This window comes from Rhodoblastus sp. (genome assembly GCF_019449565.1).
Lineage (GTDB): Bacteria > Pseudomonadota > Alphaproteobacteria > Rhizobiales > Beijerinckiaceae > Rhodoblastus.
Window position 1 is genome coordinate 56,059 of sequence record NZ_JAGRPM010000083.1, and the last position, 40,831, is coordinate 96,889.

General features: G+C 64.4%; 40 protein-coding genes and 1 tRNA gene (1 of these 41 cut by a window edge). 14 read left to right on the top strand and 27 right to left on the bottom strand.

The window, feature by feature from the left end:
- From QZ409_RS18825 to QZ409_RS18835, 3 genes are all read left to right on the top strand, one after another.
- On the top strand, positions 1-974 hold the 3' portion of the coding sequence (locus QZ409_RS18825; protein ID WP_296714392.1) for a bifunctional 2-C-methyl-D-erythritol 4-phosphate cytidylyltransferase/2-C-methyl-D-erythritol 2,4-cyclodiphosphate synthase. 244 nt of this gene lie to the left of the window's left edge; the window shows 974 of its 1,218 coding nt (coding positions 245-1,218); the start codon falls outside the window, past its left edge; it ends in the stop codon at positions 972-974.
- A 161-nt stretch (positions 975-1,135) separates the two neighbouring features.
- Entirely contained in the window at positions 1,136-1,654 is a 519-nt protein-coding gene (locus tag QZ409_RS18830) for a CinA family protein (RefSeq protein WP_296714393.1), read from the top strand.
- Between the two features lie 18 nt (positions 1,655-1,672).
- Entirely contained in the window at positions 1,673-3,193 is a 1,521-nt protein-coding gene (locus tag QZ409_RS18835) for a malonyl-CoA synthase (protein WP_296714394.1), read from the top strand.
- On the opposite strand, the gene QZ409_RS18840 is transcribed toward QZ409_RS18835, so the two are convergent.
- The 6 genes from QZ409_RS18840 to QZ409_RS18865 all read right to left on the bottom strand — a co-directional run bounded on the left by QZ409_RS18840 (position 3,190) and on the right by QZ409_RS18865 (position 7,879).
- Positions 3,190-3,720 carry a hypothetical protein gene (locus tag QZ409_RS18840; RefSeq protein ID WP_296714395.1) on the bottom strand — a complete coding sequence of 177 codons (531 nt, stop codon included), beginning with the start codon at positions 3,718-3,720 and terminating at the stop codon, positions 3,190-3,192. The two genes, QZ409_RS18835 and QZ409_RS18840, sit on opposite strands and share 4 nt — an antisense overlap.
- A 2-nt stretch (positions 3,721-3,722) precedes the next feature.
- Complete coding sequence (locus tag QZ409_RS18845) at positions 3,723-4,286, bottom strand: sel1 repeat family protein (RefSeq protein WP_296714396.1); 564 nt, start codon at positions 4,284-4,286, stop codon at positions 3,723-3,725.
- A 28-nt stretch (positions 4,287-4,314) separates the two neighbouring features.
- The gene (locus QZ409_RS18850; protein WP_296714397.1) at positions 4,315-4,872 is read right to left on the bottom strand and encodes a hypothetical protein; all 558 of its coding nucleotides are present in this window, start codon (positions 4,870-4,872) and stop codon (positions 4,315-4,317) included.
- A gap of 330 nt (positions 4,873-5,202) precedes the next feature.
- Positions 5,203-5,907 (bottom strand): response regulator transcription factor, encoded by a 705-nt coding sequence (locus QZ409_RS18855; RefSeq protein ID WP_296714398.1) that lies wholly within the window; start codon positions 5,905-5,907, stop codon positions 5,203-5,205.
- On the bottom strand, positions 5,904-7,388 hold the full coding sequence (locus tag QZ409_RS18860; RefSeq protein ID WP_296714400.1) for a HAMP domain-containing sensor histidine kinase: 1,485 nt from the start codon (positions 7,386-7,388) through the stop codon (positions 5,904-5,906). Before QZ409_RS18860 ends, QZ409_RS18855 begins: the two co-directional genes overlap by 4 nt.
- Positions 7,385-7,879 (bottom strand): SRPBCC family protein, encoded by a 495-nt coding sequence (locus QZ409_RS18865; RefSeq protein ID WP_296714402.1) that lies wholly within the window; start codon positions 7,877-7,879, stop codon positions 7,385-7,387. Before QZ409_RS18865 ends, QZ409_RS18860 begins: the two co-directional genes overlap by 4 nt.
- A gap of 149 nt (positions 7,880-8,028) precedes the next feature.
- On the opposite strand from QZ409_RS18865, the gene pxpB reads away from it, so the two are divergent.
- From pxpB to QZ409_RS18885, 4 genes are all read left to right on the top strand, one after another.
- A complete protein-coding gene (gene pxpB / locus QZ409_RS18870; protein WP_296714403.1) occupies positions 8,029-8,832 on the top strand; it encodes a 5-oxoprolinase subunit PxpB in 804 nt (267 codons plus the stop codon).
- Positions 8,829-9,836, top strand: a complete 1,008-nt coding sequence (locus QZ409_RS18875) for a hypothetical protein (protein ID WP_296714404.1) — start codon at positions 8,829-8,831, stop codon at positions 9,834-9,836. Before pxpB ends, QZ409_RS18875 begins: the two co-directional genes overlap by 4 nt.
- 19 nt (positions 9,837-9,855) lie before the next feature.
- The gene (locus QZ409_RS18880; RefSeq protein WP_296714405.1) at positions 9,856-10,632 is read left to right on the top strand and encodes a 5-oxoprolinase subunit PxpA; all 777 of its coding nucleotides are present in this window, start codon (positions 9,856-9,858) and stop codon (positions 10,630-10,632) included.
- 80 nt (positions 10,633-10,712) lie between these two features.
- Entirely contained in the window at positions 10,713-12,059 is a 1,347-nt protein-coding gene (locus tag QZ409_RS18885) for a DUF2252 domain-containing protein (protein ID WP_296714406.1), read from the top strand.
- A 57-nt stretch (positions 12,060-12,116) separates the two neighbouring features.
- On the opposite strand, the gene QZ409_RS18890 is transcribed toward QZ409_RS18885, so the two are convergent.
- The 4 genes from QZ409_RS18890 to QZ409_RS18905 form a co-directional block, all read right to left on the bottom strand.
- Entirely contained in the window at positions 12,117-13,508 is a 1,392-nt protein-coding gene (locus QZ409_RS18890) for a GntP family permease (RefSeq protein WP_296714407.1), read from the bottom strand.
- A gap of 197 nt (positions 13,509-13,705) precedes the next feature.
- Positions 13,706-15,622, bottom strand: coding sequence for a Hint domain-containing protein (locus tag QZ409_RS18895; protein ID WP_296714408.1), 1,917 nt, complete (start codon positions 15,620-15,622; stop codon positions 13,706-13,708).
- Between the two features lie 198 nt (positions 15,623-15,820).
- The gene (locus QZ409_RS18900) at positions 15,821-16,135 is read right to left on the bottom strand and encodes a hypothetical protein (protein WP_296714409.1); all 315 of its coding nucleotides are present in this window, start codon (positions 16,133-16,135) and stop codon (positions 15,821-15,823) included.
- A gap of 31 nt (positions 16,136-16,166) precedes the next feature.
- Positions 16,167-16,256, bottom strand: a tRNA-Ser gene (locus QZ409_RS18905).
- Positions 16,257-16,433: 177 nt separating this feature from the next.
- Here QZ409_RS18905 and rimO point away from each other — a divergent pair.
- Entirely contained in the window at positions 16,434-17,762 is a 1,329-nt protein-coding gene (gene rimO / locus QZ409_RS18910) for a 30S ribosomal protein S12 methylthiotransferase RimO (protein WP_296714467.1), read from the top strand.
- Positions 17,763-17,965: 203 nt separating this feature from the next.
- On the opposite strand, the gene QZ409_RS18915 is transcribed toward rimO, so the two are convergent.
- Complete coding sequence (locus QZ409_RS18915; protein ID WP_296714411.1) at positions 17,966-18,940, bottom strand: quinone oxidoreductase; 975 nt, start codon at positions 18,938-18,940, stop codon at positions 17,966-17,968.
- Positions 18,941-19,155: 215 nt separating this feature from the next.
- Between QZ409_RS18915 and QZ409_RS18920 the strand changes: the two genes are divergently transcribed.
- Entirely contained in the window at positions 19,156-19,629 is a 474-nt protein-coding gene (locus QZ409_RS18920) for a phasin family protein (protein ID WP_296714413.1), read from the top strand.
- Between the two features lie 59 nt (positions 19,630-19,688).
- Here the strand turns inward: QZ409_RS18920 and aspS are convergent, their stop codons facing one another.
- On the bottom strand, positions 19,689-21,509 hold the full coding sequence (aspS, locus tag QZ409_RS18925; RefSeq protein WP_296714415.1) for an aspartate--tRNA ligase: 1,821 nt from the start codon (positions 21,507-21,509) through the stop codon (positions 19,689-19,691).
- A gap of 184 nt (positions 21,510-21,693) precedes the next feature.
- On the opposite strand from aspS, the gene rnd reads away from it, so the two are divergent.
- Positions 21,694-22,884, top strand: coding sequence for a ribonuclease D (gene rnd, locus QZ409_RS18930; RefSeq protein ID WP_296714418.1), 1,191 nt, complete (start codon positions 21,694-21,696; stop codon positions 22,882-22,884).
- 7 nt (positions 22,885-22,891) lie between these two features.
- Here the strand turns inward: rnd and QZ409_RS18935 are convergent, their stop codons facing one another.
- The 6 genes from QZ409_RS18935 to QZ409_RS18960 form a co-directional block, all read right to left on the bottom strand.
- On the bottom strand, positions 22,892-23,788 hold the full coding sequence (locus QZ409_RS18935; protein ID WP_296714419.1) for an EamA family transporter: 897 nt from the start codon (positions 23,786-23,788) through the stop codon (positions 22,892-22,894).
- On the bottom strand, positions 23,785-25,287 hold the full coding sequence (ppx, locus tag QZ409_RS18940) for an exopolyphosphatase (RefSeq protein WP_296714421.1): 1,503 nt from the start codon (positions 25,285-25,287) through the stop codon (positions 23,785-23,787). Before ppx ends, QZ409_RS18935 begins: the two co-directional genes overlap by 4 nt.
- 1 nt (position 25,288) lies before the next feature.
- Positions 25,289-27,496, bottom strand: a complete 2,208-nt coding sequence (locus QZ409_RS18945; RefSeq protein ID WP_296714422.1) for an RNA degradosome polyphosphate kinase — start codon at positions 27,494-27,496, stop codon at positions 25,289-25,291.
- 75 nt (positions 27,497-27,571) lie between these two features.
- Entirely contained in the window at positions 27,572-28,297 is a 726-nt protein-coding gene (locus tag QZ409_RS18950) for a DnaA/Hda family protein (protein ID WP_296714425.1), read from the bottom strand.
- Positions 28,294-29,400 (bottom strand): AI-2E family transporter, encoded by a 1,107-nt coding sequence (locus QZ409_RS18955; RefSeq protein ID WP_296714427.1) that lies wholly within the window; start codon positions 29,398-29,400, stop codon positions 28,294-28,296. The genes QZ409_RS18950 and QZ409_RS18955 overlap by 4 nt, the downstream gene beginning before the upstream one ends.
- An 18-nt stretch (positions 29,401-29,418) precedes the next feature.
- The gene (locus QZ409_RS18960) at positions 29,419-29,967 is read right to left on the bottom strand and encodes a CDP-alcohol phosphatidyltransferase family protein (protein WP_296714431.1); all 549 of its coding nucleotides are present in this window, start codon (positions 29,965-29,967) and stop codon (positions 29,419-29,421) included.
- A 145-nt stretch (positions 29,968-30,112) separates the two neighbouring features.
- On the opposite strand from QZ409_RS18960, the gene purM reads away from it, so the two are divergent.
- From purM to QZ409_RS18975, 3 genes are all read left to right on the top strand, one after another.
- Positions 30,113-31,186, top strand: coding sequence for a phosphoribosylformylglycinamidine cyclo-ligase (gene purM, locus QZ409_RS18965; protein WP_296714433.1), 1,074 nt, complete (start codon positions 30,113-30,115; stop codon positions 31,184-31,186).
- Positions 31,183-31,839 carry a phosphoribosylglycinamide formyltransferase gene (purN, locus tag QZ409_RS18970; RefSeq protein ID WP_296714434.1) on the top strand — a complete coding sequence of 219 codons (657 nt, stop codon included), beginning with the start codon at positions 31,183-31,185 and terminating at the stop codon, positions 31,837-31,839. Before purM ends, purN begins: the two co-directional genes overlap by 4 nt.
- A 69-nt stretch (positions 31,840-31,908) precedes the next feature.
- Positions 31,909-32,613: a glutathione S-transferase family protein gene (locus QZ409_RS18975; RefSeq protein WP_296714435.1), complete on the top strand. Its 705-nt coding sequence runs from the start codon at positions 31,909-31,911 to the stop codon at positions 32,611-32,613.
- A 91-nt stretch (positions 32,614-32,704) separates the two neighbouring features.
- On the opposite strand, the gene QZ409_RS18980 is transcribed toward QZ409_RS18975, so the two are convergent.
- The 6 genes from QZ409_RS18980 to QZ409_RS19005 all read right to left on the bottom strand — a co-directional run bounded on the left by QZ409_RS18980 (position 32,705) and on the right by QZ409_RS19005 (position 37,941).
- On the bottom strand, positions 32,705-33,058 hold the full coding sequence (locus tag QZ409_RS18980) for a septal ring lytic transglycosylase RlpA family protein (RefSeq protein ID WP_296714468.1): 354 nt from the start codon (positions 33,056-33,058) through the stop codon (positions 32,705-32,707).
- Positions 33,059-33,391: 333 nt separating this feature from the next.
- Positions 33,392-33,814, bottom strand: coding sequence for a nucleoside-diphosphate kinase (ndk, locus tag QZ409_RS18985; protein ID WP_296714437.1), 423 nt, complete (start codon positions 33,812-33,814; stop codon positions 33,392-33,394).
- Between the two features lie 148 nt (positions 33,815-33,962).
- Entirely contained in the window at positions 33,963-34,661 is a 699-nt protein-coding gene (locus tag QZ409_RS18990) for an aquaporin (RefSeq protein WP_296714439.1), read from the bottom strand.
- Positions 34,662-34,781: 120 nt separating this feature from the next.
- Positions 34,782-35,915 (bottom strand): amino acid ABC transporter permease, encoded by a 1,134-nt coding sequence (locus tag QZ409_RS18995; protein ID WP_296714442.1) that lies wholly within the window; start codon positions 35,913-35,915, stop codon positions 34,782-34,784.
- On the bottom strand, positions 35,912-36,895 hold the full coding sequence (locus QZ409_RS19000) for an ABC transporter permease subunit (protein WP_296714447.1): 984 nt from the start codon (positions 36,893-36,895) through the stop codon (positions 35,912-35,914). Before QZ409_RS19000 ends, QZ409_RS18995 begins: the two co-directional genes overlap by 4 nt.
- An 8-nt stretch (positions 36,896-36,903) precedes the next feature.
- Complete coding sequence (locus QZ409_RS19005) at positions 36,904-37,941, bottom strand: amino acid ABC transporter substrate-binding protein (RefSeq protein ID WP_296714450.1); 1,038 nt, start codon at positions 37,939-37,941, stop codon at positions 36,904-36,906.
- 156 nt (positions 37,942-38,097) lie between these two features.
- On the opposite strand from QZ409_RS19005, the gene metC reads away from it, so the two are divergent.
- Positions 38,098-39,288, top strand: a complete 1,191-nt coding sequence (gene metC / locus QZ409_RS19010; RefSeq protein ID WP_296714454.1) for a cystathionine beta-lyase — start codon at positions 38,098-38,100, stop codon at positions 39,286-39,288.
- On the opposite strand, the gene QZ409_RS19015 is transcribed toward metC, so the two are convergent.
- The 3 genes from QZ409_RS19015 to QZ409_RS19025 form a co-directional block, all read right to left on the bottom strand.
- Complete coding sequence (locus tag QZ409_RS19015) at positions 39,279-40,100, bottom strand: phosphatase PAP2 family protein (RefSeq protein ID WP_296714456.1); 822 nt, start codon at positions 40,098-40,100, stop codon at positions 39,279-39,281. The two genes, metC and QZ409_RS19015, sit on opposite strands and share 10 nt — an antisense overlap.
- Before the next feature lie 130 nt (positions 40,101-40,230).
- Positions 40,231-40,461 (bottom strand): hypothetical protein, encoded by a 231-nt coding sequence (locus tag QZ409_RS19020; RefSeq protein WP_296714461.1) that lies wholly within the window; start codon positions 40,459-40,461, stop codon positions 40,231-40,233.
- A gap of 117 nt (positions 40,462-40,578) precedes the next feature.
- On the bottom strand, positions 40,579-40,831 hold a 253-nt coding region (locus QZ409_RS19025), incomplete at its 5' end, for a hypothetical protein (RefSeq protein ID WP_296714464.1).

Here is a 40,831-nt window from a genome sequence, read left to right on the forward strand (position 1 = left end):
TGCGGGCGCGGTTGCTCGACCCGGTCTTCGGCGGGGCCACCCGGCAGGACAGCGTCTGCAACGGCCTGGAAGCCATTGCGGCGCTCGGCGCCGCTGACGACGCGCCGGTGCTGATTCATGACGCCGCCCGGCCCTTCGTCGCGCCCGGGCTGATCACGCGCGCACTCGACGCCGCGCGTGAGCGGGGCGCCGCGGTTCCTGGCCTCGCCGTCATCGACACCATCAAGAAGGTCGCGGAGGACGAGCGCATCGTAGCGACGCCGGAGCGCGCGACGCTTCGGGCGGTTCAAACCCCTCAGGCCTTCCAATTCGGGCTCATCCTCGCCGCCCACCGCGCCATTCGCGCCGACGGCTGCCGCGAACTCACCGACGACGCCGCCGTCGCGGAATGGGCCGGCCATTGCGTCTTCGTCTTTCCCGGCGAAGCCGAAAATTTCAAGCTCACGACAGCCGAGGACTTTTTGCGCGCGGAGAACAGAATGCTCAATGATCTTCCTGACATCCGCACGGGTCAGGGTTTCGACGTCCACGCCTTCGGCGAGGGCGACCATGTCTGGCTCGGCGGCGTGCAGGTGCCGCATGACCACGGATTGGTCGGCCATTCGGACGCCGACGTGCTGTTGCACGCCATCACCGACGCCGTGCTCGGCGCCATCGCCGATGGCGATATCGGCGCGCATTTCCCGCCGAGCGATCCGCAATGGCGCGGCGCGGCGTCTGACCGTTTCCTGCGCCACGCCGTGGAGCGCGTCGCCGCACGCGGCGGCCGCGTCGCCCATATCGACGCCACCTTGATCTGCGAACGCCCCAAGGTCGGCCCGCACCGCGACGCCATCCGCGCCAGAATCGCCGAAATCATGGACCTGCCGCTCGACCGCGTGGCGGTGAAGGCGACGACCTCGGAACGCCTCGGCTTTACCGGGCGCCAGGAGGGAATCGCCGCGCTCGCGATGGCGACGGTTCGACTGCCGTGAACGCATGACGCCATTGTCGCGCAAATTCGCGAGACAATGGCTAGGAGCGAATGCCATAGGGCGTCGAAAGACGCCCGTCGGGCGACGGGCTACCGGCCGAGCTGATGCGAGGACTTCGTTGCTCGCGATTTTTCGGGAGCAACAAATAAAATGGAGGTCAGATGCGCGACGAGATCCTCATCCTGGCGCGGCGCGTGCTCGACGCCTGTTTCGCGCGCAAACTCAAGATCGCGCTCGCGGAATCCTGCACGGGCGGCCTGATCGCCGGCGCGCTGACGGAGATCGCCGGGTCGTCCGATGTGTTCGAGCGCGGCTTCGTCACCTATAGCAACGAGGCCAAGCAGGACCTGCTCGACGTGCCGGCAGGGCTAATCGCAGCACACGGCGCCGTCTCGGCGGAGGTCGCCGAGGCCATGGCGCTCGGCGCGCTGGCGCATTCGCGCGCCCAGCTCGCGCTCTCGGTGACGGGGATCGCCGGGCCGGGCGGCGGCTCGGCGGAGAAACCCGTCGGGCTCGTGCATTTCGGTCTCGCCCAAAGCGAGCGGCCAACCCTGCTCCAGCGCAAACACTTCACCGACGGGCGCGCCAAAGAGCTTTCGCGCAACGAAATCCGCCGCCACGCGGTGCTCACCGGGCTGCAAATGCTGCTCGAAGCCGCCGCGCCGCAATTGCGCGCCTGAGCCGAATTGGAGGCAGACTTGTCCAATCATCTGTTCGATCTGATCGCGTCGAGAATTTCCGATCCCGAGAAAATCTTCATCCAGTCGCTCGACGGCGCATCGATTTCCTATCGCCAGATGCTGTCGGCCAGCGCGCGCTACGCTCATGCGCTGGTTGCGCTCGGCGTCGTGCCTGGCGACCGCGTCGCGATTCAGATGGAGAAATCCCCGGCCTTCCTGTTCATCTATCTCGCCTGCCTGCGGGCGGGCGCAGTCTTTCTGCCGCTCAACACCGCCTATACGCCGCATGAAGTCGGCTATTTTCTCTCCGACGCCCAGCCGAAGCTCATCGTCTGCGACCCGGAGAGCGCGGATTCGCTGAAGGATTCGGCTACAAAGGCCGATGTCCGGATCGTGGTTCATGGATACGGGCAGGATGGCGAACTCTATGATCTCGCGGCCGCCAGCCCGCCGGATTTCGTCAATGTCGCGCGCGGCGCGGGGGATCTCGCCGCCATCCTCTACACGTCCGGCACGACCGGGCGCTCCAAGGGCGCGATGCTTTCGCATGACAATCTCGCCTCCAACGCCCTGACGCTCGTCGACTATTGGCGTTTCACGGCGAAGGACGTGCTGATCCACGCCCTGCCCGTCTATCACACCCACGGCCTGTTCGTGGCGACCAACACCATCCTGCTCTGCGGCGGCTCGATGATCTTCATGCCGAAATTTTCAGGCCCGCAGATTCTCGAAGCCATGAGCGCGCGGCCCGGGCGACTGCGCGGCACCGTGCTCATGGGCGTGCCGACCTTCTACACTCGCCTGCTCGACGAGCCGGGCCTGACCGCCGAAGTCTGCGCTTCGATGCGGCTGTTCATTTCAGGCTCGGCGCCGCTGCTTGCGGAAACCCATCGCGCCTTTTCCGCGCGCACCGGCCACGCCATTCTCGAACGCTATGGCATGACCGAGACCAACATGAACACGTCGAACCCCTATGACGGCGCGCGCGTCGCGGGCACGGTGGGCTTCCCCCTGCCTGGCGTGTCGCTGCGGGTGGCCGATCCCGAAACCGGCGCGGCGCTGCCCAAAGGCGAAATCGGCATGATTGAAGTGAAGGGACCGAATGTCTTCATCGGCTATTGGTTGATGCCGGAAAAGACTGCGAGCGAATTCCGTCCCGACGGCTTTTTCATCACCGGCGACCTCGGCCTGATCGACGACGACGGCTATGTGCGCATCCTCGGACGCGGCAAGGACCTCATCATCAGCGGCGGGCTCAACATCTATCCCAAGGAAGTCGAGTGCGAGATCGACTCCCTGCCCGGCGTGGCCGAGAGCGCGGTGATCGGCCTGCCGGACCCGGATTTCGGCGAAGCCGTCGCGGCCGTCGTGGTGCGCGAAAAAGGCGCGACCATCGACGAAACGGCGATCCGCGCGGCGCTTCAGAACCGACTCGCCAAATTCAAATGGCCCAAGTCCGTTTACTTCGTCGAGGAACTGCCCCGCAACGCCATGGGCAAGGTGCAGAAGAATATTCTGCGCGCGAATTACGGCGGCTAGATAGACTCGTCGCGCGGGATGCGAAACGCCTCACGGCGCGGGCCGGCCGGCGTCATGCGCCGCCGCGCGCCGATGCGGTCGCCTTCCTCCATCGGGCCAAGATCGGACTCGCCGTCGGGAAAGACGACCAGCGCGCGATTTCCGATACGGACGAGAACGAGACGGTCGTCGCGCTCGGCGAGGCGCGCCCATTGTTTGATCTTGTCGAAAAACGGCCGCCGCCTCCAGCGGTCGGGCTGGCTGGCGTCGACATGAACCGCGACCATGCGGCCGTCGCCTTCCAGCGTGACGACGAGTTTCGCGCGGTCGGGGCGCCAATCCTCGCCGAGTTCAGGATTGGTCAGAAAAGCGCAGGTGAAATCGCGGCATTCTCCCGGCCGGCGCGGATAGATCGCGCAGCCGCCGCCCGGACGGCACTGGGCGCACCAGCGGCCCGGCGGCTTGTCGATCTCGGCGATTTTCATCACCTTGCAGCACAGCGTGCAGGAGCCGCAGCTGCGCCCCTCCACAATGGGAAGCGGCGGCAAATCTAAAACTGCGGCTTGCGGTAATGCGCGAGATCGGCGGTCGGAGTCACCGATTCCGGATCGTAATCATGCTGCGCCAATTCGCGCGCGGTCTTGTCGCCAGCCGCCGCCGACTTATCCACCAGAGCCTTGCCGAGCGCGCGGTCCTGCGCGACGCCATGACCGCGCAGCAGGTCGAGGCCGTAATTCAGCTGTCCAATCGAGGAGCCGGTGTCGGCCAGGCGCTTGTCCCAATCCGCCGCCTTGGCAGGGTCCGAGGGGCGGTCATAACCATTTTCCTCGGTCCAGGCCGCCCAAGGCATGGCGTAGACATTGCTGTGCTCCGCGCAGCGTTCAAAAATGCGCCGCGCCGCGTCGTGCCAGCCCATTTTGGCGAGGGGATAGCCATACATGCACATGCCGGGGTCGAAGCGCGCCTCCTTGGACCGCTCGGCCCAATATTCGATGCTCAGTTCGGAGGGTGGATTGAGCGTTCCGGCATCATCCCCACTGCTTTCCGCGCGGGCCGGCGCCGCGAAGGACGCCCCGGTCAACAAAGCGGCGATCAAAAAGCTTTTGCCGATCATTTCAAACTTCCCCCCGGAAGCGGCGTGGTCAGAACTGAGGATGGCGATAGCGCGCCTTGTCGGCTTCGGGCGTAACCGATTCCGGGTCGTAATCATGCGCGATCAGCTCGCGAGCGGTCGAATCGCCGCCTGCGGCCGCGAGGTCGATGAGGGACTTTCCCGACGCACGGTCGAGCGGCGCGCCGTGGCCGCGCAACAGGTCGAGGCCGTAATTGAACTGGCCGATCGGCGAGCCGGCATCGGCAAGGCGCTTGTCCCATTCGGCGGCCTTGACGGGGTCGGAGGCACGATCGTAGCCGTTCTCCTCCAGATAGGACATCCACGGCATGGCGTGCAGATTGCCGTTATCGGCGCAGCGCTCGAAGATGCGCCGCGCCTCCTCATGCTGGCCGGTCTTGTCGAGGAAGACGCCGTAGCCGCACATGTGGGGATCGAAACGCTCTTCGGTCGATTTCGCCGCCCAATATTGCATGTCCAGCACCTGCGGGTTCAACTCCTCGGGCTGTTCGGCTGCCGAAGACCCGGCGACGGCGGCCTCGACGCGGATGGCGAGAACGAGCGCGCAGGCTGCAAGAAGCAGTCTCATCCGGGTCTCCAATTTTGCTGTTTCAACGACCATCCCAAAACAAATGGCCGCCCCGCGCAGCGGAAGCGACCAGAGCGTTTGGAGGAAGAGGGAGGCAGCCGACGCGGTGTGGAAGGAAGCGCCGCGTCGGCAAAATCGTCAGATTTCAGCGGACATATAGGAAGTGACTTCCATGCCGCAGCAAACTTCGCAAACTTCCGGAGCAGTCCAGGTCATAGCTTTCTCCCGTTGAACGACTTGTTTCGTCGAGCGTCTTCGACGCATGGATTTTTATAGGCGCGGCGCTCATGGGATGCGTCAGACCCCGGCGAGAAAATTGTAAGATTTTTGTCAGGGATCCTCGTCATAGCGGTAGCCGACGCCATGAACCGTCTTGATGATGCAAGGATGCGCGGGATCGATCTCGATCTTGCGCCGCAGCCCTGAGACATATTGGTCGAGCGCGCGGCTGTTCGGCATGTAATCGCGGCCCCAGGCGGCGTCGAACAATTCGTCGCGCGAGACCGCCTTGCCCTTGCGGGCGCTCAGCGCCTGAAGAATCGCCAGCTCGCGCGGCGCGAGGTCGATGCTCTGGCCGCCACGCCACGCGCGCAAAGCCTCGGGATCGATCTCCAGATCGCCCATGCGCAGACGCGGCGCAGGCTCCGCTGGCGCGGCTTCGGGTGACGGCGCGGCGCGCGTCCGGCGCAGCGCGGCCTTGATCCGCGCCACCAGTTCGCGGGCCGAAAAGGGCTTGGCGATATAATCATCGGCGCCGATCTCCAGCCCGATCACCCGGTCGATCTCGGCGCCGCGCGCGGAAAGCAGCAGGATCGGCGTCTGGGCGTCGCGCGCGCGGATGCGGCGGCAGAGATCGAGCCCGTCGAGATGCGGCATCATCACATCGAACAGGCAAAGCGCCGGCGCTTCCTCGGTGAAGGCGCGCCAGGCCGCCTCGCCGTCCTCCGCGACGACGCAATCGATGCCCTCCAGCGACAGAAGATCGACCAGCCCGGCGCGCAAGTTGGGATCGTCTTCGGCGATGAGAATTTTCATCCCTTCCCCTCGTCGGGTTTGGCTTCGATCGTGGCCCGCGCGCAAAGACCCGGATCGGCGCCGCTCAGCGCGAAGCCGCCGCCATTGGCGCGCGCCAGCTCTTGCACGATCGAAAGCCCGAGCCCGTGCGATGGCTTGACCTCGCCGCCCTGCGGTCCGGCCGCGCCGTAATCGCGCACGGCGAGCGCCAGCAGACCGTCGCGCCAGTCGATAGCGACGTCAATCCTCCCCGGGGCGTATTTGCGGGCGTTGTCGATGAGATTGACGAGGATGCGCTCGAAGGCTCCGGCGTCGAAACGCAACCGTGGCTGCGCGTCGCATTGCACCTCGCAATAACAGCCCGAGGCGGCCATCAGCTTCTCGTAACGGGCGACGACGCGCCGCGCCAGGGCGCATGGATCGCCGACTGAGGTTCTCGGCGCCGGGGCCGCGCCGCGATCGCTGCGGATCGTTTCGCCCGCGAGCGCGTCGAGCCGGTCGATTTCCTCCGCCAGCACGCCGCAATAGCGATCGACTTCGGGCGCGCCTCCGGCCTTGCGCGCGATGAGTTCGGCATAGAGTTTCAGATTGGCGAGCGGCGTGCGCAGATCATGCGAAAGCCGCGCGGCCAGCGCGGCGCGGGCGGCGTCCTCCGCCAGCCGCGCCTTGTCGGCCCGGCGGGCCTGCCAGACCAGCAACAGCCAGACCAGCGCAAGAGGCGCGGCGAGCGCGAGACGGCCGAATGCGCTGTGACTCGGCGCGGGCGCTCCGCCGGCGTCGATCGCCCAGCCATGCAGGGCGCCGGTCTGGAGGAAGGATTCATAGCCCTCGGGCGCCTCGCCCTTTTTCCAGATGACCCGGTCGAAGGAATCGCGCAGGCGAAAAGCCCAGCCCGGAAAGGCCCTGCTGCGCGCATTCAGCGCTGCGATCATGGTGGGAAAGACGAAACGGCCATTGAGGGCGAGGCAGGTTTCCTTCCGCGCCTCGCCTTCGCCGATGCGGCGGCATTCGAAATAATAGGCGCCGGAGGCGTTAGGGAACCAGCCATTGACGAAATCGCCATCGCGCAGAAGATTGGCCGCGTCGATCAGCGTGCGTAGCTTTTCTTCCCACATTTTGGGCGCGGCGAGGGGATCTTCCGGCGGGAACAGCGTGCGGTCGCCTTCGCGGATCAGCACGAGCAATTCCATGTCATAGCCGGAAATGACCCGCCAGAGCGCCTGCGGCGGGTCGAGGCCTTCCGCCGTGGCGCGCGCGACATTGATCTCGGCGTAAAGCGCAAGTTCCGTCACTTCATTCGCCGCCGCATAGCCGAGCGCTTCGGCCGCGCGCTGCGACTGACGGCGCGCGCTCTCGCGCAGGGCGAGATAATCGGCGTCGAGCCATTGCGCCGCGAGAAGGGCGACGAAGGCGAGCGGCAGGGCGTAAAACAGAGCCTGCCGGGCCGTCGCCGCCCAGTTTTCACGCGAGAGCGGCGGAATTTTCGCGCCGCCGGAGGTCAATTTTTGGGGAAAGCCTTGGCCAGAGCGTCAAGACCGCCGCGATAGACGCCAGCGATCGCCTTGCGGGCGGCCTCGGCTTCCGAGCCGGCCACGGGCTTGAACGACGAGGACCACACGACTTCGCTGCCTTGTCCGTCCGGCTTGACCGTAATGGTCGAGACATAGCCCGTGACCGGCAGAACCTTCTGGTTCGCGCCATTGTCGAGGATGCGGTAGGAATAGCTGTTCGGCTTGTTCTGCACGATCGCCTCCCACAGGATCGGACCGCCGAGATCGAGCCGGCGCTGCGAATCCGCCTTGTCGCCGTCCGATGCTTCGGTCGACTTCACTGCCGGATGCCAGGACATGTCGCTGAAATGACCGATCTTCTCCCAGACTTTGGCGGGCGGCGCGGCGAGCTTCACCGTCTCCGTCACCTTCACACGTTCCGCCGCATGAGCGGAAAGTCCGCCAAGCGCCACAAGCGCCGTCGCGATTGCAAGTTTCTTCATATGACTTCCTCCCTTAGAGGGTAATGGCGCGTCGACCGCAGGGTTGGGCCCCTGACTGAAACGTGAGCGCGTCCATTTGCCAATGCGCCACAAGTTGCGGCAAAAAAGAAGAGGCAGAATGTAAGAATTTTGTCTGACCGGAGCGCGCCATGCCGCAGCCAGACCTTTTTTCGCCCCGCGCGACGGTGCGCGGGCTCGCGCCTGTTTCTCCCCGAGTGCTCGCGCTTTCTCCCCGAGTGCTCGCGCTTGGCGATTGCGCGGCGACGATCAGCTTCGGCGATACAATCGCGCCGGACATCCATGCGCGGGTAAAGGCCTTTTGTGCGGCGCTCGCGGAGGCCGCGCCGATCCCCGGACTCGGCGAATGGGCGCCCGCCTTCGCCTCCGTGACCTTGTGGTATGATCCGGACCAGATCGCCTTCGCTGATCTGGCGAAACGCCTCGCGGATCTGGCGGAACAGCCCGCACGCGTCGGCGAGACGGGCGCCCTGTTCGAGATTCCCTTTTGCGCGGAAGGTGATTTCGCGCCGGACCTTGACGAGGTCGCGGCGCTTGCGGGCCTGACGCCGGAGATCTGGCTGGCGCGTTTCGCCGGGCTGGATTTCGAGGCCTATATGCTCGGCTTCCAGCCCGGCTTCGCCTATCTCGGCGGCTTGCCGGACGCGCTGTCCGCGCCGCGACTGGCGACGCCGCGCAAATCCGTTCCCGCAGGCTCAGTCGCCATCGCCGACGGCATGTGCGCCGCCTATCCCTATGCCAGCCCCGGCGGTTGGCGGCTCATCGGCCGCACGCCCGCAATATTGTTCGACATCGGCAATGCGGCCCGCCCCGCCCTGCTCGCGCCGGGCGACCGCGTGCGCTGGCGCGCGATTTCCCGCGCCGAATATGACGCGCTCGAACGGCGCTGGCGCGCGGAGGGTTTCAACCCCGACAGCTTGCGGGCTCCCTCATGAGCGCGCGCCTCGCCGTCATCCGCCCCGGCGCCGGGGTCGCGGCGCAGGATTTCGGCCGCAGCGGCTTTCGCGCGCTTGGCGTCCCGCTGTCCGGGGCGCTCGATCCGCTTCTGCTCGCCGCCGCCAACGCCCTCGCCGGCGCGCCCGACGATTCGGCGGGTCTGGAGATCCTGCTCGCCGGGCCAGAATTGCGCGTCGAACAGGAGGCTCTTCGTATCGGCCTCGCCGGCGACCTGTCCGGCATTCTCACGCGAGCGAGCGGCGCGCGCGAAAACATTCCCTCGTGGCGCGGGATGATCCTGCGCGAAGGCGACACGCTGGCGCTGCGCCTCGGCCGCGGCCCGGCCTATCTCGGCTTCTCGGACGGCCTCGACCTGCCGCAGGTTCTCGGCGCCCGCGCGACCTTTTTGCGCGCCGGATTTGGCGGACTGGAGGGCCGCGCGCTTCAAGCCGGCGATACACTCTCGTGCGGCGTGGCGGCGGCAGGCGATTTTTCGGCCCCGCCGTTGCAACATATGCCCGGCCCGATCCGCTTCATCTCCGGCCCGCAAGCCGATCATTTTACGGCCGAAGCTCTGGCGCTTTTCGCAACCGCCAAATGGCGCGCGGGCGCTGACAGCGACCGCATGGGCCTGCGGCTTTCCGGCCCGCGCCTGACCCACAGCGCGCGCGGCGCGAATATCGTCTCGGACGGCGCGACGCCCGGCGCGATCCAGGTCCCCGGCGACGGCCAGCCCATCGTGCTGCGCGCCGATTGCCAGACCTCTGGGGGCTATGCCAAGATCGGCTGCGCTATCTCGGCCGACCTGCCCCGTCTGGCCCATATCGCGCCCGGCGACATCGTGACCTTCGCGCCGGTCGATCATGCCGATGCGGCGGCGGCGCGCAGCAGGACGCGCGAAAATTTCGCGCGATGGCGGCGGGAAATCGCGCCGCTCGACGGATGGGACCCGGAGAAATTGTGGAGCGAAAATCTCATCAGCGGCGCCATCTCCGGCCAATGAAATTCAACGGCGCGACTCCATGACCCGGCAAAGACAAATCAACCTCAACGCCGACCTCGGCGAGAGCTATGGCGCCTGGCGCATGGGCGACGACGCGCGCCTGCTGCCGCTGGTCCAATCGGCCAGTCTCGCCTGCGGCTTTCACGCCGGCGACCCGGTCACGATGGGCCGCACGGTGCGCGCCGCCGTCGCCGCCGGCGTCAGCCTCGGCGCGCATCCCTCCTATCCCGACCTTCAGGGCTTCGGCCGCCGCTCGATGCGCTGTTCGGCGGAAGAGGTTGAGGCTCTCGTCCTTTATCAAATCGGCGCGCTCGACGCCTTCGCCCGCGCCGAGGGAGCGCACGTCACGCATGTCAAGCCACATGGCGCGCTGAGCAATGATTCCAGCCGCGATCCCGCGCTCGCGACCGCGATTGCGAGCGCGGTCAAGCGTTATGATCCCAGCCTCATCCTGCTCGCGCCAGCGCATTCGCGTCTCGCGGAAGCCGGAGTCGCGGCGGGCCTGCGGGTCGCCATCGAAATTTTCGCCGACCGGACCTATGAGGACGACGGCGCGCTGACGCCGCGCGCAGAAGCGGGCGCCGTATTGCATCAGCGCGAGGCCTGCCGCGCCCATCTCTCCGCCATGCTGGACGGCGGAGGACTGGTGACGCGCGGCGGAAAAATCCTGCCGACGCCGATCCACAGCGTCTGCATTCATGGGGACGGCCCCGGCGCGGTCGACATCGCCGCCGAACTCCATCGATATTTGCAAAAAAACTTTCGACTGGCGCCTCTGCCGGCCTTGTTTACCTAGGCGCAGCCTTGCATCGGCGCGCATGAAAGCTATGCTCGCGCAAATTTCGCTCCAGAAGCGATTTTTGCACAGGAGCGTCCATGTCCGCCGCCCTCGCCACACGCGCCGAACGTTTCGCCACAGGCAAGTCGCTTCGCAAGCTCACGCCGCGCGCCGCCCATGGCAAGTTGGTCGGTCCGATCGAACGCGACGCCAACGCCATCCTGGAGGCGCAGAACGCCACGCGCCTGCCCGGCCTCATTCCGGTGCGCCGCCAATTGATGGCGGAGAGCCCTTTCGCCTTTCTGCGCGGCGCGGCGGCGGTGATGGCCAATGACTTGCGCTCGCAGCCTATGGTGGGCGCGCCGGTGCAGGCCTGCGGCGACTGCCACCTGATGAATTTCGGCGCCTTCGCTACGCCCGAAGACAATATCCTTTTCGACATCAACGATTTCGACGAAACCCTTCCCGGCGTCGATTTTACCGTGGACGTCAAGCGCCTCGCCGCCAGCGTCGCCGTCGCCGCAGCCGACAAGGGCCTGAACAAGTCCGAGCGGCACAAGCTGGCCGCCGCCGCCGTGCGCGCCTATCGCAAGCGCATGGAAACCCTTTCCTATCTGAGCCCGCTGGAAATCTGGCACAACCAGATCGACCTCGAGCGCGAGGCGAAGAAGTTCCGCAGCGCCTCGCTGCGGCGCAAGATCGCGACCGTGATTGCGCGGGCGCGCGGCGAGGGCCTCGACCGCGACGACAATTTCCCCACTCTGGCGGAATCCGGCGCGCCGGTGATCCACGACAAGGCGCCGCGCATTTTCCATTTCGCCGCAGGATCGGACGCAGCCAACGGCTTCGACGCCAAGGCCGGCGTGGAGACCTATCGCGACCGCCTCGCACCAGCCACCCGCACGCTGTTCGGCCGCTACGCCCTGCGCGATTTCGTGTTCAAGGCGGTCGGCGTCGGCTCGGTCGGCACTTATTGCTATGTTGGCCTGTTCATGAGCGGCGATGACGAGCCGATGTTTCTGCAGATCAAGGAGGCCAACCATTCCGTGCTGGAGGCATTGGACGAGCGGACGGCCTTCAGCGGCCATCAAGGCCAGCGCGTGGTGGAGGGCCAGCGCATGATGCAAGCCGCCAGCGACTTCTTCCTCGGCTGGACGGAAAACGACCCATCGGGCCGGCAATATTACGTGCGGATGCTCAAGAATCGCCGCCTTGGCGGCGTCAGCGAAATCTCGGAGGCGGAAGGACTGGCCGATTATGCCCGGCTCTGCGGCCGCACCCTGGCGCGGGCCCACGCGCGCTCGGGCGACGCCGCAGTGATCTCGGGCTATATGGGCGACAGCGAGGCCTTCGACGAGGCGATCGCCGATTTCGCTCTGGCTTACGAACAGCAAACCGAAATCGACCACCAAGCCTGGAAAGCGACCCTGCCGACGGCGCCGTGAGACTGGCGACGCGGGAAGAAGACGCGGCGGCCGATGCCGGCCGCCGCGCCGAAGTCCTTACACGAGCCCGGTCGCGTAATACACCCCGATCACGACGAAGACGGCGAGGGTCTTGATGCAGGTGACGGCGAAGATGTCCTTATAGGACTGCTTGTGCGTCAGTCCGCAGACCATGAGCAGCGTGATCACCGCGCCGTTGTGCGGCAAGGTGTCCATGCCGCCCGACGCCATCGACGCGACGCGGTGCAGCACTTCCATCGGAATGCCGTTTGCGTTGGCGGCTTCGATGAAGTCCTTCGACATGGCGGCGAGCGCGATCGACATGCCGCCCGAGGCCGAGCCGGTGATGCCGGCGAGCGAGGTCACCGTGACCGCCTCGCGCACCAGCGGATTGGGAATCGCCCCAAGCGCATCGCGAATGACGATAAAGCCCGGCAAGGTCGCGATAACGGCGCCGAAGCCATATTCGGAGGCCGTGTTCATCGAAGCGAGCAATGCGCCGGCGACCGCCGCCTTGCCGCCTTCCGCGAATCGCGCGCTGACCTGTCGCCAGGCGAAAACGAGCACCGCGATGATGCCCGCCAGCAGAGCGCCTTCGACCGCCCAGACCGCCTGCAACTTGTCGACCGAAATATGGACCGGCGCCGCCATGGCCGGCAGCTTCAGGTCATAGGCCGCGCCATAGCCGTCCTTGATCAGCACCGTGAAGAGCTTGTTCAGGCCGAACACCATGAACAGCGGCAGCATCGCCAGCCAGGCGGGCGCGAGCTGTTCATGCTCCATGGGCGGCGGTTCGTTGGTATGGCCCTCGCCATATCCCTCGCCGGCGGCCGCCGCGCGCCGGCGCTGCCATTCGAGATAGGTCATGCCGACGATCAGGATGAAAATCGCCCCGATAATGCCCAGCGCGGGAGCGGCGAAGGCGGTCGTCTTGAAATAGGTGGTCGGGATGATGTTCTGGATCTGCGGCGTGCCGGGAAGCGAATCCATGGTGAAAGAGAAGGCGCCCAGCGCGATGGTGCCGGGAATGAGCCGCTTCGGGATGTGGCTCTGGCGGAACATTTCCGCGGCGAAAGGATAGACCGCGAAGACGACGACGAAGAGCGACACGCCGCCATAGGTCAGGAGCGCGCCGACGAGGACGATCGACAGCATCGCCCGGCTTTCGCCGAGCATGCCGATCACCGCCGAAACGATGGATTTCGAGAAGCCGGAAATCTCGATCATCTTGCCGAACACCGCGCCGAGCAGGAAGACCGGGAAATAGTCCTTGATGAACCCGACCATGCGTTCCATGAAAACGCCGCTGAAAGCGGCTGGAACGGCGGCGGGATCAGTAAGGAGAACCGCGCCCAAAGCAGCGATGGGCGCGAAGAGAATCACGGAAAACCCGCGATAGGCGACGAACATCAAGAAGCATAAAGCGCCAAGGGCGATCAGAAAATCCATGGCTGTTTCCTACCCGCTGGAATTCACGCAGGCGCCGGTTCCCCCCGACATCCTTGCCGCTTTATTTGTAAACGATTTTTTGGCTTTAGCGATGCGTCCGAGGCCAAGCTGAACAGTTTTTTTCGCGCAGGTTTGGCGCGACGCCGCGACGAAGTGGACGGCGATCAAGATGACCCGACCCTTCGGGCATGAATTGATCAGGCGACCGACGCGACAGCCGCGACGGCGATGTTTCGGGCGCGTTCGGCGAGCCTGTCGCGGATGCGAACTGGAACCTGTCGTCGCCCCTTGGCGCGCGGATAGGGCAGTTCGGCTATGGTCTTTCCATCAGGATATAGCGCCACATGCTCCGTCCAATTGTCGAACCGGAGCCTGTCAACATTATCGACGAATGTTTCGACAGGCGTGTTTTCTGCGAAAATCACTGAATGGTCGTCCAGCTCAATATGAAAATAGGTCAGGATCGGCGGCGCGTTAACTTCACGCACGATCGAGATTTCATTAACGAGCGTGGCCGCCTGCGCCAGGACGCCATCGATCAGGATGGCATGATCGGGTGAGACCCGGAGGTCGCGGGCCGGGACGTTTTCATCCAGCGCGCCGGCCTTGATGCGAATCGGCAGCACGCGCAGTTTGTCGCCAAAAACCGTCGAGACCGTTTGGCGCCCGAGCCAGCGGACAGGCCGTGCGCGCCCATCGGCGGTCAGCACGAGGTCGCCGGCCTTCAGGGATTCGACAACGGCTTCACCGTCGGGTGTGAGGATCTGCGTGCCGGGCATGAAGCAGGTTACCTCGACTTGCGCAGTGACTGTGCCCCACCAGGCGTCCGCCCCCCTCGGAATATTGACGACGTCACGATCCGTACTGATAAATTCATTGGAAATCCAGAATCCGTTTGGATCGTTCGGATCGGCGACCGCTGTCGAATTGAGCCCCCACCGTTGCACGCTCGTTGCCGGATCGCCGCCAGGCAGTGGATTATTGATCAAGGCCGAGTCGCTCGATTGGTAAAGCGTCGGCGCGCTGAAGCTTTGGTTCGGCCCGGCCACGACGTAATAGTCGGACGGAAGCTGCGTTGTTCCGGAAGCGGTGAAATTAATCAGCACATCGCCGGCGGCGTTGACGGCGATCGAGGGATTGAAGATCGCCACATTCGCGCCCAGGCCAGTCGAGACGCCAGTGATTTCGCCGCCAGCAACAAATTGTGGCGAGCTGGGTGTCGTGACGTCATATTGAAACCACGCCACGACGGGCTGCGAACTGGGCGAAGCCTGTGCTTCGCTGACGCCGAAAACGTAATTCCTGCCATTGAGCGTCTCGTAAGCGAGGCCTTGGATACGCGAGTCGAGCGCGTCGAGCTGCGGCGCGCCACCGGGCTGGGAAGCCAGGAAATCGCCGCTGCCGGAACCGACATTGGCGTTGCCGGGCGAAAGCGACTGAATCGCGCTGTAACCATTCGTGGCATCGTAAGTCTGATAGGAAAGCTTGACTTCCGAGCCGTCGGATGTCGCGCCAAAAAAATAAGTCGTGTAGGTCGATCCGGAAAAACCCGTGACTGGGCGCATGATTCCGTCGCTGCTCGGCGCGACCGCAGGCGTGACGCCGGCGATCGAGCCTCCGGCCGAGACCGCGGCCTCGGGCACGATCCACTGAGCCGTGCCTGCGAAATCCTCGGCGTCCTGCGCGGTCGTCACATAGATTTCGCCGCCGCCCACCGAAATGACGGGCACATCCGGTTCGGTCGTGGTTCCGGATATGGGCTGCCCTATATTCAGATAGGCGACCGACCAACCAGCGCTCGGATCCTGCGTGATGGCGAAATCCAGGCTGTAAGAGCCATCGTCATTCAGCTGGATAGCGCTCAGCACATAATTGCCGTTGGAGGCGTCATAGGCGAGGCGCGCGTCATAAATCGACGAGACGCCTGCCGAAGGAAACAGGGAATAGAAACTTTCCGGACTTGAGGTGATTCCCGTGGACAGATTGGTCCACTCTATCTGCGAGCTTTCGGCGGTGATCGCATAATACGGCCCGACCGCAAGCGCATTTTGCGGAGGCCAGTTATGCGGGTCGGAGATGCCCCACAAGGTTGTAATGACAGCCGAAGTCGCCAATGGGAGACCCCCTAAATTCAAAGTTGAAGCCTCGATAAGTGTCGAGCTTAAACGAAAACTCCCGAATATTCTCTGGCGGCGTCCAAGTCTGGTTACTACGCCTCGAAACGCCGCAATGATCTCCAGGCCATGATGAGGGCCGAGGTGAAAGCGATGCTCCCGTTCATTGCTGGTTCAGGCCAAGCTCGCTAAATGGAGCTATTTCTGTTCCGGAATTATATCGAGATGAAATTCGAACTCTGCATTGCATCCTTGGTTGCGCTGGTCGAGCGTCCCTTGCTGCCTCACAACCTGAGCCGCCACGTCGACACCGCAGTAGATCCCTATCTTGTGTGCTTTGCCGGCGACAAAACCGGTGAGCGCCTCCGGATCGCCAGCAAGTTGGGTCATAAAGCGACCGACGCGCCACCGGCACATGTTGAAGCCGTGCAGAATTATCTGAGACGATGAAGAGAGCCAGATCAGCATCAACGTCACGCCGGCCCTGGAACGGCCTATTTTCGCGACGATCAATCTGCTATTGCCCCTGATTTTCAAGGGGATTTGGCGGAAGGGGTGGGATTCGAACCCACGGTGGGCTCTCACCCACGGCGGTTTTCAAGACCGCTGCCTTAAACCACTCGGCCACCCTTCCTTCAGCGACCCGCCTTCTGGCCTCTTCGCGCGCGAAAGGCAAGATCTAAGTCGCCCCGCGCGGTCTCATTAAAGCCGCATCGCCTTTCTATTTCCGCGCGAACCGCTTAACAAAAGCCCCATGCCGCCTCCAGCCAGGACCATTGCCCCAACGATGAACGACAGCGCCGACACGACCATGGACCCGAACGCGGGCGAAAGCCGTACGATTTCCTTCGTTTCGCTCGGCTGCCCCAAAGCGCTGGTCGATTCCGAGCGCATTCTGACCCGCCTGCGCGCCGAGGGCTATTCCATCAGCCGCAACCATCACGGCGCGGATGCGGTCATCGTCAATACCTGCGGGTTTCTCGACAGCGCCAAGGCTGAATCGCTCGCCGCCATCGGCGAGGCGCTCAAGGAAAACGGCAAGGTCATCGTCACCGGCTGCATGGGCGCCGAGCCCGGCCCGATCCTCGACGCTTATCCCAATATCGCCGCCATCACCGGCCCGCAGGATTATGAAAGCGTGATGCAGGCCGTGCATCGCGCCGCCCCGCCCGCGCCGCATCCTTTCGTGGACCTCCTGCCGCCACAGGGCGTGAAGCTCACCCCGCGCCACTATGCCTATCTCAAGATTTCCGAAGGCTGCCACAACCACTGCACCTTCTGCATTATCCCCAAATTGCGCGGCGATCTCGTCTCGCGCCCGGCGGCGGACGTGCTGCGCGAGGCGGAGAAACTGGTCAAGGCCGGGGTCAAGGAGCTACTTGTCGTCTCGCAGGACACTTCCGCCTATGGACAGGATCTGCGCTACGCCTCAAGCGAATTTGACGGCCGCGAGGTGCGCGCGCGTTTCTATGACCTGGCCGAGGAGCTGGGCCGGTTCGGCGTCTGGACCCGCCTGCACTATGTCTATCCCTATCCGCATGTGGATGACGTGCTGCCCTTGATGGCCGAGGGCAAGATCCTGCCCTATCTCGACATTCCCTTCCAGCACGCCGCGCCCAATGTGCTGCGCGCGATGAAGCGCCCCGGCAATGTCGAAAAGACGCTCGACCGCATCCACGCCTGGCGCGCCATCTGCCCCGATCTCACATTGCGCTCGACCTTCATCGTCGGCTTCCCCGGCGAGACTGAAGAGGATTTCCAGATTCTGCTCGACTGGCTCGACGAGGCGAAGCTCGATCGCGTCGGCGCCTTCAAATATGAGCCGGTCGCCGGCGCCGTCGCCAATGATCTCGGCCTTGAGCCGGTCCCGCCCGAGGTCCAGCAGAACCGCTGGCGCCGCTTCATGGAAAAGCAGCAGAAGATTTCCTCCGCGCGCCAGAAGGCCAAAGTCGGCAAGCGTGTGGCCGTGATTCTGGACAAGGTCTTCCCGGGCGGCGGCGAAGGTCGCAGCAAGGCTGACGCGCCGGAGATCGACGGCAAGGTCTTTGTGACCTCGCGGCGTCCCTTGCGCGTCGGCGATATCGTCACCGTGAAGATCGACCGCGCCGAGGCTTATGATCTATACGGCAGCGTTGTCTGACTCCTTCTCCCCTTGCGGGAGAAGGTGGATCGCCGCAACAGCGGCGAGACGGATGAGGGGTCGCACCCCCCCCTCATCCGGCGCCGTAGCCCGTCCAATTGGACGGGCGTCTGTCGACGCCCTTTTTGCCGCCACCTTCTCCCGCCATAGCCCGTCGAAAGACGGGCGTTCTTTCGAACGCCCTATGGGGAGAAGGGATTCGCTTATGGCAGCAGCACCGTCGCGCCGGTGGTCTCGCGGCCTTCCAGCGCGATATGCGCCGCCCCAGCTTCCGCCAGCTTGTAACGGGCGTTGATCGCGATCTTGACCTTGCCGGAGCCGACGGCCTCCATCAGCCGTCCGGCCATTTCGCCCAGCCGCGCCTCGTCCACGATATAAGCGAACAGGCTCGGCCGCTGCATATAGAGCGAGCCTTTTTGAGCCAATAGCCCGATATTGAAGGGTTCGATCGGGCCGGAAGACGCGCCGAAGCTGATGAATGAGCCGAAAGGCCTGAGGCAATCCAGCGAACCAGGGAAAGTGGTCTTGCCGACGCCGTCATAGACCGCGGCGCATAGTTTGCCGCCGGTGATCTCCTTGACGCGGGCGACGAAATCCTCGCTGCGATAGAGGATCGTCTCATGCGCGCCGGCTTCGCGCGCCAGCTTGGCCTTTTCCTCGCTGCCCACGGTGCCGATCACGGTCGCACCGAGCAGACGCGCCCATTGGCACATGATCAGGCCGACGCCGCCCGCCGCCGCATGGATGAGGATGGTGTCGCCCGGCTTCACCGGATAGGAGCGGAACAGTAGATATTCGGCGGTGAGGCCCTTGAGCATCATCGCCGCCGCCGTCTCGTAGGAGACGTTTTGGGGCAGCGGCACGACGAATTTCGCTTCGATATTGCGCGCGGCGGCATAGGCGCCCAGCGTTCCGGCATAGGCGACGCGATCGCCAAGCTTGAACTTGGTGACGCCCTCGCCGAGCGCGACGATTTCGCCCGCACCCTCATTGCCCGGAATGAAGGGCTTGGTTGGCGCCGGATAGGCGCCGGTGCGGAAATAGACGTCGATGAAATTCACGCCAACGGCATGCTGTTTGATCTGCACCTCGCCCGGGCCGGGCGCGGGAAGATCGTAATCCTCATAAAGCAGCGCCTCGGGGCCGCCGGTTTCATGCACGCGGATCGCCTTGACCATTTCGGAACCTCAATCTGATGGGCGCGAAATACGCGACCGTTGTCCCGGCGAATGTAGAGCCGGCCAAGCGGAGCGGCAATCTGCGCCGACGCAATTGCCTCTTTCCATTTCCGGCGAGAGACGCCGCCCGGAACAATTTAGCGAAACAATCGCGCCGCCCGGACGTTCCATGAGCGCGGGGGCCTCAGAACGGAATCCAACGGAAAGGGAACGTCATGGCGTCAGCGCAACCCATGGAGCAAGCCAGGGCCGATGACTTGACCAGCGTCTTCGGCGGATTTTCGGCCCTGAGCCTCAAGGCTCAGGCCATTGCCGTAGAACTTGCCAAAATTTCGGAAGAAAACTTCGGAGCCGGCGCCAAGGCGGCCGAGCGGTTCCGCAACGCGAAATCGATGCAGGACATCACGGCCCTTCAGACGGATCTGATCAAGGAATCCATCGCGACCCTGAATGAGCATTACCGGAAAATCGCGGAAATCGCCGCCTCGACGCCGCAGGAAGTCGCCAGGAGCTGCGCCGAAATGTTCTCGGCCGTCACGCATGCAGGCGGCGAGATCGTGAATCGCGCCAGCGACGCGACCCGTCAGGTGAGCGATCAGGTCGCCGACGCCGCGCACCGGACCGCCGAAGCGGGTCGCCGCGGCGCGGAAGAGATGCGTCGCGGCGCCGAGCCCGCCCGCCACTCATGACATCGCCAATGAAGCAACGAGGGCCGCCGGATTTTGCTCCGGCGGCCCTCGGTTTCGTCTCAGGAATTTGACGGCAGGTTCACGCGCAAATGCAGTTCGCGGAGCTGCTTCGGCGTGGCGGACGACGGCGCGCCCATCAATATGTCTTCCGCGCGCTGATTCATGGGGAATAGCGAAACTTCGCGCAGGTTCTGCTCGCCGGCGAGCAGCATGATGATGCGATCCACGCCCGCCGCCATGCCGCCATGGGGCGGCGCGCCATATTGGAAGGCGCGATACATGCCGCCGAAGCGCTCGATCACGGTCTCCTCGCCATAGCCGGCGATCTCGAAGGCCTTGACCATGCTTTCGGGACGATGGTTGCGGATGCCGCCCGAGGCGATCTCGAAGCCATTGCAGGCGATGTCGTACTGGAAGGCCTTGATCGTCAGCGGATCCTGCGTCTGCAAGGCCTCCAGCCCGCCCTGCGGCATGGAGAAGGGGTTGTGGCCGAAGTCGATCTTCTTCTCGTCCTCGTTATATTCATACATCGGGAAATCGACGACCCAGGCCAGCTCGAACCGCTCGGTATCGGCGAGGTTCAGATCCTCGCCGACCTTTATGCGCGCGGTGCCTGCGAATTTGGCGAATTTGTCGGGGTCGCCAGCCACGAAGAATGCGGCGTCACCGGCGTTCAGGCCCAATTGGACCCGGATCGCCTCGACCCGCTCCGGCCCGATATTATTGGCGAGCGGCCCGCGCCCGCCGACGCCGGTCGCGTTTGCATCGGCTTTCAGGCTGGTTTCGTCCTTGGAGCGGTCGAAGAACAGAATATAGCCGAGACCCGGCTGACCTTCGCTCTGCGCCCAGCTGTTCATGCGGTCGGCAAAGGTGCGCTGGCCGCCGCCCGGCGCGGGAATCGCCCAGACTTCGTTCTTGGGCGCTTCCAGCAGACGCGCGAAAATCTTGAAGCCAGAACCGCGGAAATGCTCGGACACCTCCTGCATGACGATCGGGTTGCGCAGGTCCGGCTTGTCGGAACCATATTTGCGCATGGCCTCGGCATAGGGGATGCGCGGCCAGTTCTTCGTAACCGGCTTGCCGCCGCCAAATTGCTCGAAAATGCCGGTGATGATCGGCTCGATCGCCTGAAAAACGTCTTCCTGCGTAATGAAGCTCATTTCGAGATCGAGCTGGTAGAACTCGCCCGGCAGGCGGTCGGCGCGCGGGTCTTCGTCGCGGAAACAGGGCGCGATCTGGAAATAGCGGTCGAAGCCGGCCATCATCAGCAGCTGCTTATATTGCTGCGGCGCCTGCGGCAGCGCGTAGAACTTGCCGGCATGGATGCGCGACGGCACCAGAAAGTCGCGCGCGCCTTCCGGCGACGAGGCGGTCAGGATCGGCGTCTGGAATTCGTTGAAGCCCGCCGCTTTCATGCGCGAGCGCATCGAATCGACCACCTGCCCGCGCAGCATGATATTGTTGTGGATGCGCTCGCGGCGCAGGTCCAGGAAGCGGTATTTGAGGCGGGTTTCCTCGGGATAATCCTGCTCGCCGAAAACGGGGAGTGGCAGTTCGGCGGCCTGGCCAAGCACCTGGGCGTCGCGGACATAGACCTCGATCTGGCCGGTGGCCATGTCGTCATTGCCCGTGCCCTCGGGGCGGCGGCGCACTTCGCCATCGAGCCGCACCACCCATTCCGAGCGGAAAGTCTCGGCCAGCTTGAACGCGGCGGAATCGGGATCGACCACGCATTGCGTCAGGCCATAATGGTCGCGCAGGTCGATGAACAGCACGCCGCCATGGTCGCGGATGCGGTGGCACCAGCCGGAAATGCGGACGGTCTGGCCGATGTTTTCTTCGCGGAGCTGGCCGCAGGTGTGGGTGCGATAGGCGTGCATGGGAATCCAGACGGAAAAAGCGTTGCGCGCTGCCTAGCGGAATTTTGCCCTCGCGTGAAGGGGGCGGGTTTTTGACGGAAGGCCAGATTCGATTGCGTTTTCGCAGCGTCCTCGCGAAAAACCGGCGTCCACTTTTTCGCGCGCTGCTCTAGCCGCCGCGAAAGCCTTGGATTATGTAGATTTCATGAGCCTTGTCACAGATTCCAGCGATCTGGCCGCCATCTGCCAGACCTTCGCAAAATATCCCTATGTCACGGTCGACACCGAATTTTTGCGCGAGACGACCTTCTGGCCAAAAGTCTGCGTGATCCAGCTCGCGAGCGAGGATCAGGCCGTCGCCATCGACGCCATCGCCGATGGCCTTGATCTGACGCCCTTTTTCGAGCTGATGGCCAATCCGGACGTGGTCAAGGTGTTCCACGCCGCGCGGCAGGATGTCGAAATCGTCTGGCATCTGGCCAAGATGATCCCCGCGCCTTTGTTCGACACCCAGGTCGCGGCCATGGTCTGCGGCTATGGCGACCAGATCGCCTATGGCGAGCTGGCGCAGAGCATCTGCAAGGTCACGCTCGATAAAAGCTCGCGCTTTACCGACTGGTCGCGCCGCCCGCTCAGCGACGCCCAGATCGATTACGCCATCGCCGACGTCACCCATCTGCGCGATATCTACAAGGCCCTGCGGCAGAAGCTCGAAAAGACCGGCCGCCTCAGCTGGCTGGCCGACGAGATGGGCACTTTGTGCAATTTCGAGACCTATGAGCAGCGTCCGGACCGCGCCTGGGAGCGCTACGCGCACCGCGCGCGCAAGCCGCGCGACCTCGCCGTCTTGATGGAGCTGGCGGCCTGGCGCGAGCATGAGGCGCAGAGCCGCGACGTGCCGCGCTCGCGCGTCCTCAAGGACGATATTCTCACCGAGGTCGCCCTCGCCGCCCCGCGCACCGCCGAGGCTCTTGGCGATCTGCGCGCCTTTCCCCGGGGCATGGAGCGTTCGCGCGCCGGCGCGGAAATCCTCGCCGCGATCGAGCGCGGCCTCGAACGCGACCCCAAGACCCTGCCCAAATTTGAGCGCGAGCGGCGCGGCGGCAATGGCGGCGCCACCGTCGAGCTGCTGAAGGTTCTGCTGCGGCAGGTGGCGGAAAAGCAGGGCGTGGCGGCGAAAATGATCGCCACCACCGATGAGCTCGAAGCCCTCGCCGCCGATGACAAGGCCGATATTCCGGCGCTGAAGGGCTGGCGGCGCGAACTGTTCGGGGCCAAGGCGGTCCAGCTCAAGCATGGCCGTCTCGCCCTGACCGTGGAAAACAACCGCGTCGTCACGCTGGAATGGCACGACGCGCAGGATGGGGCCGAGGACGAGGCGGAAGCCAGCGCCTGAGCGGGCGCTATGAACGCCGCCCCTGCGTGACCGCAAGGGCCAGTCCGATCAGGACAACCGCCGCCCCTGCGAGCACGCCGGCGCCGAGCGTTTCGCCAAAGATCAGAGCGGTCAAGGCCATGCCAAACACCGGCACCAGCAGCGAAAAAGGCGCGACCTGCGCCGCCGGATAGCGGCTCAATAAATGGCTCCACAGCCCGAAGCCGACCATGGTCGCGCCATAGGCAAGGAAGGCCGCGCCGCCCCAGACCGCCAAAGTCGGACGCGCCAGCGCGGCCCAGATCGCCGCGCGATCCTCCAGCAGGAAGGACAGCGCCAGCAGCGGCAGCGGAGCAAAGGCGCTGGACCAGACGATGAAGGCGAGCATGTTCGTCCGCCCGGCGCGGATCGAGAACAGATTGCCCGCGCTCCAGAAGATCGCCGCCGCCAGGACCGCAAGAAAGGGCGTCAGCGGCGTCGAGCCGCCGCGCGCAAAGCCGATGATCGCGACGCCGGACAAAGCGACGAGCGCGCCCAGAACCTGACGCGGGCGGGTCTTCTGGCCGAGCAGGACATGGACGAGCGCCATGGTGAAGATGGCCTGGGTCTGGATCACCAGAGACGCCAGCCCGGCTGGCATGCCATTGCGGATGGCGAGAAAAAGCAGGCCGAACTGCCCGACCCCGATGCACAACCCATAGCCGGCGAGATCACCCAGCTTCACCTTGGGCCGGGGGATGAAGAGGATGGCCGGAAAGGCCGCGAGGAAAAAGCGCAAGGCGGTGAGAAACAGCGGCGGCGCCTCCGCCACTCCTGCCTTGATGGCGACGAAGCTCGTGCCCCATAGCGCGGCGATCAGTACGGCGAGGGCGATTTCGCGCGGCGGCAGGGCGCCGCCCCCGGCGCGGGGCGCCCGCGCGCTCATTCGAACACGATGGAGTGCGCGCGGCCGATCAGCTTGCCCAATTGCTTCAGCCTTGCGTTCAGGCGGTCATTGGCAAGATCGGCCAGATCGCGCGGCAGCGTCAGCACGACCTTGCCCTTCACGCAGCGCAGTTTCGTTCGCGGCAGAATGCCGGGCACCGAGGCCGATATGATATAGCCGACGCGCTGTACGGCGCCGAGGATGCGTGCGCGGTCCATCAGGCGCGGCGTGGCGAGGCTTCGGATCTGGGGATCGATGTCCTCGCCCGTGCTGAGATGGCGATAGGCCACGGCCATGCCGAGATAGGCGCGGCCGGGGTGATCGACGCCGACGATGGGCGAATTTGCGAGCAGATTCAGCGCGAGGTCGGAGCGATAATCCGGCGAGGTGCGCCAGCCGATGTCGCCATAAAGGCAGGCGGCGTGGCGCAGGCGTTTTTCCTCAGCCGTCTCGTCGATATGGCTGGACGCCATGAAGACGTCGCTCCATTGGATCAGGTCTTCGCCATGGCCCGGCGCGCGCGACCGCAGGATGTTATATTCGTGCGCGCCTTCGAGCAGCGGATCGCGCGCCCGCAGGTCGTCGCTGAGCTTTTCGTAGAGCAGGCCCTCGCGCAGGCCGCCGTTCGAGATTACCACCTTGCCCGGCCTGCCGCGCCGGATGATCTCCTCCAGCACCACCGCGCCATAGGCCAGCGCCGGCCGGCGTTGTTCGGAAATGGCGCCGACCGCGACGAGCGACTCCGTATCGACACGCTCCACCAGCGAGGCGAAATCGGCGGCGTCGCGCGCCGGAATGACATAGCCGTGCATCACGTCGAGCGGGTAATTGCGCTGCGCCATATGCAGCTTGCCCAGCGAACGCCAGGTGCCTCCGACGGCGTAAAAGGTGCGCCCGCGCAAATGATCCAGCGGCCCCGCCTGCGCCAATTGCTCCTTGGCGATGCGCATGGCGTTCTTGGGCGAGCGGCCCGACGCGTCCATCAGCGCCAGCGAACCGAGCTTGAGCGACACGCCCGCGCCAACCGCGCCATTCTTGACATCGATCAGCTCCAGCGACCCGCCGCCGAGATCGCCCACCACGCCGTCGGGCTGGTGGAAGGTCGAGATCACGCCAAGGCCAGACAGCTCCGCCTCGCGCTTGCCGGAGATCAGCTCGATCGGCCGTCCGATCGCCTCGCGCGCCGCGGCGAGAAATTGCAGGCCATTGCGGGCGTCGCGCGCCGCCGCCGTGGCGACCGGTCGAATATCCTCGATCTGCATGAATTCGCACAGCTTGCGGAAGCGGCGCAAGGCTTCGAGCGCCTTGTTCATCCCCTCTTCCGCCAGCTCGCCGGTGGTGGCGACGCCCTTGCCGAGCGCGCACATGGCCTTTTCATTGAACAGCGAAGTCGGCGCGCGCGTCAGGCCTTCATAGGCGACGAGGCGGACGGAATTGGAGCCGATGTCCACGATGGCCGTGGGACGCGCGCCCCGCAGCCTGCCTTGCGCCTTGTTCATGTCAGCTCCGGCCCGACCGCTTGAGAAGGCTCTTCGGACTGGATTCATTCAACGACTTGCCGCGTCCCGACAGCGAGGGATTGGTCATGAAATATTTATGCACGTTGAAGGGCTCCTCGTTCGGGCCGCATTCGATGCGCACGCTCGAACCATCGGGCAGGAAACGATAGGATTGCTGGTTGTCGATCAGATTGGCGACGAAAATCTGCTCCAGCACCTGTTCATGAGTTGTCGGATTGGTCACCGGCAACAGCGATTCGACCCGGCGGTCGAGATTGCGCTGCATGAGATCGGCCGAAGAAATATAGACCACCGCCTTGGGATGCGGCAGGCCGTGGCCATTGCCGAAGGCATAGATGCGCGCATGTTCCAGAAAGCGCCCGATCACCGATTTTACGCGGATATTGTCGGACAGGCCCGGGACGCCAGGGCGAAGGCAGCAAATTCCGCGAATGACGAGGTCGATCGACACCCCGGCCTGGCTCGCCTCGTAGAAGGCGTCGATGATTTCCGGATCGACCAGAGCGTTGCACTTGCCCCAGATCGCCGCGGGCCGCCCTGCCTTGGCGTGGGCGATCTCCTGCGCGACATGGTCGAGCAGCTTCTGCTTGAGCGAGATCGGCGAAACCGCCATGCGCTCCAGCCCCGCCGGCTCGGCATAGCCGGTAATGAAATTGAAGATGCGCGATACGTCGCGCCCGACAGCCGGATCGGCGGTGAATAGCGAGATATCGGTGTAAACCTTGGCCGTGATCGGGTGGTAATTGCCGGTGCCGACATGGCAATAGGTCACCAGCGAGCCGCCTTCGCGGCGCACGACCATCGACAATTTGGCGTGCGTCTTCAGCTCGATGAAGCCGAACACCACCTGCGCGCCAGCCCGCTCCAGATCGCGCGCCCAGCGGATATTGGCCTCTTCGTCGAAACGCGCCTTCAGCTCGACCAGCGCCGTGACCGACTTGCCCGCCTCGGCGGCCTCGATCAGGGCGCGGACGATCGGGCTGTCCGACGAGGTGCGATAGAGCGTCTGCTTGATCGCCAGCACATTGGGATCGCGTGCCGCCTGCATCAGGAACTGCACGACCACGTCGAAACTTTCATAGGGATGCTGGACGACGAGGTCCTTCTGCTTGATGGCGAGGAAGCAATCGCCGCCATTATCGCGCACGCGCTCGGGGAAACGGGCGGTGTAGGACGTGAACTTGAGATCGGCGCGCGGCAGGCCGACGACTTCGGACAGGTCCTTCATGGCCAGCATGCCATCCAGCGCGATGATCTCCTCTTCCGACTGAACGTCCAGCTCCTCGGCGACGAAGGCGCGCAGATCCGCCGGCATGTGGGTATCGGTCTCAAGCCGGATCACCGAGCCGCGACGGCGGCGTTTCAGCGCCGTCTCGAACAGGCGCACGAGGTCTTCCGCCTCCTCCTCGACTTCGAGATCGCTGTCGCGGATCACCCGGAACGAGCCCTGCGCCTTGACGCTGTAGCCGGGGAATAATTTCTGGATATGGGTGAAAATGACGGAATCGAGCAGCACCAGCCGCGCGCCGCCAGCGGGGGCTTCCGGCAGGCGGATGAAACGGTCGATCTTGCTCGGCATGCGCACCAGCGCCTTCATGCGGGCGCCGGTGACCGTGTGAAGGAGGTCCAGCCCGAGCGTCAGGCCGAGATTGGGAATGAAGGGGAATGGATGGGCCGGGTCGACGGCAAGCGGCGTCAGGACCGGGAAGATGTGCAGGAAGAAATGGTCGTCCAGCCAGAGCTTTTCCGATTTGCTCAAGTCGGCGTGGTCGACAAAGACGATTTGCTCGGACTTCAACTCATCCTGCAATTGCCGCCACAGCCTTACCTGCTCCTCGGCGAGTTCCGAGACGCGCGCGTTGATGAGCGGCAATTGCTCGGCCGGCGTCAGGCCGTCCTCGGAAAGCGCTTCGACGCCGCTGCGTAGCTGCCCGCGAATGCCCGCTACGCGAACCATGAAGAATTCATCGAGATTATTGGCCGAGATCGAGACGAAGCGGACGCGCTCCAGCAGCGGATGAGCGGGATTGGCGGCTTCAAGCAAGACGCGGCGGTTGAACTCCAGCCACGACAATTCGCGATTGATGAAGCGCTTCGGCGAATGGCGCAAAGCTTCTCCGTTCAGGGGCGTCTCGCTCCCCGGCCGCAATTCCTGAACCTCAACCATCGCTTCCCTCGCCTCGGTCATGTTTCTTCGCCCGCCTATTTCGGCCAGTTCGTATGAAACTTATGTGACATATCCCAGCGGGGCCAGCACCGACCGTCAATGATCCTCGTCATTCTCTTTCGCTTCAACCGCTTCCTCGTCGTCCGACGCCGCCAGACCGGGCGAAGCGGCGAGCAATTCGGCGGCCAGCGCCCGCGTGACCGCCCGCCCCCGCGCCAGCCCCTCGCGGTCGAGCGCCGCGACGATCTGCTGCGCCGCTTCGAAGGAGCGCTCCAGCCGCAAGGCCAGATAATCTATCAGGCTCGCCTCGACCTTGATCTGCCGATCATGGAATAATTTGCCCAGAATGACGCGCAGGAACGGCTCGTCGGGCTGTTCGATCGCCACGGCGGGGGCCCGGCGCAGGCGCGACAGCAGGTCTTTCGTCGCCAGCCCCCAGCTGTCCGGGTTTTTTCGCGCGGTGACCAGCAGGAAAACGCCGCGCTCCATCGCCAGGTTGATCAGATGGAACAGCTCCTTCTCGCGCAGCGGCGCGCGGTCGGCGTCCTCGATCAGCAGGGCGGGCGCAGACGTCAGTTCGGGCAGGGCCTCGATCGCAAGATCGGAGGCCGCGATGACGCGCGCGCCGGCCCGCCGCACCCAGATCGCGCCGAGATGGCTCTTGCCCGCGCCCTCCGGGCCGGTCAGAAGCAGCAGCTTGTGCGGCCAATCGGGCCAGAGCCGCAGCAGCGCCAGCGCCTGTTCGTTCGAGGGCGCCGCGAGAAAATCCTCCTCCGCGTCGCTCGGCCAATGCGGAAGATCGAGCGGCAATTGCCCGATCATGCGACGTCTGGGCCCAGGTCGTGGAACAGGGCGCTCTGCTTGTAGCGCTTGATTGCGAAACGGATCAGCACGCCAATCGCCGCGGCCAGCGGCACCGCCAGGATCATGCCGGTAAAGCCCATCAGGCTGCCGAAGGCGAACAAGGCGAAGATGAGCCAGACCGGATGCAGGCCGACGGAGCCGCCGACCAGTTTGGGCGATAGCACATTGCCTTCGAGAAACTGGCCGCTCTCCACCACCAGAATGGCGAGGCCGAGCAGGCCGAGATTCGGCCAGCCCTGCACCAGCGCCACGATCACCGAAAAGACCAGCGCCGTGGTCGAGCCGACATAGGGGATGAAGCTGAGAAAGCCGGCCGACAGGCCGATGAAGAAGCCGAAGTTCAGGCCGATCAGCGTCAGCCCGACGCCATACCAGACGCCGAGGAACAGGCAGACGATCGACTGCCCGCGCAGAAAACCCGCCAAAGCGCGATCGATTTCGCCGGAAATCTCAAAAACAGTCGCCCGGTAGCGCGGCGGAATCAGGCTGCGGATGGTCGCGACCATCTCCGGCCAGGAGATCAGCAGGTAGAAGGTCACCACCGGCGTGACCACCGCCAGCGCGATGATTCCAACCAGAGCCGTGCCGCCGGACCAGATCGACTTCAGGAAATTCCCGATATATTGCGCGCCCTGCCCGATGAAATTGCCGAGCGATTTCTGCAGGCTGTCGGCGGTCGAAGGCGCGTCGAACCCGAGCTTCTTGAGCCAGTCGCCACCATAGGTCTGCAACAGGCCAGCCAGTTCGTCGGAGATCAGGGTCTGCAGCTTGTTGACGTAATCCGGCAAGGATTCGACGAAACCGACCAATTGCCGGCCCAGGATCGGGCCGAGCCCGAAAAACAGGAACACGAGCAGGACCAGAAAGACGAACAGGATGACCAGCGTCGCCGAAAGGCGGCTCAGGCCCATCCGCTGCATCCGCGTCACCACGGGGTCGAGCACATAGCCCAGAGCGAGGGAGGCGACGAAGGGCGCGAGGACGCCGGAGAAGAGAAAGCAGGCGAAGCCGAACAGAATCAGCATCAGGAGCCAGAAAGCGATCTGCAATTCCATGCGCATCGGCGGCATTCCCCGGGTTCAGACGCTCATATGCGTCACCCAGCGTCTGAAATAGGCCGCGAGCGAGGCCAAGGTCAATGCCGCGACGAGCCATTGCCCAGCCACCGCCCAGCCTCCCAGCGGCACAGAGAAGGCCAGAGCCGCGAGCACAGCGGCGACAAAGCCGAGCTGGCCGAATGTATTGGCCTTGGAAAGCCAGTGCGGCTTGATTTCCATCGGGCGTTCGAGCACCCAGCACAGGATGACCGCGCCAACGATCATCAGGTCGCGCGACACCACCAGCAAGGCGAGCCACAGCGGCAGGACGCCCACGATCGCCAGCGTGACGTAATCGCAGACCAACAGCGCCTTGTCGGCGATGGCGTCGAGATAGGCGCCGAGTTCCGAGCGCAGGTCAAAGCGCCGCGCGATCCAGCCGTCCAAGCCGTCGGAAATGCCGGCGATCAGGAAAATGGCCAGAGCCTCGGGCCAACGCCGCGACGCAATCATGTCCACGCTGACAGGAACCAGAATCAGTCGCCCGAGACTGATCATATTGGGCAGGAAGGCGAACCATTTTCTATGCATGAGGGAGATTCGCTGGAGCGCGGCCGGGCGAGGATTATAGGGCTCGGGCCGGAAAGGCCGCAAGACCGCCCTCCGTCCAAGGCCGCGCGTCTTGCCAGCGCCAGCGCGAGCGGCTAGAGCAACCTGCGGAACGGAAGGATCTTGCATGGCGCAGCCAGATGAAAAGACTGCGGGACTGACCTATGCGCAAGCCGGCGTGGACATCGACGCGGGCGCCCGCATGGTCGATCTCATCAAGCCGCTGGTGCGCGCAACCCGGCGCCGGGGCGCCGACGCTGAAATCGGCGGTTTCGGCGGCTTGTTCGATCTCAAGGCGGCCGGCTTTTCCGATCCGATCCTCGTAGCGGCCAATGACGGCGTCGGCACCAAGGTGAAAATCGCCGTGGAGAGCGGCATTCACGGCACGGTCGGCATCGATCTCGTCGCCATGTGCGTCAACGATCTCGTCGTGCAGGGCGCGGAGCCTTTGTTCTTCCTCGATTATTTCGCCACCGGCAAGCTGGACCCCGAGATCGGGGCCGAGATCGTCGGCGGCATCGCGGCCGGCTGCCTCGAAGCGGGCGCGGCGCTGATTGGCGGCGAGACCGCCGAAATGCCCGGCGTCTATGCCGAATCCGATTATGATCTCGCCGGCTTCGCCGTCGGCGCCGCCGAGCGCGGCGATCTCCTGCCTCGCAACAATATCGCCGCTGGCGACGTGCTGTTCGGACTGCGCTCCTCGGGCGTCCATTCCAACGGTTTTTCGCTGGTGCGCAAGATCGTGGCGCGCGCTGGCCTCAAATGGACGGATTCCGCTCCTTTCGCGCCCGGCAAGAGCCTTGCCGAGGCCCTGCTGGAGCCAACCCGCATCTATGTGAAACCGCTGCTCTCCGCGCTGCGCAAGACCGAGGCGATCAAGGCTTTCGCGCATATCACTGGCGGCGGCTATCCGGAAAATATTCCGCGCGTGCTGCCCAAGGGCCTCGGCGCGCATGTCCATCTTGACGCGATTCCCGTGCTGCCGGTGTTCAAATGGCTTGCGTCCGCTGGCGGCGTCGCCGAGCGCGAAATGCTACGCGCGTTCAATTGCGGGATCGGCATGGTCGTGGTCGCCGATTTTTCGCGCGCGGCCGAGGCCGAGGAAGCCCTGCGCGAGTCCGGCGAAGACCCGGTACGGCTGGGTCAGGTGGTCACGCAATCCGGCGAACGCGTGACCTTTGACGGAAAGCTGGCCCTGTGACGGCAAAACGCAAGCGCGTCGCCATTCTCATTTCCGGGCGCGGCTCCAACATGCGATCGCTGGTCGATGCCGCCCGTGCGCGGGATTTCCCGGCGGAGATCGCCCTGGTCGTCTCCAATATCGCCGACGCGGCCGGGCTCGACTTCGCCCGCACCCAGGGTATCGCCACGGCCGTCGTCGACCACAAGATCTTCTCGGACCGCGAGATCTTCGAACGCGCGATGCAGGAGACCCTGCTCGCGCAAGAGATCGACCTGATCTGCCTTGCGGGCTTCATGCGCCTGCTGACGCCTTGGTTCGTCGGGCAATGGCGCAACCGGATGCTCAATATCCACCCGGCGCTGCTGCCTTCCTATCGCGGCCTCCATACCCATGAGCGCGCTCTGGCCGATGGCGTGAAGATCCACGGCGCCACGGTTCATTTCGTCGCGCCGGAAATGGACGCCGGCCCCATCGTCGTCCAGGCCGCCGTGCCGGTGCTGCAGGACGATACGCCCGAAGCCCTGGCCGCCCGCGTTCTGGCGCAGGAGCATCGCATCTATCCGCTGGCGTTGAAGCTCGTCGCGTGCGGCGCCGCGCGGGTCGAAGGCGTGCGCGTTCTGGTCGATGGCGCCGCGCCCGCGCCCGAAGCCTTGCTCTGGCCGGCGGTCTGACCGAAGCGCGATCGGCGATTTGACGTCGCGTCTCGTCCGGGCGACCCTGACCGGAGCAAGCGAGGCGAAATGATCACGCTCTATACATTCGGACCGTTCTTTGGCCTGCCCGACGGCAGTCCCTTCGTGATGAAGGGGATGCTGCTGCTGAAAATGGCCGGTCTCGACTTCACGGCCCGGCCCACCGCGCCCTTCAAGGCGCCGAAGGGCAAGCTGCCTTTCATCGAAGACGACGGCGTCATCATCGCGGATACGACCTTCATCCGCCGCCATATCGAACAAAAATACGGGTTCGACTATGATTCAGGCCTGACGCCCGAGCAAAAGGCGATTGGCTGGGCGCTGGAGAAATTGTTCGAAGACCATTTCTACTGGCTGGTCATGGCCGAACGCTGGATGGACGACGCCAATTTCGCCAAGGGTCCGGCGCGCTTCTTCGACACCCTCCCCGCGCCGATGCGGCCCCTGGTTCGCGTCATGATCCGTGGCAAGATCCGCCAGGCCTTGCGCGCCCAGGGCCTTTACCGCCATTCGCCGGAGGAGCGGCTGGACCTGGCGCGGCGCGACCTGCAGGCAGCCGCCATCCTGCTCGGCGACAAGCCCTTTCTCTTCGGCGACCGACCGCACGGCGCCGACGCCACGCTCGGCGCCTTCACGCTTGCCGCGCTCTGCCCGCATTTCGTCGGCGTGGCGCGCGACGAAATCGGAAACCTGCCTAATCTGGCCGCCTATGCCGCGCGGATCGAGGCCGCTTATTTCCAGCCCAACGCCTGAACGAAAACGAGCGCGACAAAAAAGGGCCGCCCCTGGGGCGGCCCTTTGCAGTTCTGGTGGAGTCTCGTAGTTTTTTTGATTTTTTTCGAGATCAGAGCGTAGAGACGCGAACGCGCGCGACGCCAGACTGGCGCATGCCCAGCACATTCGCCGCGCCCGACGAAACGTCGATGATGCGGCCGCGAATGAAGGGGCCGCGATCATTGATCGTGACCGTGGCCGAGCGGCCATTATTGAGATTTGTGACACGCACCTTGGTGCCGAAGGGCAGCGACCGATGCGCCGCCGTCAAGGCGCCGACATGGCCGCCGCTGGCGGTGCGGCCCTTGCCCGAATAGTAGGACGCCGCGCCGGACCAGGTTTGAGCCTGAATAGGCGAAGAAAGGAACGAAACACCGAGAAACGCGCACGCAACAGCTAACTTCTTCAATGCATCCACCTCCATATTGTTGACGATGAAGGAACATGCATTCACAAATCAGGCAGAAAAATGACCGTATTAATCATGCAATATTAGACGTATTAAATGCTATACGTTCTTCATATGATTTCTTTGCTGTTCTATACGATAACTATACATAAGTAATAATTATCATTTGTTCCAATCTAAACTGTTACAATACACGTTATTGTTGTAACTAATTGCTGACTTACATAGGGGTTCCTTAAGTAAAGACTCGTTTGTTTATTTTGCTGCGTTGCAGCAAAAGCCCTGCGCACAAACAAAAACGCCGGGCTTGCGGCCCGGCGTCACAGAATTGAAATCTTTCCGTCAAACTCAGCCGACGATTTCGTTGCCCGCAAACCATTGCGCGATTTCCTGCGCGGCGGTCTCCGGGGCGTCGGAGCCATGCACGGAATTCTCGCCCATGTTCAGCGCGAAATCCTTGCGGATCGTGCCGGCGTCGGCCTTTTCCGGATTGGTCGCGCCCATCACTTCGCGGTAGCGCTTGATGGCGTCGTCGCCTTCAAGAACCTGGACCACGACCGGCTCGGCCGACATCTGCTCGACCAGTTCGCCGAAGAAGGGGCGCTCCTTGTGGACGGCATAGAAGGTCTCGGCCTGGGCGCGGGTCATATGCACCCGCTTCTGCGCGACGATGCGCAGACCGGCCGCCTCGATCTTGGCGTTGATGGCGCCGGTGAGATTGCGGCGGGTCGCGTCGGGCTTGATGATGGAGAATGTGCGTTCGATCGCCATTGAGCGGGATTCCATAAAAAAGGGGGGCGCCGCGCTTATAGACGCAGCGCCCCCCAGAGAGCAAGCACGAGAGAGAGCGAGCAAACGCGAGAGAGAGCAAGCGCGAGAGCCAGGCCGCGCGCCGCAATGCTCTTACGGTTCCAATTCCTTACGGCTCAAGGATTTTCGTGCGGAACAGGGCGCCCGCCGCAAGGGCGCCGAGCACGGGCGCCACAAAGAACAGCCAGAGCTGGGACAGCGCCTTGCCGCCGACAAACAGCGCCGGGCCAAGCGAACGCGCGGGATTGACCGAAGTGCCGGTGACGCGGATGAGGTTGATATGAACGACCAGCAAGGCCACGCCGATGGCGACGCCCGCGACCGTGGTCGCGCCCTTTTCCGAGGTAGAGCCGAGGATCACGACCAGGAACAGGAAGGTTCCGACAAATTCTGCGATGAAGGCCGATGTGGTCGAATATTCCGACCAGCCATTCTGGCCGAGGCCGTCCTTGGCGAGATCCCAGCCGCCTTGATGACCCGACAGGATCAGATAAAGCACGCCCGCGCCAATGACGGCGCCGATGCATTGCGAAATAACATAGCCGATGAGGTCGGCAGTCGAGAGACGGCCCGCCGCCCAGGCGCCGACGGAAACCGCCGGATTGACGTGGCAGCCCGAGACAGGGCCAATGCCATATGCCATGGCCGTCACAGTGAAGCCGAACGCCATCGCGATCGCGACAACGCCAAGCGGGGCGAAGGGCGTTCCAGAGCCGAGCACCGCGCCCATGCCGGCGAACGTCACCGAGCCGCAGCCCAGAAAGACCAACGCCCCGGTCCCGATTGCTTCCGCAATATATTTATTCATGTGTCAGCTCCCCAAAAGCCTGAACGGCCGCGTAATCTTAACCATCGTGAAGTCCGAGCCTAGTGACTTTTCACATGGTCGCCACCGTGCAGCCCTTGGCTCCGGCCTGTTTTCCCCTGCTTAAATGGAATCTTGACGGCGGCCCGCCGCCAGACGGCGCTCGACGCCCCGCGCATAGGACGACATGGCGAGGCAGAAGACGAGATAGAACAGGCCCGCGAAGACATAGCCGGTGGCCGCTATGGTCGGCCCCGCCCATTTCGGATCGAGACGCGCGGCGTCCACCGTGTGCAGAAAGTCGAAAATGCCGACGATCGCCACCAGGGTCGTGTCCTTGAACAAAGCCACGAAATTATTGACGATGGCGGGAATCACGGCCGCCAGCGCCTGCGGCAGGACCACGAAGCGCAATGTCGCCACCCGGCCGAGCCCCAGCGCCTGCGCGGCCTCCGCTTGCCCGCTCGGAATGGAATTCAGCCCCGCCCGCGCCACCTCCGCCATATAGGCCGAAGCGAACAAGGCGATGCCGAACATCGGCCGCAACAGGCGGTCTGGCGACCAGTCCGGCGGCAGGAAGATCGGCAGCATGGCGTTGGCCATGAACAGCACGGCGATCAGCGGCACGCCGCGCACGAATTCGATCAGGCCCGCGCAGACCCAGCGCAGCGCGGGCAGGTCCGAGCGCCGGCCAAGCGCGAGCAGGACGCCGCCCGGCAGCGCGACGACAATGCCCGCCAGCGCCACCAGCAGCGACACCATCGCGCCGCCCCAGAGATTGGTCCCGACGCGCGGCAGGCCGAGCGACGGCGCGCCGCTGAGCAAGGCGAAGCCGACGAAGGGCAGCACGACGAAGAAGCCGAAGGCCGCAACGCCCTTGCGCGGCGCGCGCGGCCACAGCAGCCAGACGATCAGCCCCGCCGCCAGAACGAAGGCGAGATCGACCCGCCAGCGCTGGTCGGGCGGATAGGAGCCGTAAATGAAGAAGGGCGTCTTGGCGGCGATATAGGCCCAGCAGGCCCCCGCCCCCGGCGCGCGGCAAAGCGCGCCATCGGGCGCGCTCCAGACGGCGTCGGCGATCAGGAAACGCCACAAGGGCGGCGCGGCAAGGACAATCAGAGCGACAATCCCGACTGTGATGAGGCTCGATGTGGCGTCGCCGAACAGATTTTCGCGCGCGAGCTTGAGGAAGGGCGGCGCCATGTTTGGCGGCGGCCTTTTGGGCGCGGGCTGGGAGCGGATGAAGCTGTCGGTCATCCGCGCCCTCCCCAGCGCAGGCGTCGCTCATAGAGGCGCATCAGCGCGAGCGTGGCCAGCGACAGGCTCAGATAAAGCGCCATGTCGATGGCGATGACCTGCAAGGCGGCGCCAGTCTGGTTGAGGATGGTGCCGGAAACCTGCATCAGGTCGGCGAAGCCGACAAAGGCCGCCAGCGATGAGTTTTTCGTGAGCGCCAGATATTGGCTGATCAGCGGCGGCGTGATCACGCGCATCGCCTGCGGTCGGATCACCAGCCGCCGCGCCTGCGCCGCGCTCAGGCCAAGAGCCGCCGCCGCCTCGCTCTGCCCGCGCGGCACCGCCTGCACGCCCGCCCGCACGATTTCTGCAATATAGGAGCCGGTATAGAGCGCCAGCGCGAGGATCAGGGCGCAGGCTTCCGGCGGCAGGCGCAACCCGCCCTCGACATTGAAGCGGTTCACGGACGGGTCGAAAAAGGGCCAGTCGATCGCGGGCCAGCCCTGCGCGAAGGACAGCGCCGGCATCGTCAACCCGCGATTGCTGAGGAAAAAGCCCGCGAATTGATGCGCGTGCTCCGGCGCCGGCAGCGGCGAGAGAATGGCGACATACCAGAACAGGATTTGTAGCAGCAGCGGCAGGTTGCGGATGGTCTCGACGTAAAGGCCCGCCAGCCGCGCCAACGCCCAATTGCGCGACAGCCGCGCGAAGCCCGCCGCGAAGCCGATGAAGGTCGCCAGCGCCCCCGCGAGCGCCGAGACCATCAAGGTGTTGAGCAAGCCGACCAGCAGCGCGCGGCCATAGGACGACAGCGGCGTAAAGGGAATGACGCTCTGGTTGAGACTGAAGCCCGCGACCTGATTGAGGAAGGCGAAGGAGGTCGGAATGCCGCGCGCGAGCAGATTGGCGCGCGCATTGGCGATGGCGAGGGCAAATAGCCCGCCGACCGCCAGCAGCAATGCGGCCTGGATCGCCCATCGGCGCAGCGCGCTCGCCTTCATGGCCGCCCTCACCGCACGGGCGGGGCGTATTGCAGCCCGCCCTCCCGCCAAAGCGCGTTGCGGCCGCGCGGAATCTTCAGGGGTGAGCCCGCACCAAGATTGCGCTCGAAGATTTCGCCATAATTGCCCACGGCTTTCACGATCCGCGCCGCCCAGTCCGGCGTCAGGCCGAGGCCCGCGCCATAATCGCCCTCAACGCCAAGCAGGCGGCGGATTTCGGGATTGTCGGACTGGCGCATCGCGGCGAGATTTTGCGAATTCGCGCCAAGCTCCTCGGCGTCGAGCAGAGCGAAATGCGTCCATTTCACCAGATTGAACCAGCGGTCGTCGCCCTGCCGCACCACGGGGCCGAACGGCTCTTTCGAAATCGTGTCGGCCAGCACGATATGATCGTCGGGCTGGGTCAGCTTCAGGCGCTGCGGATAGAGCGCGGAGCCGTCGGTGGTGTAGGCGTCGCAGCGGCCCGAATCATAGGCCTTGATCGCCTCGTCGGAGGTTGAAAACACCACCGTCTCGGCCTTCAGGCCATGGGCGCGGAAATAATCGGCGAGATTGAGCTCCGTGGTCGTGCCCTGCTGGGCGCAGATCGAGGCGCCATTGAGCTTCAGCGCCGAATCGAGGCCGAGGCTCTTGCGGACCAGAAAGCCCTGGCCATCGAAATAATTGATCCCGGCGAACAGCAGCCCCTGCCCCGCCTCGCGCGACTGCGTCCAGGTGGTGTTGCGCGAGAGCATGTCCACCTCGCCCGATTGCAGGGCGGTGAAGCGGTCCTTGCCGGAAAGCGGGATGAATTTGACCTTGTCGGGGTCGTCGAAGATCGTCGCTGCGACCGCGCGGCAATAATCGATATCGAAGCCGCGCCAGGTCCCGCGGTCGTCCGGCAGACCGAAGCCCGCGAGGCCTGTATTGACGCCGCAGGCAAGAAAGCCGCGCCGGCGCACGTCATCAAGCGTGTCGCCGCGCGCGGCGGCGCCGAAGAGGACGAGGCCAAAGGCGAAGCCAAGCGCGAGCGGCCGAGGCAAGCCGCCGAAACAGTTTCTTTTCACCCGGGCGCCCTTCGCGTCGAAAAGCCGACGCGAAGTATCTTTTTGTTTGGCGGGCCGGGTCAAGCGGCAAGCGCCGCAATTTCAGCCCGCCACGCTTTCGCCCTTGACGGCGGCCTGCGGCGCCCGCCAAAAAACATGAAAGGAAAGGCCGCCGGAATGACCAAATCGACCCCGCAATCGCGCAAGGACATGCGCGCGCGCACCAAACTCGTACATGCGGGGCGCGATCCGTCCGAACAATTCGGCTTCGTTAACACCCCGATCTATCGCGGCTCGACCGTGTTGCAGCCGACGATGGCCGATCTCGAAGCGCGGCACACCAAGCGCTTCACCTACGCCACCCATGGCACGCCGACGACGGAAGCGCTGGAAAAGGCGTGGTCGGAAATCTCCGGCGCGGCCGGAACGGTGCTGACGCCCTCCGGCCTCGCCGCCGTGACCGTGGCTCTGCTCGCGGCGCTGAAGGCGGGCGACCACCTGCTCGTCACCGATTCCGCCTATCTGCCGACGCGCACCTTCTGCGACGGTTTCTTGCGCCGCATGGGCGTGGAGACGACCTATTACGATCCCCTGATTGGCGCCGGGATCGAGGCCTTGATGCGGCCCAACACCACGGCGGTTCTGGTCGAGGCGCCCGGCTCGCAAAGCTTCGAAATGCAGGACATTCCGGCCATAGCCGAGGTCGCCCATGCGCGCGGCGCCTGCGTGGTGATGGATAATACCTGGGCGACGCCCTTGTTCTTCCCGCCGCATGAGCGCGGGGTCGATCTCGCGGTCGAGGCCGGCACCAAATATCTCTCCGGCCATTCCGATCTGCTGCTCGGCCTCGTCTCGGCCAATGAGCAATGGCTCAAGCCCCTGCGCCAGACCTTCAATTATTTCGCCATGTGCGCCGGGCCGGAGGATGTGTTTCTGGGCCTGCGCGGATTGCGCAGCATGGACCTGCGCCTGCGCGAGGCGGAGCGGCAGGGCCTTGCGCTCGCCCGCTGGCTCAGCGAGCGCCCCGAGGTGTCGCGCGTGCTGCATCCGGCGCTGGAGCATGACCCCGGCCACAAAATCTGGAAACGGGACTTTTCCGGCTCGTCCGGCCTGTTCTCTGTGATCCTGAAGCCAGCCTCAAAGGCTGCCATGGCAGCCTTGCTCGACGGGCTGGAATTATTCGGCCTCGGCTATAGCTGGGGCGGCTATGAGAGCCTGGTCATTCCCTTCGATTGCCGGACCTATCGCACCGCGACGGTCTGGAACCCGGAAGGCCCCGCCCTGCGCTTTTCAGTCGGACTCGAAGACATCGAGGACCTCAAGGAGGATCTCGACAAGGGTTTTGCGCGGCTGCGCGCTCAGGCCTGACGGTCCAGCAGAGCTTTCGCGATCAAGCCCTTGCCGCGCGGTTCGGGCAGCAGGGCGTCGGGCTTGAGCGTAAAGGCGATTCTGCGTCGCGCGAAAATCCGCGCCACGATGAGCGCCGAGGCGAGGCCAAGAAACAGGCCGCCGGCGACGTCGCTGGGATAATGCGCGCCGACGATGATCCGCGAGGCCGCGACGGGAATCGCCAGCAGCAAGGACGCGAGGCCAAGGCGCGGCGACAATAGGCTCAGCGCGCCGAAAACCGCGAACACGGTCGTAGTGTGCCCCGAGGGAAAGCTCGCCAGCACGGACTCGAGCGAGAACATGTCGAAATGGAACGACCCGTCGAAGTCGATCAGCTTCGGCCGCGCCCGGCCGACGATATGTTTAACCACCTGCGAGGCGAGGCCGGAAAAGGCCAGCACGGTGAAAATATAGAAGGCGCGCGACGCGACAAGCCCCCATGCCGCGCGCAGACGCGCGCCGGCCGCCTGGGCACGACGGAAAAGCGCAAATAGAATCATTGTGATAGACAAAGCGAACAGCCAGCCCGACTTGCCGGCCTGCGTGACGCCATCGAAAAAGACCACGAGGTCCAGATCTAGCTTCGTCGCCGCGCGGGCGGCGCAAACGTCGAAATAAGCGCCGACGAAAAGCAGCATGGACAGAGCGAGCGTCGCCAGCGCAACCCAGAGCGGCCAAAGCATTGCGACGGGCGCAAGCGGGCGGCGCCGCCAATGCGCGGCGAGGTCGCGCGCGGCGCGGATTCCCTCGTCCCGCAAGGCTGCGGCGAGGCGGGCAAAATTCCAATTCAAGGCGGCTCCCCGCAAAAATGACGCCCCGTGCGCCCGGCGCCTTTTAGCACGGCGGGGCGTCGGGTAAAGGGTTGGCGTCATGCGGAGCGACCCGCGACCTCTTGCATCGAGGGTGGCCGACTCTTAAAAGCTAGGCCGCACAGGACGATCGCGCGATCAGGCTTAGGGCGGTCGCAACGCCCATGCGAATGATCACTTCTCCGTCCCCGTCGATGATCTGCAAGACTTCGCCGGGCTTCCCAAAATGATCGGCGATTTCGGCCAGCTTGTGCCAAACGGCCGAAAAGGCAGTTAATTCCAATTTGTCTTGACGGCGTGTTTCACCCGTCCGGCTGATCAGCCGCCAGCTGAATTCGAGCATCGCGTTTATCGCTTCTTGTTATGTCTGGGGTCGCGCGCAAAACTCTTTCGAGTCCTCCCTGCGCACGGATGGACAAAATAGTCGCTCGCCACAAAATTGCATTGCGCTGAGTCAATCTCAGGCGCGATCCGCCCCCGCATGGTGAAACCCGCTCCCACAGCCAAGTTTATGCTTGTTGATCGCGTTCATCGCCGGTTCAGCCGTGAAGCCACAGTTTTGGGAAGCGAACGATCTGATGACCCGGATCGCCGCATGACGGTTCGAATGGCGGTACAGCTGAACGGAGGCGGCCTTGAAATTCATTCGCGCATTTAGGGAAACTTGGGCGCCGGTTCTGTTTTTCGCGGCGTTTCTGGGATTTATCGGACTC

Bases quoted from the DNA above. Each gene is read 5' to 3' on its own strand.
- QZ409_RS18865 (WP_296714402.1), bottom strand. From the start codon at position 7,879: ATGAAGAAACTTGCAATCGCGACGGCGCTTGTGGCGCTTGGCGGACTT.
- QZ409_RS18920 (WP_296714413.1), top strand. From the start codon at position 19,156: ATGGCGTCAGCGCAACCCATGGAGCAAGCCAGGGCCGATGACTTGACC.
- QZ409_RS18950 (WP_296714425.1), bottom strand. From the start codon at position 28,297: ATGATCGGGCAATTGCCGCTCGATCTTCCGCATTGGCCGAGCGACGCG.
- QZ409_RS18955 (WP_296714427.1), bottom strand. From the start codon at position 29,400: ATGCGCATGGAATTGCAGATCGCTTTCTGGCTCCTGATGCTGATTCTG.
- QZ409_RS18935 (WP_296714419.1), bottom strand. From the start codon at position 23,788: ATGAGCGCGCGGGCGCCCCGCGCCGGGGGCGGCGCCCTGCCGCCGCGC.
- ndk (WP_296714437.1), bottom strand. From the start codon at position 33,814: ATGGCGATCGAACGCACATTCTCCATCATCAAGCCCGACGCGACCCGC.
- QZ409_RS18990 (WP_296714439.1), bottom strand. From the start codon at position 34,661: ATGAATAAATATATTGCGGAAGCAATCGGGACCGGGGCGTTGGTCTTT.
- QZ409_RS18890 (WP_296714407.1), bottom strand. From the start codon at position 13,508: ATGGATTTTCTGATCGCCCTTGGCGCTTTATGCTTCTTGATGTTCGTC.
- rnd (WP_296714418.1), top strand. From the start codon at position 21,694: ATGAGCCTTGTCACAGATTCCAGCGATCTGGCCGCCATCTGCCAGACC.
- QZ409_RS18855 (WP_296714398.1), bottom strand. From the start codon at position 5,907: ATGAAAATTCTCATCGCCGAAGACGATCCCAACTTGCGCGCCGGGCTG.
- metC (WP_296714454.1), top strand. From the start codon at position 38,098: ATGACCAAATCGACCCCGCAATCGCGCAAGGACATGCGCGCGCGCACC.
- purM (WP_296714433.1), top strand. From the start codon at position 30,113: ATGGCGCAGCCAGATGAAAAGACTGCGGGACTGACCTATGCGCAAGCC.
- QZ409_RS18975 (WP_296714435.1), top strand. From the start codon at position 31,909: ATGATCACGCTCTATACATTCGGACCGTTCTTTGGCCTGCCCGACGGC.
- ppx (WP_296714421.1), bottom strand. From the start codon at position 25,287: ATGAACAAGGCGCAAGGCAGGCTGCGGGGCGCGCGTCCCACGGCCATC.
- aspS (WP_296714415.1), bottom strand. From the start codon at position 21,509: ATGCACGCCTATCGCACCCACACCTGCGGCCAGCTCCGCGAAGAAAAC.
- QZ409_RS18995 (WP_296714442.1), bottom strand. From the start codon at position 35,915: ATGACCGACAGCTTCATCCGCTCCCAGCCCGCGCCCAAAAGGCCGCCG.
- QZ409_RS18875 (WP_296714404.1), top strand. From the start codon at position 8,829: ATGAGCGCGCGCCTCGCCGTCATCCGCCCCGGCGCCGGGGTCGCGGCG.
- QZ409_RS18885 (WP_296714406.1), top strand. From the start codon at position 10,713: ATGTCCGCCGCCCTCGCCACACGCGCCGAACGTTTCGCCACAGGCAAG.
- rimO (WP_296714467.1), top strand. From the start codon at position 16,434: ATGGACCCGAACGCGGGCGAAAGCCGTACGATTTCCTTCGTTTCGCTC.
- QZ409_RS18880 (WP_296714405.1), top strand. From the start codon at position 9,856: ATGACCCGGCAAAGACAAATCAACCTCAACGCCGACCTCGGCGAGAGC.
- QZ409_RS19020 (WP_296714461.1), bottom strand. From the start codon at position 40,461: ATGCTCGAATTCAGCTGGCGGCTGATCAGCCGGACGGGTGAAACACGC.
- QZ409_RS18945 (WP_296714422.1), bottom strand. From the start codon at position 27,496: ATGACCGAGGCGAGGGAAGCGATGGTTGAGGTTCAGGAATTGCGGCCG.
- QZ409_RS18850 (WP_296714397.1), bottom strand. From the start codon at position 4,872: ATGAGACTGCTTCTTGCAGCCTGCGCGCTCGTTCTCGCCATCCGCGTC.
- QZ409_RS18845 (WP_296714396.1), bottom strand. From the start codon at position 4,286: ATGATCGGCAAAAGCTTTTTGATCGCCGCTTTGTTGACCGGGGCGTCC.
- QZ409_RS18830 (WP_296714393.1), top strand. From the start codon at position 1,136: ATGCGCGACGAGATCCTCATCCTGGCGCGGCGCGTGCTCGACGCCTGT.
- QZ409_RS18960 (WP_296714431.1), bottom strand. From the start codon at position 29,967: ATGCATAGAAAATGGTTCGCCTTCCTGCCCAATATGATCAGTCTCGGG.
- pxpB (WP_296714403.1), top strand. From the start codon at position 8,029: ATGCCGCAGCCAGACCTTTTTTCGCCCCGCGCGACGGTGCGCGGGCTC.
- QZ409_RS19000 (WP_296714447.1), bottom strand. From the start codon at position 36,895: ATGAAGGCGAGCGCGCTGCGCCGATGGGCGATCCAGGCCGCATTGCTG.
- QZ409_RS18915 (WP_296714411.1), bottom strand. From the start codon at position 18,940: ATGGTCAAGGCGATCCGCGTGCATGAAACCGGCGGCCCCGAGGCGCTG.
- QZ409_RS18980 (WP_296714468.1), bottom strand. From the start codon at position 33,058: ATGGAGGTGGATGCATTGAAGAAGTTAGCTGTTGCGTGCGCGTTTCTC.